Source organism: Rhizobium sp. SAFR-030 (assembly GCF_059415005.1).
This window is the reverse complement of sequence record NZ_JBPFDO010000001.1, coordinates 1-55,036: the sequence shown is the minus strand read 5'-3', so window position 1 is coordinate 55,036 and position 55,036 is coordinate 1. Positions and strand designations below refer to the sequence as shown.

The 55,036-nt window shown below is 63.9% G+C and carries 58 protein-coding genes and 1 riboswitch (1 of these 59 cut by a window edge); of the genes, 39 read left to right on the top strand and 19 right to left on the bottom strand.

What is annotated here, in order from left to right:
- Window positions 1–1,423 carry the 3' portion of a ComEC/Rec2 family competence protein gene (locus ACR65N_RS00290; RefSeq protein ID WP_440455322.1) on the top strand. 725 nt of this gene lie to the left of the window's left edge, so only the last 1,423 of its 2,148 coding nucleotides appear in the window; the start codon falls outside the window, past its left edge; the stop codon is at window positions 1,421–1,423.
- 72 nt (window positions 1,424–1,495) lie between these two features.
- Window positions 1,496–1,900 (top strand): hypothetical protein, encoded by a 405-nt coding sequence (locus ACR65N_RS00285; protein WP_440455321.1) that lies wholly within the window; start codon window positions 1,496–1,498, stop codon window positions 1,898–1,900.
- On the opposite strand, the gene lexA is transcribed toward ACR65N_RS00285, so the two are convergent.
- The gene (lexA, locus tag ACR65N_RS00280; protein ID WP_440455320.1) at window positions 1,881–2,600 is read right to left on the bottom strand and encodes a transcriptional repressor LexA; all 720 of its coding nucleotides are present in this window, start codon (window positions 2,598–2,600) and stop codon (window positions 1,881–1,883) included. The genes ACR65N_RS00285 and lexA overlap by 20 nt on opposite strands.
- A gap of 168 nt (window positions 2,601–2,768) precedes the next feature.
- Between lexA and ACR65N_RS00275 the strand changes: the two genes are divergently transcribed.
- The 16 genes from ACR65N_RS00275 to ACR65N_RS00200 all read left to right on the top strand — a co-directional run bounded on the left by ACR65N_RS00275 (window position 2,769) and on the right by ACR65N_RS00200 (window position 16,735).
- On the top strand, window positions 2,769–3,623 hold the full coding sequence (locus ACR65N_RS00275) for a VOC family protein (protein ID WP_440455319.1): 855 nt from the start codon (window positions 2,769–2,771) through the stop codon (window positions 3,621–3,623).
- A 3-nt stretch (window positions 3,624–3,626) separates the two neighbouring features.
- The gene (gene kdsA, locus ACR65N_RS00270; RefSeq protein WP_440455318.1) at window positions 3,627–4,472 is read left to right on the top strand and encodes a 3-deoxy-8-phosphooctulonate synthase; all 846 of its coding nucleotides are present in this window, start codon (window positions 3,627–3,629) and stop codon (window positions 4,470–4,472) included.
- A gap of 318 nt (window positions 4,473–4,790) precedes the next feature.
- Entirely contained in the window at window positions 4,791–6,065 is a 1,275-nt protein-coding gene (eno, locus tag ACR65N_RS00265) for a phosphopyruvate hydratase (RefSeq protein ID WP_430303496.1), read from the top strand.
- A gap of 159 nt (window positions 6,066–6,224) precedes the next feature.
- Window positions 6,225–6,542, top strand: coding sequence for an FtsB family cell division protein (locus tag ACR65N_RS00260; protein WP_440455317.1), 318 nt, complete (start codon window positions 6,225–6,227; stop codon window positions 6,540–6,542).
- Between the two features lie 149 nt (window positions 6,543–6,691).
- A complete protein-coding gene (pdhA, locus tag ACR65N_RS00255; RefSeq protein ID WP_430303498.1) occupies window positions 6,692–7,735 on the top strand; it encodes a pyruvate dehydrogenase (acetyl-transferring) E1 component subunit alpha in 1,044 nt (347 codons plus the stop codon).
- Between the two features lie 19 nt (window positions 7,736–7,754).
- Window positions 7,755–9,182 carry a pyruvate dehydrogenase complex E1 component subunit beta gene (locus ACR65N_RS00250; RefSeq protein ID WP_440455316.1) on the top strand — a complete coding sequence of 476 codons (1,428 nt, stop codon included), beginning with the start codon at window positions 7,755–7,757 and terminating at the stop codon, window positions 9,180–9,182.
- A 26-nt stretch (window positions 9,183–9,208) separates the two neighbouring features.
- The gene (locus tag ACR65N_RS00245) at window positions 9,209–9,487 is read left to right on the top strand and encodes a hypothetical protein (protein WP_440455315.1); all 279 of its coding nucleotides are present in this window, start codon (window positions 9,209–9,211) and stop codon (window positions 9,485–9,487) included.
- Between the two features lies 1 nt (window position 9,488).
- Complete coding sequence (locus ACR65N_RS00240) at window positions 9,489–10,883, top strand: pyruvate dehydrogenase complex dihydrolipoamide acetyltransferase (RefSeq protein WP_440455314.1); 1,395 nt, start codon at window positions 9,489–9,491, stop codon at window positions 10,881–10,883.
- A gap of 20 nt (window positions 10,884–10,903) precedes the next feature.
- Complete coding sequence (locus ACR65N_RS00235; protein WP_440455313.1) at window positions 10,904–11,395, top strand: Panacea domain-containing protein; 492 nt, start codon at window positions 10,904–10,906, stop codon at window positions 11,393–11,395.
- A gap of 64 nt (window positions 11,396–11,459) precedes the next feature.
- Window positions 11,460–12,140 carry a hypothetical protein gene (locus ACR65N_RS00230; RefSeq protein WP_440455312.1) on the top strand — a complete coding sequence of 227 codons (681 nt, stop codon included), beginning with the start codon at window positions 11,460–11,462 and terminating at the stop codon, window positions 12,138–12,140.
- A 7-nt stretch (window positions 12,141–12,147) separates the two neighbouring features.
- Entirely contained in the window at window positions 12,148–12,786 is a 639-nt protein-coding gene (locus ACR65N_RS00225; RefSeq protein ID WP_440455311.1) for an SGNH/GDSL hydrolase family protein, read from the top strand.
- Between the two features lie 90 nt (window positions 12,787–12,876).
- Window positions 12,877–13,143 carry an HP1242/YdcH family protein gene (locus ACR65N_RS00220; RefSeq protein WP_440455310.1) on the top strand — a complete coding sequence of 89 codons (267 nt, stop codon included), beginning with the start codon at window positions 12,877–12,879 and terminating at the stop codon, window positions 13,141–13,143.
- A gap of 84 nt (window positions 13,144–13,227) precedes the next feature.
- The gene (gene lpdA, locus ACR65N_RS00215) at window positions 13,228–14,691 is read left to right on the top strand and encodes a dihydrolipoyl dehydrogenase (RefSeq protein WP_440455309.1); all 1,464 of its coding nucleotides are present in this window, start codon (window positions 13,228–13,230) and stop codon (window positions 14,689–14,691) included.
- A gap of 159 nt (window positions 14,692–14,850) precedes the next feature.
- Entirely contained in the window at window positions 14,851–15,096 is a 246-nt protein-coding gene (locus ACR65N_RS00210; protein ID WP_430303506.1) for a GlsB/YeaQ/YmgE family stress response membrane protein, read from the top strand.
- A 35-nt stretch (window positions 15,097–15,131) separates the two neighbouring features.
- Window positions 15,132–16,106 carry a lipoyl synthase gene (gene lipA / locus ACR65N_RS00205; protein ID WP_440455308.1) on the top strand — a complete coding sequence of 325 codons (975 nt, stop codon included), beginning with the start codon at window positions 15,132–15,134 and terminating at the stop codon, window positions 16,104–16,106.
- A gap of 185 nt (window positions 16,107–16,291) precedes the next feature.
- The gene (locus tag ACR65N_RS00200) at window positions 16,292–16,735 is read left to right on the top strand and encodes a type II toxin-antitoxin system RatA family toxin (protein WP_430303508.1); all 444 of its coding nucleotides are present in this window, start codon (window positions 16,292–16,294) and stop codon (window positions 16,733–16,735) included.
- On the opposite strand, the gene ACR65N_RS00195 is transcribed toward ACR65N_RS00200, so the two are convergent.
- A complete protein-coding gene (locus ACR65N_RS00195; RefSeq protein ID WP_440455307.1) occupies window positions 16,726–17,226 on the bottom strand; it encodes a CinA family protein in 501 nt (166 codons plus the stop codon). The genes ACR65N_RS00200 and ACR65N_RS00195 overlap by 10 nt on opposite strands.
- Complete coding sequence (locus ACR65N_RS00190) at window positions 17,223–18,419, bottom strand: bifunctional 2-C-methyl-D-erythritol 4-phosphate cytidylyltransferase/2-C-methyl-D-erythritol 2,4-cyclodiphosphate synthase (RefSeq protein WP_440456092.1); 1,197 nt, start codon at window positions 18,417–18,419, stop codon at window positions 17,223–17,225. Before ACR65N_RS00190 ends, ACR65N_RS00195 begins: the two co-directional genes overlap by 4 nt.
- Before the next feature lie 190 nt (window positions 18,420–18,609).
- On the opposite strand from ACR65N_RS00190, the gene dusB reads away from it, so the two are divergent.
- From dusB to hflX, 8 genes are all read left to right on the top strand, one after another.
- Complete coding sequence (gene dusB, locus ACR65N_RS00185; protein WP_440455306.1) at window positions 18,610–19,608, top strand: tRNA dihydrouridine synthase DusB; 999 nt, start codon at window positions 18,610–18,612, stop codon at window positions 19,606–19,608.
- Window positions 19,605–20,756, top strand: coding sequence for a two-component system sensor histidine kinase NtrB (locus ACR65N_RS00180; protein WP_430303511.1), 1,152 nt, complete (start codon window positions 19,605–19,607; stop codon window positions 20,754–20,756). The genes dusB and ACR65N_RS00180 overlap by 4 nt, the downstream gene beginning before the upstream one ends.
- Entirely contained in the window at window positions 20,753–22,204 is a 1,452-nt protein-coding gene (gene ntrC, locus ACR65N_RS00175) for a nitrogen regulation protein NR(I) (protein WP_430303512.1), read from the top strand. The genes ACR65N_RS00180 and ntrC overlap by 4 nt, the downstream gene beginning before the upstream one ends.
- A 193-nt stretch (window positions 22,205–22,397) precedes the next feature.
- Window positions 22,398–24,665: a sensor histidine kinase NtrY-like gene (locus tag ACR65N_RS00170; protein ID WP_440455305.1), complete on the top strand. Its 2,268-nt coding sequence runs from the start codon at window positions 22,398–22,400 to the stop codon at window positions 24,663–24,665.
- Complete coding sequence (gene ntrX / locus ACR65N_RS00165) at window positions 24,655–26,019, top strand: nitrogen assimilation response regulator NtrX (RefSeq protein WP_430303514.1); 1,365 nt, start codon at window positions 24,655–24,657, stop codon at window positions 26,017–26,019. Before ACR65N_RS00170 ends, ntrX begins: the two co-directional genes overlap by 11 nt.
- 60 nt (window positions 26,020–26,079) lie before the next feature.
- Window positions 26,080–27,456, top strand: a complete 1,377-nt coding sequence (gene trkA / locus ACR65N_RS00160; protein ID WP_430303515.1) for a Trk system potassium transporter TrkA — start codon at window positions 26,080–26,082, stop codon at window positions 27,454–27,456.
- Window positions 27,457–27,753: 297 nt separating this feature from the next.
- Window positions 27,754–27,996 carry an RNA chaperone Hfq gene (gene hfq, locus ACR65N_RS00155; RefSeq protein ID WP_056335505.1) on the top strand — a complete coding sequence of 81 codons (243 nt, stop codon included), beginning with the start codon at window positions 27,754–27,756 and terminating at the stop codon, window positions 27,994–27,996.
- Between the two features lie 271 nt (window positions 27,997–28,267).
- Window positions 28,268–29,608 (top strand): GTPase HflX, encoded by a 1,341-nt coding sequence (gene hflX, locus ACR65N_RS00150; RefSeq protein ID WP_440456091.1) that lies wholly within the window; start codon window positions 28,268–28,270, stop codon window positions 29,606–29,608.
- Here hflX and ACR65N_RS00145 read toward each other — a convergent pair.
- The 3 genes from ACR65N_RS00145 to ACR65N_RS00135 form a co-directional block, all read right to left on the bottom strand.
- Entirely contained in the window at window positions 29,605–30,333 is a 729-nt protein-coding gene (locus ACR65N_RS00145) for a class I SAM-dependent methyltransferase (RefSeq protein WP_440455304.1), read from the bottom strand. The genes hflX and ACR65N_RS00145 overlap by 4 nt on opposite strands.
- Before the next feature lie 198 nt (window positions 30,334–30,531).
- A complete protein-coding gene (mazG, locus tag ACR65N_RS00140) occupies window positions 30,532–31,359 on the bottom strand; it encodes a nucleoside triphosphate pyrophosphohydrolase (protein WP_440455303.1) in 828 nt (275 codons plus the stop codon).
- Window positions 31,360–31,388: 29 nt separating this feature from the next.
- The gene (locus ACR65N_RS00135) at window positions 31,389–31,991 is read right to left on the bottom strand and encodes a deaminase (protein WP_440455302.1); all 603 of its coding nucleotides are present in this window, start codon (window positions 31,989–31,991) and stop codon (window positions 31,389–31,391) included.
- A gap of 280 nt (window positions 31,992–32,271) precedes the next feature.
- Between ACR65N_RS00135 and ACR65N_RS00130 the strand changes: the two genes are divergently transcribed.
- From ACR65N_RS00130 to ACR65N_RS00115, 4 genes are all read left to right on the top strand, one after another.
- Window positions 32,272–32,586 (top strand): DUF2849 domain-containing protein, encoded by a 315-nt coding sequence (locus tag ACR65N_RS00130; RefSeq protein WP_440455301.1) that lies wholly within the window; start codon window positions 32,272–32,274, stop codon window positions 32,584–32,586.
- 8 nt (window positions 32,587–32,594) lie between these two features.
- Window positions 32,595–34,265 (top strand): nitrite/sulfite reductase, encoded by a 1,671-nt coding sequence (locus ACR65N_RS00125; RefSeq protein ID WP_440455300.1) that lies wholly within the window; start codon window positions 32,595–32,597, stop codon window positions 34,263–34,265.
- 14 nt (window positions 34,266–34,279) lie between these two features.
- Window positions 34,280–34,783 carry a DUF934 domain-containing protein gene (locus ACR65N_RS00120; protein ID WP_440455299.1) on the top strand — a complete coding sequence of 168 codons (504 nt, stop codon included), beginning with the start codon at window positions 34,280–34,282 and terminating at the stop codon, window positions 34,781–34,783.
- A gap of 177 nt (window positions 34,784–34,960) precedes the next feature.
- Window positions 34,961–35,785: a ferredoxin--NADP reductase gene (locus tag ACR65N_RS00115; RefSeq protein ID WP_440455298.1), complete on the top strand. Its 825-nt coding sequence runs from the start codon at window positions 34,961–34,963 to the stop codon at window positions 35,783–35,785.
- Window positions 35,786–35,828: 43 nt separating this feature from the next.
- Here the strand turns inward: ACR65N_RS00115 and ACR65N_RS00110 are convergent, their stop codons facing one another.
- Window positions 35,829–36,983, bottom strand: a complete 1,155-nt coding sequence (locus ACR65N_RS00110; RefSeq protein ID WP_440455297.1) for a GGDEF domain-containing protein — start codon at window positions 36,981–36,983, stop codon at window positions 35,829–35,831.
- A 226-nt stretch (window positions 36,984–37,209) separates the two neighbouring features.
- Window positions 37,210–37,599 (bottom strand): ArsR/SmtB family transcription factor, encoded by a 390-nt coding sequence (locus ACR65N_RS00105; RefSeq protein WP_440455296.1) that lies wholly within the window; start codon window positions 37,597–37,599, stop codon window positions 37,210–37,212.
- Window positions 37,600–37,827: 228 nt separating this feature from the next.
- Between ACR65N_RS00105 and ACR65N_RS00100 the strand changes: the two genes are divergently transcribed.
- The gene (locus ACR65N_RS00100) at window positions 37,828–38,721 is read left to right on the top strand and encodes a dihydrodipicolinate synthase family protein (RefSeq protein ID WP_440456090.1); all 894 of its coding nucleotides are present in this window, start codon (window positions 37,828–37,830) and stop codon (window positions 38,719–38,721) included.
- Window positions 38,722–38,810: 89 nt separating this feature from the next.
- Here ACR65N_RS00100 and gcvP read toward each other — a convergent pair whose 3' ends face one another.
- From gcvP to gcvT, 3 genes are all read right to left on the bottom strand, one after another.
- Complete coding sequence (gene gcvP / locus ACR65N_RS00095; protein ID WP_440455295.1) at window positions 38,811–41,675, bottom strand: aminomethyl-transferring glycine dehydrogenase; 2,865 nt, start codon at window positions 41,673–41,675, stop codon at window positions 38,811–38,813.
- Entirely contained in the window at window positions 41,675–42,037 is a 363-nt protein-coding gene (gene gcvH / locus ACR65N_RS00090; protein ID WP_440455294.1) for a glycine cleavage system protein GcvH, read from the bottom strand. Before gcvH ends, gcvP begins: the two co-directional genes overlap by 1 nt.
- A gap of 75 nt (window positions 42,038–42,112) precedes the next feature.
- The gene (gene gcvT, locus ACR65N_RS00085) at window positions 42,113–43,249 is read right to left on the bottom strand and encodes a glycine cleavage system aminomethyltransferase GcvT (RefSeq protein WP_440455293.1); all 1,137 of its coding nucleotides are present in this window, start codon (window positions 43,247–43,249) and stop codon (window positions 42,113–42,115) included.
- A 155-nt stretch (window positions 43,250–43,404) separates the two neighbouring features.
- A riboswitch (glycine riboswitch) is annotated at window positions 43,405–43,492 on the bottom strand.
- 158 nt (window positions 43,493–43,650) lie between these two features.
- Here gcvT and ACR65N_RS00080 point away from each other — a divergent pair.
- Complete coding sequence (locus tag ACR65N_RS00080) at window positions 43,651–44,019, top strand: hypothetical protein (protein WP_440455292.1); 369 nt, start codon at window positions 43,651–43,653, stop codon at window positions 44,017–44,019.
- 71 nt (window positions 44,020–44,090) lie between these two features.
- A complete protein-coding gene (locus ACR65N_RS00075; protein WP_440455291.1) occupies window positions 44,091–45,155 on the top strand; it encodes a copper chaperone PCu(A)C domain-containing protein in 1,065 nt (354 codons plus the stop codon).
- A gap of 55 nt (window positions 45,156–45,210) precedes the next feature.
- Here the strand turns inward: ACR65N_RS00075 and ACR65N_RS00070 are convergent, their stop codons facing one another.
- On the bottom strand, window positions 45,211–45,486 hold the full coding sequence (locus ACR65N_RS00070) for a hypothetical protein (protein ID WP_430303529.1): 276 nt from the start codon (window positions 45,484–45,486) through the stop codon (window positions 45,211–45,213).
- 114 nt (window positions 45,487–45,600) lie between these two features.
- Between ACR65N_RS00070 and crcB the strand changes: the two genes are divergently transcribed.
- The 6 genes from crcB to ACR65N_RS00040 all read left to right on the top strand — a co-directional run bounded on the left by crcB (window position 45,601) and on the right by ACR65N_RS00040 (window position 49,631).
- On the top strand, window positions 45,601–45,978 hold the full coding sequence (crcB, locus tag ACR65N_RS00065; RefSeq protein ID WP_440455290.1) for a fluoride efflux transporter CrcB: 378 nt from the start codon (window positions 45,601–45,603) through the stop codon (window positions 45,976–45,978).
- Window positions 45,979–46,072: 94 nt separating this feature from the next.
- On the top strand, window positions 46,073–47,059 hold the full coding sequence (locus tag ACR65N_RS00060) for an RluA family pseudouridine synthase (RefSeq protein WP_430303532.1): 987 nt from the start codon (window positions 46,073–46,075) through the stop codon (window positions 47,057–47,059).
- Window position 47,060: 1 nt separating this feature from the next.
- Window positions 47,061–47,714, top strand: a complete 654-nt coding sequence (locus ACR65N_RS00055) for an HAD-IA family hydrolase (protein ID WP_440455289.1) — start codon at window positions 47,061–47,063, stop codon at window positions 47,712–47,714.
- A gap of 11 nt (window positions 47,715–47,725) precedes the next feature.
- Entirely contained in the window at window positions 47,726–48,514 is a 789-nt protein-coding gene (locus tag ACR65N_RS00050; RefSeq protein WP_440455288.1) for an ATP12 family chaperone protein, read from the top strand.
- Window positions 48,515–48,615: 101 nt separating this feature from the next.
- Window positions 48,616–49,056: a hypothetical protein gene (locus tag ACR65N_RS00045; RefSeq protein WP_440455287.1), complete on the top strand. Its 441-nt coding sequence runs from the start codon at window positions 48,616–48,618 to the stop codon at window positions 49,054–49,056.
- 182 nt (window positions 49,057–49,238) lie between these two features.
- Window positions 49,239–49,631, top strand: coding sequence for a DoxX family protein (locus tag ACR65N_RS00040; RefSeq protein ID WP_440455286.1), 393 nt, complete (start codon window positions 49,239–49,241; stop codon window positions 49,629–49,631).
- A gap of 55 nt (window positions 49,632–49,686) precedes the next feature.
- On the opposite strand, the gene ACR65N_RS00035 is transcribed toward ACR65N_RS00040, so the two are convergent.
- The 7 genes from ACR65N_RS00035 to ACR65N_RS00005 all read right to left on the bottom strand — a co-directional run.
- Window positions 49,687–50,706, bottom strand: coding sequence for a hypothetical protein (locus tag ACR65N_RS00035; protein WP_440455285.1), 1,020 nt, complete (start codon window positions 50,704–50,706; stop codon window positions 49,687–49,689).
- Between the two features lie 78 nt (window positions 50,707–50,784).
- Window positions 50,785–51,099: a quaternary ammonium compound efflux SMR transporter SugE gene (gene sugE / locus ACR65N_RS00030; protein ID WP_440455284.1), complete on the bottom strand. Its 315-nt coding sequence runs from the start codon at window positions 51,097–51,099 to the stop codon at window positions 50,785–50,787.
- A 157-nt stretch (window positions 51,100–51,256) separates the two neighbouring features.
- Window positions 51,257–52,090 carry an S-formylglutathione hydrolase gene (gene fghA, locus ACR65N_RS00025; RefSeq protein WP_440455283.1) on the bottom strand — a complete coding sequence of 278 codons (834 nt, stop codon included), beginning with the start codon at window positions 52,088–52,090 and terminating at the stop codon, window positions 51,257–51,259.
- Between the two features lie 36 nt (window positions 52,091–52,126).
- The gene (locus ACR65N_RS00020; RefSeq protein WP_440455282.1) at window positions 52,127–52,789 is read right to left on the bottom strand and encodes a DUF1345 domain-containing protein; all 663 of its coding nucleotides are present in this window, start codon (window positions 52,787–52,789) and stop codon (window positions 52,127–52,129) included.
- Complete coding sequence (locus ACR65N_RS00015; protein ID WP_440455281.1) at window positions 52,786–53,256, bottom strand: YaiI/YqxD family protein; 471 nt, start codon at window positions 53,254–53,256, stop codon at window positions 52,786–52,788. The genes ACR65N_RS00020 and ACR65N_RS00015 overlap by 4 nt, the downstream gene beginning before the upstream one ends.
- 48 nt (window positions 53,257–53,304) lie before the next feature.
- Window positions 53,305–54,531 (bottom strand): class I SAM-dependent methyltransferase, encoded by a 1,227-nt coding sequence (locus ACR65N_RS00010; protein ID WP_440455280.1) that lies wholly within the window; start codon window positions 54,529–54,531, stop codon window positions 53,305–53,307.
- A gap of 115 nt (window positions 54,532–54,646) precedes the next feature.
- Window positions 54,647–55,036, bottom strand: a 390-nt coding sequence (locus ACR65N_RS00005) for a zinc-binding dehydrogenase (RefSeq protein WP_440455279.1), incomplete at its 5' end; no start/stop codon positions are given.

Here is a 55,036-nt window from a genome sequence, read left to right as displayed (position 1 = left end):
CGGGATCGGCGCGGTGGGCTATTTTTACGGCAAGCCGCAGGCCGGCGGGCCGGCGGCGGACCTGAGTCTTGCCGAGCGGGCGCAGATGTCGCTCTACTCGCTGCGCGGCATGGTCGGCGACCGGATCCGCAGCTTCGTACCCGGAGATGCGGGCGCCTTCGCCGCAGCCATCGTCACCGATGAACGCCGGGCGATCTCCAGCGAAGCGGTGACCGCGCTCAGGATGGCCGGCCTTGCCCATATCGTTGCCATCTCCGGCCTCAACATGGCGCTTGCCGCCGGCATCTGCTTTGTCGGCCTGCGTATCCTCCTCAGCCTCTCGCCGCCGCTGGCGCAGGCTCTGCCGACGAAGAAGATTGCCGCCGGTGGCGCGCTGCTGCTGGTCACGCTCTACTACGTCATCTCCGGCTTCGGCGTTTCCGCCGAGCGCGCCTACCTGATGATGGCGATCATGCTGACTGCCGTGTTCTTCGACCGCCCGTCGATCAGCCTCCACAACATCGCCCTGGCGGCGCTGGTGATCATGATCCTGTCGCCCTCCGCCGTCCTCGGCCCGAGCTTCCAGATGTCGTTTGCCGCAACCGCGGCGCTCGTCGCCGGTTACGCAGGCTGGACGGCGCGGCGGGCACGGCAGGACCATGACACGCGACCGCTGGCCACGGGTTTGACTGCACGCGGCCTCACAAGCCTCTGGACGATGGTGAGCGGGACCTTCATCACCTCACTGATCGGCGGCCTGTCGACGGCGATCTTTTCGGTCAGCCACTTTCACCAGCTGACGGGATACGGGCTCGTCGCCAATCTGGCGGCGATGCCGGTGGTCTCGCTGGTCGTCATGCCCGCCGGCCTGCTCGGCATGCTGGCGATGCCTCTCGGTCTCGACAAGCCGTTCTTCGCCCTCATGGGCCTGGGCTCGGGCATGGTCATCGCCATTGCCACCGAGGTCGCCTCCTGGGGCGGAAACATGGTGGTTGGCCGCACGCCGCCGTGGTTCCTGCCGCTGACGACTGTCGGCCTGCTGCTGCTGGTGCTCCTGCGGACGCGCCTGGCGCTGCTCGGCCTCGTTCCTCTCGGCGCAGGTCTGCTGCTGGTCGGCATGGTCGAGCCATCGAAGAAGAACCCCGACCTGCTGATTTCAGAGGATGGCGCACTGGTGGCGGCGATAGACGGAACTAGCGCCAGCCTCAACCGGCCGCGCCCGCCAGCCTTCCTCTACCGGCAGTGGGAAAGCGCCCTGCAACTGGGCGAGATGAACAGCCCCGAGCGCCGAGACGCGCCTCCCGAGCCGGCGGCAAACCCCGTGCCGGCAGCGAAACAGCAGCCAGCGGGGCACCCTGTGCCCGCGGCAAACACCGAGCCGACGCCTGAGACGACGAAGAGCAACCCGACAGCCAGCCCCGACGCAACTGCGACGACCAACTAGATAGCCAAACCTGCCGCCGCCGCGAGGCCGCAACCGCTGACCCGCGAAGGACTGGCGTCCGCCCGGGCACTGATGCAGGACACATTCGCCGGCGCGCCTCCCGACCGGTTCGTCTGCCTCGGCCAGAAAATCTGTCTGCTGCGAAGCGCATCAGGCAATCGCATCGCCTGGGTCGATGACGCGCGCTATGCCGGGCCTGCCTGCGATACGGCGGACCTCGTCATCGCACCGCGCGCCCGTTTCGACACGTGCCGCTCGAACGCGCTGATGCTGAACGGCGCCAGCCTCAGACGAACAGGCGCCGTCGAGATCGATTTCGCCGCCAGCCGCGATCCGGAAAGCTGGCACCTGCACGCGGCGATGACCGGCATCCGGCGCCCGTGGACGCAGCATCGCGCCTACGACTGGCGCACGCGCAGCATGGACGAGCAGCTACCCGAGCGGTTGGCGCGGATGATCAGTGATAGCGGCGGATGAGGCCGACGAGCTTGCCCTGAACCTTGACGCGGTCTGCGGAAAAGATACGCGTCTCGTAAGCCGGGTTTGCAGCCTCCAGCGCGATGGAGGCACCCTTGCGGCGAAAACGCTTCAGCGTCGCTTCTTCGTCGTCGACCAGCGCCACGACGATATCGCCCGGGCTTGCCGTGCTGCCGTTGCGGATGACGACGGTATCGCCGTCGAGGATGCCGGCCTCGATCATCGAATCGCCCTTGACCTCGAGCGCGTAATGCTCGCCCGGCCCAAGCATCTCCATCGGCACGCTGATTTCGTGCGTGTTGTTCTGGATCGCCGAAATCGGCACGCCGGCAGCGATCCGTCCCATCACAGGGACGGAGGCGGAGGTCGCATCATTGGCGGGGATGGCGACGGGGCGGGCGGCCGAGGGTGCTTGCGTCTTGCCGAGACTTCCCTCGATGACGCTCGGCGAAAAGCCGCGGCGCGGCTGCGGTGCTGCGGAATAGGCTTCCGGCAGCTTGATCACTTCCAGCGCGCGAGCCCGGTTCGGCAGCCGGCGGATGAAACCGCGCTCTTCCAGCGCCGTGATCAGCCGGTGGATGCCCGACTTGGATGCCAGCTCGAGCGCGTCCTTCATCTCGTCGAAAGACGGCGGCACGCCTGATTCTTTCATCCGTTCGTGAATGAACAGAAGCAGTTCCTGCTGTTTGCGCGTGAGCATGGCGGCGACCCCCTGAAGGAAACAAATCCAGAACGAACACTATCTGTTCCACATGTGTTCCGCAAGTGCCTAAGATCCGGTGAACGCAGGCTCATCACGGATTTTCTGCTTCGACTTCGCCCTGATGCGCGGTAAAACGGACGGCAATCGAGGCTGGAGGCATGGAAGATGGACAGTGACAGGCCGCGCGCGATCGATCATCTGGTCTTGCCCATCGAATCGCTGCAGACCTCGCGGGAGCGGCTCGAGGCGCTCGGCTTCACCGTCGCCCGGCAGGCGGATCATCCCTTCGGCACATCGAATGCCTGCGTATTCCTGGCGGACGGCACCTATCTCGAGCCGCTCGTCATCCGCGACGCTTCTCTGGTCGGCGAGAGCGTGCGAGGCGGCAATGTCTTCACCGGACGCGACGCGCGGTTTCGCGGCGGCCGGCTGGAGGGCCTCTCGGCGATCGTCGTGTCGAGCACTGATGCTGCCGCCGATCACGAGCGCTTCCTGCGGGCGGGCATTTCAGCCGGCGACATGCTCGGTTTCTCGCGGCAGGCGTTGACCGCGGAAGGGGCACCCGTCACGGCAAGCTTCCAGCTGACCTTTGCCGATCTGGGAAGCGACCTGTTCTTCCTGTTCAGCTGCCAAAGGATCAACCCGTTGCCGGCCGATCGCTCGGTGCTGGAGCGGCACGAGAACGGTGTGGTGGCGTTGCGCGAGGTGTTGCTGCACGGTGCCGCACCCGATGATCTGGTCAAGCGCATCGAGACGGTGACGCACGCGGCTGGCTTCAGCGAAGCGGACGAGACGGCCTTCACGCTTGCCAATGCGCGCATTCGCCTCGTCGCCGGAGCGGAAACCGCGAGTGGAGCCGATAGGGCGGTGAAGGCGGCGGCGGTCGTCTTCCATGTCGCCGATCTGACGGTGACAGAGCTGTTGCTGGCTGATAATCACCTCCCATATGTGAGGACGCCGCACCGTATCACCGTGGCGCCGGCGCCCGGTCAGGGCGTTTCGTTCGTTTTCGAGGAGTAGATCATGGGCGTGAGCGCCAATGCAGAGGTTGCTGTCGGCGAGGGCTCGTCCCGCGTCATGTTTTCCAACAGTGGCCGGCTGTCGCTGATCTGCGGACCGTGCCAGATGGAAAGCCGCGACCATGCCTTCATGATGGCTGGCCGGATCAAGGAAATCTGCGATCGGCTCGATATTGGCCTTGTCTACAAGTCGTCCTTCGACAAGGCGAACCGCACGTCGCTGAACGGTCCGCGTGGCATCGGCATCGATGCGGCGATGGAGATCTTTGCCGACCTGAAGGCCGAATTCGGCTTTCCGGTGCTCACCGACATCCACACGGAAGAGCAGTGCGCCATCGTCTCGCAGACGGTCGATATCCTGCAGATCCCGGCGTTCCTCTGCCGCCAGACGGACCTTTTGGTGGCGGCGGCGAAGACAGGCCGGGTCATCAACGTCAAGAAGGGCCAGTTCCTGGCTCCTTGGGACATGAAGAACGTGCTCGCCAAGTTCACCGAAAGCGGCAATCCGAACGTGCTGCTCTGCGAACGCGGCGCGTCCTTCGGCTACAACACGCTGGTCTCCGACATGCGCTCGCTGCCGATCATGGCGTCGCTTGGCGCGCCGGTCATTTTCGATGCCACCCATTCGGTGCAGCAGCCGGGCGGGCAGGGCGGCTCCAGTGGCGGCCAGCGCGAGTTCGTCGAGACGCTTGCCCGTGCGGCGGTGGCCGTCGGCATCGCCGGCGTCTTCATCGAAACCCATGAAGATCCGGACAATGCGCCGTCCGACGGGCCCAACATGGTGCGCATCGAGAACCTCGAGCGCCTTCTCGAAACGCTGCTCGCCTTCGACGCCGTCGCCAAGCGCTGAGGCGGCGCTGTTCCGAGTTTGCCTGTCTCACATCGGGTGAGATGGGCGGTCTACGCAAGGTGGACGACGTCTTCTGTTGAACGGACGGACCTCCTCCCGCCCGCTTCTTTCAGTGGGCAAGAGATTGGGTGTGGGTGACGATAAAGATGTCTCTCAGGATCGATTTCCGGGTTCGGGGGAGATTGCCAGACGGGCGCGACACGGTCCGTCGGCCCGGCAGCGATGGTCGCAACTGCCGCCGCGACTGCCATTGTAATTTTAGAATCATCCAGTAAGACAGGCCATCTCCAATACCCACCTTGAAGCATGGAGGCTTTCATGACTGCCATCACAGACATCATCGCGCGCGAGATCCTGGACAGCCGCGGTAACCCGACCGTCGAGGTCGACGTCCATCTCGAAGACGGCAGCATGGGTCGGGCAGCGGTACCTTCCGGGGCATCCACCGGCGCCCACGAGGCGGTCGAACTGCGCGACGGCGGCCCGCGCTATCACGGAAAGGGTGTCGAGAAGGCAGTCGAGGCGGTCAACGGCGAGATCTTCGACGCACTCGGCGGCCATGATGCCGAAAACCAGATCCTCATCGACAACCTGATGTGCGATCTCGACGGCACGCCAAACAAGTCGCGGCTTGGCGCCAATGCAATCCTCGGCGTCTCGCTCGCCGTTGCCAAGGCCGCCGCCGAAGCCACCGGCCTGCCGCTCTTCCGCTATGTCGGCGGCCCGAACGCCCGCCTCCTGCCGGTGCCGATGATGAACATCATCAATGGCGGCGCGCATGCCGACAACCCGATCGACTTCCAGGAATTCATGATCATGCCGGTCGGCGCCGAAGACCTTCGCGACGCCGTGCGCATGGGTTCGGAAGTCTTCCATGTGCTGAAGAAGGAACTGGCGGCCGGTGGCCACAACACCAATGTCGGCGACGAAGGCGGCTTTGCGCCGGGCCTGAAGAGCGCACCGGAAGCCCTCGATTTCATCATGAAGTCCATCGAGAAGGCCGGCTACCGCCCGGGCGACGACATCCACCTGGCGCTCGACTGCGCCTCGACGGAATTCTTCAAGGATGGCAAATACGCCATGGAAGGCGAAGGCCGCACGCTGGAGCCGGAAGCCATGGCCGACTACCTGGCCGAACTGGCTGCCAGGTACCCGATCATCTCGATCGAGGACGGCATGGCCGAGGACGACTGGGACGGCTGGAAATACCTCACCGACAAGATCGGCAAGAAGGTGCAGCTGGTCGGCGACGATCTCTTCGTCACCAACTCCGCGCGCCTGCGCGACGGCATCAAGATGGGCGTCGCCAACTCCATCCTCGTCAAGGTCAACCAGATCGGCTCGCTGACGGAAACCCTGGACGCGGTCGAGACGGCGCACAAGGCGGCCTACACCGCCGTCATGTCGCACCGTTCGGGCGAGACCGAGGATTCGATCATCGCCGATCTCGCGGTCGCCACCAATTGCGGGCAGATCAAGACCGGCTCGCTGTCGCGCTCCGACCGCATGGCCAAGTACAACCAGCTGATCCGCATCGAAGAGATGCTCGGCCCGCAGGCAGCCTTTGCCGGTCGCTCCATCCTGCGCGCCTGAGTCGTCCTCGGCCGCGTTGATGATACCGCGAGGCGGGACCCTGCTGGGTTCCGCCTTTCGTCGTTGAAGGGCCCAGCGCGTTCGTCGGCCGGGGCAACGATTGATTAAGCAAGTTCTGCGAGTTTGACGTTACGTAATGCGTTGCAGGACTGCCATCGAATGTGGACCAAACACCATAAACAGAGAAAGCTCGGCCGCCTGGTCCTGCCGGCGATCACCATCGCCTTCCTCGGCTACTTCGGCTACCACTCGGTGCATGGCGAACTCGGGCTCATCGCCACCGAAAAATTTGAACGCGTGCGTCTTGAACGGTCAGCCGATCTTGCCAAATTGGTCGAAAGGCGCGAAGCGCTGGAGCGACAGGTTCAGTTGCTGAGTGACGGTTCGCTGGAGAAGGACATGCTGGACGAAACGGCGCGCTACCAGTTGAACGTGTCACGGGCCGACGAGATCGTCATCTTCAACAGCTACTTCTGAATTAACCGGAAGTCAGTTAAACGGCCATTTTCCCAGCTATTTCATAGCCTTGTATATCATGTGAGCCATGCATTTATGGCATTGCTGGGGCGCGCTTTCTTGCTTATTGTGCGCGCAACCAATCAAACAAGTACGCAGGGAGGTTATGAATGGCGCCGAAACTGTTCGCGTCCGCAGTCGGTCGCAAGGCCGCAGCGAAGCCTGCAAAGTCTTCCAACGGTGGTCCCATCGCCGAATTCGAAAAGGCCGACGAGCTCAAGGCCTACCGCGAGATGCTTCTCATCCGCCGCTTCGAGGAAAAGGCCGGCCAGCTTTACGGCATGGGCTTCATCGGCGGCTTCTGTCACCTCTACATCGGTCAGGAAGCTGTCGTCGTCGGCATGCAGATGGCCCAGAAGGAAGGCGATCAGGTCATCACGGCCTATCGTGACCACGGCCACATGCTCGCTTGCGGCATGACGGCGCGTGGCGTCATGGCCGAGCTTACCGGACGTCGCGGCGGCTATTCGCGCGGCAAGGGCGGCTCGATGCACATGTTCTCCAAGGAAAAGAACTTCTACGGCGGCCACGGCATCGTCGGCGCCCAGGTGTCGCTCGGCACTGGTCTGGCCTTCGCCAACAAGTATCGCGGCAACGACAGCGTCTCGGTCGCCTATTTCGGTGACGGCGCGGCCAACCAGGGCCAGGTCTACGAGAGCTTCAACATGGCGGCGCTGTGGAAGCTGCCGATCATCTATATCGTCGAGAACAACCGCTATGCGATGGGCACGTCGACTGCCCGCGCCACGGCGCAGTCGAACTACTCGCTGCGCGGCTCCGGCTTCGGTATTCCCGGCATCCAGGTCGACGGCATGGACGTGCGCGCCGTCAAGGCGGCCGGTGACGAGGCGCTCGAGCATTGCCGTTCCGGCAAGGGCCCGATCATCCTCGAAATGCTGACCTACCGGTATCGCGGCCACTCGATGTCGGACCCGGCCAAGTACCGGACGAAGGAAGAAGTGCAGAAGATGCGCTCCGAGCAGGATCCGATCGAACAGGTCCGCCTGCGTCTTCTCGAACGCGACTGGGCCAGCGAAGACGAGCTGAAGGCGATCGACAAGGAAATCCGCGACATCGTGTCCGACAGCGCCGATTTCGCCCAGGCCGATCCGGAGCCGGATGTATCCGAGCTCTACACCGACATTCTGCTGTGATCGCGGGGAGGGAACTATAATGCCAATCGATATCCTGATGCCCGCGCTTTCTCCGACGATGGAGGAAGGCACGCTGTCCAAGTGGCTTAAGAACGAGGGTGACAAGGTCACCTCCGGCGACGTCATCGCCGAGATCGAGACCGACAAGGCGACTATGGAAGTGGAAGCCGTCGATGAAGGCGTGATCGGCAAGCTGCTGGTCGCGGCCGGCACCGAGAACGTCAAGGTAAACACCAAGATCGCCGTGCTGCTCGCCGAAGGCGAAACCGTCGACGACATCGGCAGCGAGAAGCCGGCGGCAACGCCCAAGGCCGATGCCGATACGCCGGCCGCGACGGAAGATGCCGCTGGCGGCAAGGCCCGTGAAGCCGCTGAAGAACCTTCGGCGACGAAGGATGCTGCCAAGGTTCCGGCGCAGCCGAAGATCGATATCGCTGCCGATCCGGATATCCCGGCTGGCACCGAGATGGTCTCGACCACCGTGCGCGAAGCATTGCGCGATGCGATGGCCGAAGAGATGCGCCGCGACGAGAACGTCTTCGTCATGGGCGAGGAAGTTGCCGAGTACCAGGGCGCCTACAAGATCACGCAAGGTTTGCTGCAGGAATTCGGTGCCAAGCGCGTCGTCGACACGCCGATCACCGAGCACGGCTTTGCCGGCGTCGGCGTCGGTGCGGCGATGGCCGGGCTGAAGCCGATCGTCGAGTTCATGACCTTCAACTTCGCCATGCAGGCGATCGACCAGATCATCAACTCCGCCGCCAAGACGCTCTACATGTCGGGTGGCCAGATGGGCGCTCCGATCGTCTTCCGTGGCCCGAACGGTGCAGCCGCCCGCGTCGGCGCCCAGCACAGCCAGGATTTCTCCGCCTGGTACAGCCAGATCCCGGGGCTCAAGGTCGTCATGCCGTATACGGCAGCAGACGCCAAGGGCCTGCTGAAGGCAGCCATACGCGATCCGAACCCGGTCGTCTTCCTCGAAAACGAGATCCTTTACGGTCAGCATTTCGACGTACCGAAGATGGACGATTTCGTCCTGCCGATCGGCAAGGCGCGCATCCACAAGACCGGCAAGGACGTCACCATCGTCTCCTGGGGCATCGGCATGACCTATGCGGTCAAGGCGATCGCCGAACTGGAGAAGGACGGCATCGACGTCGAACTGATCGATCTGCGCACGCTGCGTCCGATGGATCTTCCGACCGTCATCGAATCGGTCAAGAAGACCGGCCGTCTCGTGACCGTCGAGGAAGGTTACCCGCAGAACTCGGTCGGTACCGAAATCGCCACCCGCGTCATGCAGCAGGCGTTCGACTATCTCGATGCGCCGGTCCTGACGATCGCCGGCAAGGACGTTCCGATGCCGTACGCGGCAAACCTTGAGAAGCTCGCTCTGCCGAATGTCGGCGAAGTGGTCCAGGCGGTGAAGACCGTCTGCTACAAGTAAGGGAAGGGCCGATGCCGAAATCGTCCGTGAAGCAGATCCTGCCGGTTTCAGGTTCGTGGTTCAGAGTTCTCGGAACCAAGGATAGCCCGGTTCTGGAAAGGGTCGTGTTCTGGGCCCTGCTCAAGACCGAGGACACCGAAGTCATCGTCGGTGTTCCGCGCGAGGAGATCGGCGTGATCGGTGCCGTGGACGGCTGGCTGGAAGACGTTGCCGGGTACATCGAAGTGCCAATCGAGCAAGTCGCCCGGCTGATGGAAAATCCGGAAGAACTTGCGCAGTTCGAACTTGTGTGGGCGGAGGATTAATATGCCAATCAACATCACCATGCCCGCCCTGTCGCCGACCATGGAAGAGGGCAACCTCGCCAAGTGGCTCGTCAAGGAAGGCGATAAGGTCAAGTCCGGCGACGTGATCGCCGAAATCGAAACCGACAAGGCGACGATGGAAGTCGAGGCCGTTGACGAGGGCACGGTCGCCAAGATCGTGGTCCCGGCCGGCACCGAGGCGGTCAAGGTCAACGCCCTGATCGCCATCCTCGCCGAAGAAGGCGAAGACGTTGCTGCTGCTGCGGCAGGCGGTGATTCTGCACCGGTGCCGAAGGCTGAGGCTGCGAAGACGGATGCCGTCTCCGAGGCACCGAAGGCTGATGCGCCGAAGGCCGAGGCTGAACCGGCGCAAGCCGGCGCACCGATCGCCGATGCTGCACCGGCACCGTCGACACCTGCGCCGAAGGCCGAAGACGGCAGCCGTCTCTTCTCGTCGCCGCTCGCCCGTCGGTTGGCCAAGGAAGCCGGGCTCGACCTGTCGCAGGTCTCAGGCTCCGGTCCGAAGGGCCGCATCGTCAAGTCGGACATCGAAAAAGCAGTTGCCGGCGGATCCGCCAAGCCGGCCCAGGCGCCTGCCGCCGGCGGATCTGCGGCACCGGCACCGGCACCCGCCATGGCCAAGGGCGCTTCCGATGAGAGCGTGCTCAAGCTGTTCGCCGAAGGCTCGTATGAGCTTCTGCCACATGACGGGATGCGCAAGACCATCGCGTCGCGCCTCACCGAGTCGAGCCAGACAGTCCCGTCCTATTTCGTCTCGATGGATTGCGAGATCGACGCGCTGCTCAAGCTGCGTGCCGAGATCAACAAGTCGTCGCCGATGAAGAAGACCGACAAGGGCGAGGTTCCGGCCTTCAAGCTGTCGGTCAACGACTTCATCATCAAGGCGATGGCATTGGCGCTGCGTGACGTTCCGATGGCGAACGCCTCCTGGACCTCGACCGCGCGCGTCATGCACAAGCATTCCGACGTCGGTGTCGCGGTATCCATTCCGGACGGGCTGATCACGCCGATCATCCGCAAGGCCGAGACCAAGACGCTGTCGGTCATCTCCAACGAGGTGAAGGACCTGGCCCGCCGCGCGCGCGACAAGAAGCTGAAGCCGGAAGAATACCAGGGCGGCACGACGTCGGTGTCGAACCTCGGCATGTTCGGGGTCTCCAACTTCACGTCGATCGTCAACCTGCCGCAGGCCTCGATCGTGTCGATCGGTGCCGGTGTCGAGAAGCCGGTCGTCAAGAACGGCGAGATCAAGATCGCGACGATCATGACGGTTACCTTCGCCTTCGATCACCGCGTCATCGACGGGGCGCTCGGTGCGGAACTGGCGTCTGCCTTCCAGCGGCACATCCAGAACCCGATGGGCATGCTGGTGTGAAAAAGGAGGACGCTCTTGAGGTGTCAGAAGTAGTGAATTGGCTGTTGTTGAATTACAGCAGCAGCCAATTTTCATTGACGAACCTCAAGCTCAATAAGCTGGTCTACTTTCTGCACGGAGTTTCACTGGCTCGCGAAGAAGCGCCACTGATAAGGAATAGACTTGAATGTTGGAAAAACGGCCCCGTAGTGTCCTCGTTGTATCATCGATTGAAGAATTTCGGGGATAGAGACGTCACGCAACTGATGTCCTTTCAAAATTACGAGACTGGCGAATTCGAACCTGTTTCTTCAGCTAGAGCTGAATTGCGGATATCGCCCGTTCTAATGAAGGCGAGCCAGTTTTTTGTAGCGAAATCATCATCTTGGTTGGTTTCAGAAACTCACAGAAAGGATGGCCCTTGGTTCCGGAAGTATCGGGGTGAGGAAAAGGAAGCTTCGGATTTGGTGCTCTCTGACATCGAGATAGCGGAACATTTTGCCAACATTTATGGGGGGAAGCGGCTCAACTGACTTGTTTCGCCGATATTGGTCGCTTTATTGATTAGTAGCGGCTGATTCGAACGAGGTGCTTTCTATGAGCGTCAAGACCTTTGAAGCATTGGATATAATGCGATTTGCTACTCCCAACGTCTTTGACATAGACGTGATGCAAACTGCCTCAAATCCTGAGTTCTTGGCGTATCTGGGAGGTCGAGGTTGGGGCTCATACAGGCCCGTTTGGACGCGGATGCCAAGAATTTGGCGAGCGCCGTTATCAGATGAGGAAATTACAAGCTGGTGGAAAACCGCGTGGTTAATCGACGGTATGAAGTCACTTCGTGATCAATATAAGGCGGAGGGGCGTTGGTATCCGGTTTCGCAAGATCCGAGAACAGTTGGTGGCCTGCGGGTAAAGACGAGTATTCGGGGCATCTTGTTTACTAAGGATTTCGGCGCTGAATTGCATGTCATTAATCCGCGCAAGTCTCAACGCGTTGATGTTAGGCACCTTGGTTTTCTAGCTCGCGCCGCTTACGAGGAGCTAGGGGTTGATGATCCAAATTCTCCGACAGTTGCGGTTCTCGATATGGGTAGCAAGAAGCGAAATAAGCTAAGAGATATGACGATGTATCGCGGAGATGTAATTGAAATGATGGACGCAAATCATTTTTTACATGCAGTGAATTCGTTCATGGATGCGCTGAAGATCGCTAGTTCAGTTACGTACGGGGATTTGAGGCGCGTAAGTGCTTCGGATTTCCGGGTCATTGGGTGAGTTGAGTATGCGTTCCGTTCTGGCTTACGGCGACAGCCTGACCTGGGGATACGATCCGTCGTCTCTCTCCAGGCACGCCTACGAGGATCGCTGGCCGAACGTGCTGCAGGTGGCACTCGGGCCGTCGGTCAACGTCATCGCCGAGGGTCTGAACGGCCGTACGACCGCCTACGACGATCATCTCGCCGACTGCGAGCGCAATGGCGCCAAGCTGCTGCCGAGTATCCTGGAGACGCATGCGCCTCTGGATCTTGTCATCCTGATGCTCGGCACCAACGACCTGAAGCGCGGACCGGCAGGATCGGCCTTCGCGGCGGTGCGCGGCATGAAGCGGCTGGTCAACATCGTCCGCTATCATGTCTGGTCGAGCGATTTTGATGCGCCGGACATTCTTCTCGTGGCGCCGCCGAAGGTCTGCGAGACGGCGAATGCACCGTTCGCTGCAATGTTTCGTGATGCGCTCGAGGAATCGGCGATGCTCGCCAGCCTCTACCGCGATCTGGCCGACGAGACCGGATGTGGCTTCTTCGACGCCGGCTCGGTGGCTGAGACGACGCCGCTCGACGGCATCCATCTGGATGCCGAGAATACCCGCTCCGTGGGGCGCGGGTTGGAGCCGATCGTGCGCATGATGCTGGGGCTGTGACGCAGCTTCGGCAGGTTTGATCAGGGTCAAGGAGCAAGGGCAGAGATTGATTGTAGCATGGCCGTCTCATCCACATATGGAGGACGGACCATGTCGAACACGCCGCACCACCTCGCCGAAGAATTTCCGGAACACCTGGTGCAGATGCGCCATCTCCGGACGATCGACGGGCACTTCCACCGCATTGCGGCGGAATACGAGGATGTCAATCATCGCATCCATCTGGCCGAGGCGGGTATCGAGCCCTCCGACGATGTGGTGATGTCGACAATGCGCAAGCGCCGTCTGGCGTTGAAGGACGAAATATACGGGATGTTGATGCGGGCAGAGCCGCAGACCGAGCAGAGCGAGGTCTGACGCCAGCCAAAGCTTCCACTCCCTCGACTGAAGAAGAAGACGGCTCCGGCCGTTTCGCAAGGTTCTCAAGGAGTGCAAGCGCCAATGGCTCAATCCTACGACGTCATCATCATCGGTTCTGGCCCCGGCGGCTATGTCACGGCCATCCGCGCGGCGCAGCTCGGCCTGAAGACGGCCATCGTCGAGCGCGAACACCTGGGCGGCATCTGCCTCAACTGGGGCTGCATCCCGACCAAGGCTCTTTTGCGGTCCGCCGAAGTGCTGGACAATGCCAATCACGCTAAAGCCTACGGCCTGACGCTGAACGGCACCATGACGGCCGACGTCAAGGATGTCGTGGCTCGTTCGCGCGGCGTCTCGGCACGCCTCAATGGCGGCGTCGGCTTCCTGATGAAGAAGAACAAGATCGACGTTATCTGGGGCGAGGCGAAGCTCACCAAGCCCTCTTCCGGTTCGCAGATGGCCGAGATTGTCGTCGGCAAGATGACCAAACCGGTCGTCCAGCCGCAGAACCCGGTGCCGAAGGGCGTGCTGGGCGAGGGCACCTACACCGCCAAGCACATCATCGTTGCGACCGGCGCCCGTCCGCGGGCACTGCCGGGAATCGAGCCGGATGGCAAGCTGATCTGGACCTATTTCGAGGCCATGAAGCCGGACGTCATGCCGAAGTCCATGGTGGTCATGGGTTCGGGCGCGATCGGCATCGAGTTTGCCTCCTTCTACCGCTCGATGGGCGTCGACGTGACGGTCGTCGAGCTGATGGCCAACATCATGCCGGTCGAGGATGTGGAAATTTCCACCTTCGCCCGCAAGCAGCTTGAAAAGCGCGGCCTGAAGATCATCACCGAAGCGAAGGTGACGAAGGTCGAGAAGGGCGCGGACTCGATCACCGCGCATATCGAGACCAAGGACGGCAAGATCCAGCAGATCACCGCCGACCGGCTGATTTCGGCTGTCGGCGTCCAGGGCAACATCGAGAACCTCGGGCTCGAGACGCTGGGCGTCAAGACCGACCGCGGCTGCATCGTCATCGACGGCTACGGCAAAACCAATGTCGACGGCCTCTATGCGATCGGCGACGTTGCCGGGCCGCCGATGCTCGCCCACAAGGCCGAGCATGAAGGCGTCATCTGCATCGAGAAGATCGCCGGTGTGCCGGGCGTCCATCCGATGGAGAAGAGCCGCATTCCTGGCTGCACCTACTGCAATCCGCAGGTCGCATCGGTCGGTCTGACGGAAGCCAAGGCCAAGGAAGCCGGCCGCGAAATCCGCGTCGGCCGCTACTCGTTCGCCGCCAACGGCAAGGCGATCGCGCTTGGCGAGGACCAGGGCATGGTGAAGACGATCTTCGACAAGAAGACCGGCGAACTGCTGGGCGCCCACATGGTCGGCGCCGAGGTGACGGAGCTGATCCAGGGTTTCGTCGTGGCAATGAACCTCGAGACGACGGAAGAGGAGCTGATGCACACGATCTTCCCGCATCCGACGCTCTCCGAGATGATGAAGGAAAGCGTGCTGGACGCCTATGGACGCGTGCTGAACGCCTGAGACAGCAGGCGAATTCTTGGCCGCGATGCGCGCGCGCTCAATGCTGAAGGTCAGGGGCCTGGCGAGAGACACTCGCCTGGCCCCTGCGGAATGGACGGCATATTGCGATTGGCTGGCGGCCCGCCCATATTTCGGCCACAGCGCGAACGGGAGTGACGGATGGGTGTGGGTTGGTTTGCGGCGATTATCATCGGCGGTCTGGCGGGTTGGCTCGCCGGGAAGCTGATGGATATGCGCTTCGGCCTGTTGATGAACATCGTGATCGGCATCGTCGGCGCGGTGCTTGCCAACGCCATCTTTGCCCGCGCCGGCATCTATGTCGCCAGCGGTTGGCTGGGTTACCTGGTGACGGGTTTCATCGGCTCGTGCATTTTGTTATTCGTCGCCAAACTCGTCAGGCGCTGACAGCGTTTCGCGCGAGCGGTTGAAAGCAGGTTCTAATGGTCACTATTCTCGATCGGATCACGCCGGACGATGCCAAGCGCGTCCGCCACCCGGAAAAGGCCCATCGCCCCGATACCGAGGTGATGCGCAAGCCGGAATGGATCCGCGTCCGCGCGCCGACCTCGAAGGGCTACCACGAAACCCGCGAACTCGTGCGCAGCCATAAGCTGGTGACGGTATGCGAAGAGGCCGGCTGCCCGAACATCGGCGAGTGCTGGGACAAGAAGCACGCGACCTTCATGATCATGGGTGAGATCTGCACCCGTGCCTGCGCCTTCTGCAATGTCGCGACCGGCAAGCCCAACGCGCTCGACATGGACGAGCCGGAGAATGTCGCCAAGGCCGTCCGGCAGATGGGCCTCAGCCACGTCGTCATCACCTCCGTCGACCGCGACGATCTGGAAGACGGCGGCGCCGAGCATTTCGAGAAGGTGATCTGGGCGATCCGCGCCGCGTCGCCGCTCACCACCATCGAGATCCTGACACCGGACTTCCTGAAGAAGCCGGGTGCGCTGGAGCGCGTCGTTGCCGCCAAGCCCGACGTCTTCAACCACAACATGGAAACCGTGCCCGGCAACTATCTGACCGTCCGCCCGGGTGCACGCTACTTCCATTCGGTGCGGCTCTTGCAGCGGGTGAAGGAACTGGATCCGACGATGTTCACCAAGTCTGGCATCATGGTCGGGCTCGGCGAGGAGCGCAACGAAGTGCTGCAGCTGATGGACGACCTGCGCACCGCCGAAGTGGATTTCCTTACCATCGGCCAGTACCTGCAGCCGACCAAGAAGCACCACGCCGTGATGAGCTTCGTGACGCCCGAGGAATTCAAGTCCTACGAGACGGTCGCCTACACCAAGGGCTTCCTGATGGTGTCGTCGAGCCCGCTCACCCGCTCGTCGCACCATGCCGGCGACGATTTCGCCCGGCTGAAGGCGGCGCGCGAGCGCAAGCTTCTGATTGCTGCCGAGTAATCCGTGGCAGGCGCCCGGCCTTCCGGGCGCCTCGACATCCCGGCTGACGACGAACGCCGATCTCCGGCTGCACCGGCCGGAGCACCAAACGCAGCGGACCTGATCCGCAGATCCTTGCTCAACCCGTGGATCCGAGCGACCAAGTGTCACTTGCCAACTGACCCGCGCGCCATTAGCTCAAGACCATGCCAAAGTTCGAAAATCATCGCCCCGTCCGGCATTCGCCAGAAAACATGTTCGCGCTGGTCGCCGACATCGAGAAGTATCCGCAGTTCCTGCCGCTCTGCGATGCGCTGAGCATCCGCTCGCGCAAGGAACGGGACGGCAAGACGCTGCTGCTCGCCGACATGACGGTCGGCTACAAGGCGATCCGCGAGACGTTCACGACGCAGGTGCTGCTCAACCCTGCGGAACTGACGATCGACGTCAAATACATCGAGGGGCCGTTCAAGTATCTCGACAACCGCTGGCATTTCACGCCTTCGCCTGAAGGCTGTGTCGTCGACTTCTTCATCGACTACGAGTTCAAGAGCCGTATTCTCGGGGCGGTGATGGGATCGATGTTCGATCGCGCCTTCCGCATGTTCGCCGAGGCGTTCGAGCAGCGGGCCGACAAGATCTACGCCTGAGCGATTTCCATCAGCATGGAGAGTGCCGTCTCGACGGTCGAAAGGCGGATGCCCTGGCGTCCGAGGTCGCCGTAGCGCATCTCCTTGTGGATCAGCCTTCCATCCTTGCAGGCGGCTGCCAGGTGCACGAGGCCGACGGGCTTCTCCACCGATCCGCCACCGGGTCCGGCGATACCGGTGACGGCAATCGACACATGAGCGCGCGAGCGCATCAGCGCGCCCTTGGCCATCTGCAGAGCCGTCTCGCGGGAGACGGCGCCGAACGTGTCGAGCGTTTCGGCCTGAACCCCCAGCAGATCCATCTTCGCAGCGTTGCTATAGGTGACAAAGCCGCGGTCGACCACCGCCGAGGAGCCGGACACTTCGGTCAAGGCTCCGGCAATCAGGCCGCCGGTGCACGATTCCGCCGTCGACGCCATCCAGCCGCGCGCGCCGTAGAGGCCGACCACCGCCTGCGCCTGTGCGTCGATCGCCGGCGGGAACAGGCTCACGTTTCGAGCCTCCCGTAGATGACCGTTGCCGTGGCGATGGCGGCGATGCCTTCCTTGCGGCCGATGAACCCGATCTTCTCGTTGGTCGTCGCCTTGACCGAGCATCTGTCGAGCGAGATGCCGAGCACTTCGGCGAGATTGGCGCGCATTGCGGCGCGGTGCGGGGAAACCTTGGGCGCCTCGGCAATCAGCGAGATATCGGCATTGGTGATGATGCCGCCGCGACGGCGGACAATCTCCGCCGCATGGGCGAGGAAGATGCGCGATGCCGCACCCCGCCATTGCGGATCCGTCGGCGGAAAATGGTCGCCGATATCGCCTTCGCCGCAGGTGGCGAGCAGCGCGTCGGTCAGCGCGTGCAGGGCCACGTCCGCATCGGAATGGCCGCTGAGCGTCTGGTCGTGAGGAATGAACACGCCGCAGAGCGTCACGCCGTTGCCCGGAACCAGTTGGTGCACGTCGTATCCGTTGCCGGTGCGCACGTCCGGAAGGGCGGGGTGACGGGATAGCTTCTCATCGGCCATGGCGATATCTCTCTGCAGCGTAAGCTTGGTGTTGTCGACGGAGCCTTCCACCAGCATGACCGTCATGCCACACCATTCGGCGATGGCGGCGTCGTCGGTGAAGTCGTCGCGTCGTAGCGCGGCCGCCTTCCCGTGGGCGGCGCGAATGGCTGACAGCGAAAAGCTCTGCGGCGTCTGTGCCGCGTAGAGCCCGGCGCGCGGCACGGTCTCGTGCACCACGCCGTCGGCGCCAATGCGCTTCAGCGTGTCGGTGACGGGGAGCGCCGGCAGCACCGCCTCGTGACCGTCTTCGAATGCGGCGGCGATCCGGTCCATCAGCGCGTGGTCGAGGAACGGCCGCGCCGCGTCGTGGATCATCACATGCGTCGCATCGGTCGCCGACAGTACCTTCAACCCGGCGAACACCGATTGCTGGCGGGTCGCGCCGCCGGGTGTCGTGCTGATTCTCGCCGCTCCGTCCAAGCCGCGCACCGCGCTCGCAAACAGCGCCTCATCGTCGGGATGCAGGACGACCACCACCGGTCCGCTCCGCTGCCAGGAAAGGCAGGTCCTGACCGCGTGGCGGATGACCGCTTCGCCGCCGATGCTGCGATATTGCTTCGGACCTTCCTCCGGCGAGCCGGCGCGTTCCCCGCGTCCTGCCGCGACGACGACGATGCCGATTGTCATGTCTGTCACTGTTCGACCTGCTTCCCGAGATTCATTGGCGGAGGGAATTGACAGCGGAGAACTATAGACTCAAATGCCGCTTTTCCAGCACGACGCCTAGAAATAACGCACATCGGGATTAGGCCTTGGCAAATGCCCAAAGTGTGAATAAAAATCGTGCATATGTCTTTTCTGCCCGAAAGATCATCATTTGAAAGCCATAGATCTCGCCTCGCCACTGTCCATCGGGCGCATCACCATCGCCAACCGGATTGTGCTGGCGCCGATGTCCGGCGTCACCGACCTGCCGTTCCGGCAGATTGCCTGGCGTCACGGTGCCGGCCTGGTGGTGACGGAAATGGTGGCGAGCCGCGAGCTTGCCCACAACAAGGGCGAGAGTTGGGAACGGCTGAAGGGCGCCGGCATCGACCCGCACATGGTGCAGCTTGCTGGCCGCGAAGCCCACTGGATGGCCGAGGCCGCGCGCATCTCGGAAGCCAACGGTGCCGACATCATCGACATCAACATGGGCTGTCCGGCAAAGAAGGTGACGGGCGGCTATTCCGGCTCAGCCTTGATGCGCGATCCGGATCATGCGCTGTCGCTGATCGAGGCCGTCGTCGGCGCGGTCTCGGTGCCGGTGACCGTGAAGATGCGTCTCGGCTGGGACGAGAATTCCCTGAATGCGCCGCAGATCGCCAAGCGCGCCGAAGATGCCGGCGTTCAGCTGGTGACCGTCCATGGGCGCACCCGCATGCAGTTCTATGAGGGACGCGCCGACTGGGATGCCATTCGCCGGGTGCGCGACGTCCTCTCCATCCCGCTGATCGCCAATGGCGATGTCGAGACGGTCGAGGACGCGCACGAAATCCTCTCACGCTCCGGCGCCGACGCGGTGATGCTTGGCCGTGGCGCCCAGGGCCGTCCATGGCATCCGGGCGTTCTGGCCGGCCACGCCGCGCCAAGCCCCGCCGAAAGCGCCGAGATCGCCTGCGCCCACTATGAACACATGCTGGACTTCTACGGCCTTGAGGCCGGGCTGCGGCATGCGCGCAAGCATGTCGGCTGGTATCTCGACCGGCACGCGCCGCAGGCTGCCGCTGCGTCCAAGGCGAAGCTGATGACCGAGAGCAATCCGCATGTGGTGCTGCGCGTCCTCGCCGAGCAGCTTTCAGACAATTCCGGCGAAGCCTGCAAGGAGGCCGCATGAACGCGAAATCGCCAGACACGGGCAGCGGCAACGCGCTTGCCATGGCCGTGCTGAACTCGGTCCAGAACCCGGTCATCCTCGTCGATGTCGACGGGCGGATCGCCTTCGCCAATTGGGAAGCGGAAGCCTTCTTCGGCGCCAGCGCGCCGCATCTGGCAAAGAACAAGATCTCCACCTTCATTCCATTCGGCAGCCCGCTTCTGGCGCTGATCGACCAGGTGCGCGAGCGCAAGGCGCCGGTGAACGAGTACCGGGTCGACCTGTCCTCGCCGCGGCTCGGCCAGGAAAAGCTCGTCGACCTCTATGTGGCGCCCGTCGTCAGTGAACCGGGCTCGGTCGTCGTCGTCTTCCAGGAGCGCTCGATGGCCGACAAGATCGACCGGCAGCTGACGCACCGCGCCGCGGCCCGCTCGGTCACCGGTCTCGCCTCCATGCTGGCGCACGAGATCAAGAACCCGCTGTCGGGCATCCGCGGCGCAGCCCAGCTGCTCGAGACCTCGGTTCCGGACGAGGACCGTCCCCTGACGCGGCTGATCTGCGACGAGACCGACCGCATCGTTTCGCTCGTCGACCGAATGGAAGTGTTTTCCGACGAGCGCCCGGTGGACCGGATCGCGCTCAACATCCATTCGGTGCTCGATCACGTGAAGGCGGTGGCCAAGGCCGGGTTTGCCCGCGACATCAAGATCCACGAAAACTACGATCCGTCGCTGCCGCCGGTCTATGCCAATCGCGACCAGCTGGTGCAGGTGTTCCTCAACCTCATCAAGAACGCCGCCGAGGCGGTGGCCGGGCAGCCGGACGGCGAGATCATGCTGACCACCGCCTATCGCCCCGGGATCAGGCTTTCGGTGGCCGGCACGCGCGAAAAAATCTCGCTGCCGCTGGAATTCTGCGTCATCGACAACGGACCCGGCGTGCCGACCGATCTTCTGCCGCATCTGTTCGATCCGTTCATCACCACCAAGACGAACGGCTCCGGCCTCGGACTTGCCCTCGTCGCCAAGATCATCGGCGGCCACGGCGGCATTGTCGAGTGCGACAGCCAGGCGCGCCGCACCATCTTTCGCGTATTGATGCCCATGCACAAGGACGACGGTTTCCACGATGAGATCCGTTCCTTGACCACGACAGGAAGCTCGAAATGACCGCTACCATTCTTGTAGCCGATGACGATGCGGCCATCCGCACGGTGCTGAACCAGGCACTGACTCGCGCCGGCTATGATGTCCGCATCACCTCGAATGCCGCCACCCTGTGGCGCTGGATCTCGGCAGGCGAGGGAGATCTCGTCGTGACTGACGTCGTGATGCCCGACGAGAATGCCTTCGACCTCCTGCCGCGCATCAAGAAGGCCCGGCCGGAGCTTCCGGTGCTGGTGATGAGCGCCCAGAATACCTTCATGACGGCGATCAAGGCCTCGGAGAAGGGCGCCTACGACTACCTGCCGAAGCCGTTCGACCTCACTGAACTGATCGCCATCATCGGCAGGGCGCTCGCCGAGCCGAAGCGCAAGCCGGCGAAACTCGACGACGATATGCAGGACGGCATGCCGCTCGTTGGCCGTTCGGCGGCGATGCAGGAAATCTACCGGGTACTGGCCCGCCTGATGCAGACGGACCTGACGCTGATGATCACCGGCGAATCGGGCACCGGCAAGGAACTGGTGGCGCGCGCGCTGCATGATTACGGCAAGCGTCGGAACGGTCCGTTCGTCGCCATCAACATGGCCGCAATCCCGCGCGACCTGATCGAATCGGAGCTTTTCGGCCACGAGAAGGGAGCTTTCACCGGCGCCCAGAACCGCTCGACCGGCCGCTTCGAGCAGGCCGAGGGCGGCACGCTGTTCCTGGACGAGATCGGCGACATGCCGATGGATGCCCAGACGCGCCTGCTGCGCGTTCTGCAGCAGGGCGAGTACACGACGGTCGGCGGTCGCACGCCCATCCGCACCGATGTGCGCATCGTTGCGGCGACCAACAAGGATCTCAAGCAGCTGATCAACCAGGGCCTCTTCCGCGAGGACCTCTATTACCGGTTGAACGTCGTGCCGTTGCGCCTGCCGCCGCTGCGCGATCGCGCCGAGGACATCGCCGATCTGGTGCGTCACTTCATGCAGCTCGGCGAAAAGGAAGGCCTCGACGCCAAGCGGTTTGACAACGAAGCGCTGGACATCATGAAGGGCTACGCCTGGCCGGGAAACGTCCGGGAGCTCGAAAACCTCGTGCGGCGGCTGATGGCGCTCTATCCGCAGGATGTCATCACCCGCGAGATCATGGAATCTGAACTGCGCTCCGACGTTCCCGACAGCCCGATCGACAAGATGGGTGCCCGTCAGGGCAATCTCACCATCGCCCAGGCGGTGGAAGAGAACATGCGCAGCTATTTCGCCGGCTTCGGCGATGGGCTGCCGCCGCCCGGCCTCTACGACCGGGTCCTGACCGAGATGGAGTATCCGCTGATTCTGGCCGCCCTCACGGCCACCCGCGGCAATCAGATCAAGGCAGCGGACCTCCTCGGCCTCAACCGCAACACGCTGCGCAAGAAGATCCGCGAGCTCGGTGTCTCGGTCTATCGCAGCTCGCGCAGCTCCTGATCCGGCACCGCTTGACTCCATCTCGTCATTCGTTGCATTTTCGCCACAAAGCGTTGCTCAATAGCAACGCAGACGCCGAAGGGCGGGGTTGTGCGTCGTTCGGTGCGGAATGTTCCGCGTGTGCAGCGACCCGGCCGGCCGGTTCTCTTTGATTTCAGGATCGCCGCGACAGCGGGGACGGGAGTGGTTACGCATGACCGATGGCTTGCCAACGACCGTCAGCGATGAGCTGGCGATGTCGGTGCAGGATCGACGAGCGTCCTTCGCGCTGCCCGGCCTGCTGCTGGCTGGCGGTGCGCTCCTGTGCGCCATCCTGACGCTCTTCGTGCTGCTCGGCCTGACACCGATTGCGCCGACCAGCAATGTCGTCATCGCATCGGCCGTACTCAACGCGCTCTTCATTCTCGGCCTGATCTACCTGATCGCCCGTGAAGTCGGCCGGCTGATCCGTGCCCGCCGCCGCGGCCGTGCGGCAGCCCGCCTGCATGTGCGGATCGTCGTCCTGTTCTCCATCGTCGCCATCACGCCGGCGGTTCTGGTGGCGATCTTTGCCAGCATCACCCTCAATGTCGGCCTCGACCGGTGGTTTTCGCTGCGCACCCAGTCGATCGTCCAATCGTCGCTGGATGTCGCGCGCGCCTACATGCTGGAAAATGCCAGCTACCTGCAGGGCCAGACCGTGTCGATGGCAAACGACCTCGAGCGCAACCGGCCGATGTTCTATCTCGACCGCACCGGCTTCGTCGACCTGATGACGCGCCAGGCACGCGGCCGCGGCATGCTCGGCGCCTTTCTGGTGCGCGAGGACGGCGCTGCCATCGCCCAGGCCGATATCAAGACCGAAAAGCCGTTGCCCGCCGTGCCCGCCGATGCGCTCGCGACCTCGGCCGCCGGCCAGCCGACGCTCATCCCGCCTGGCGTCACCAATCTCGTCGGCGCCATCATCAAGCTCGAGGCGTTGCCGGGCTCGTTCCTCTATACGATCCGCGCCGTCGATCCGAAGGTGATGTCGGCGATGCGGCTGATGGAAGACAACCGCGCCGAATACCAGGCGATGGAGGCGGGGCGCATGAGCCTGCAGCTCGCCTTCGCGGTGCTCTATCTCGGCTTTGCGCTGATCGTCCTCCTGGCAGCGATCTGGACGGCGATCGCTGTCGCTGACCGGATCGTGCGGCCGATCCGGCTGCTGATCTCGGCGGCAGACAACGTCGCGACCGGCAATCTCAACGTCGTGGTGCCCGTGCGCTCGGCCGACGGCGACGTCGGCAACCTGTCGCGGACCTTCAACAAGATGATCTCGCAGATCCGCAGCCAGCGCGACGAGATCCTGGTCGCCAAGGACGAGGTCGACGACCGTCGGCGGTTCATCGAGGCGGTGCTCTCGGGCGTTACGGCCGCCGTCATCGGCGTCGAGGACGACCATCGCATCTCGATCGTCAATCCGTCCGCCGAAGAGTTTTTGGGGCTGACCGAGGACGAACTGATCGGCCAGCAGCTTGTCGATGTGGCACCGGAGATTGACCAGGTGCTGAAGGAGGCGACGGGCAGGGCGCGCAACGACTTTCGCAAGGAAGTGAACCTCATGCGCCGCGGCAAGGAGCGGACGCTGAGCGTCCAGGTGACGCGCGAGGAGAGCCGCAGCACGGCGGAATCCTACGTCATCACCCTAGACGACATCACCGACCTGGTGATCGCCCAGCGGTCGACTGCCTGGGCCGACGTTGCCCGCCGCATTGCCCACGAAATCAAGAACCCCCTGACGCCGATCCAGCTGTCGGCCGAGCGGCTGAAGCGCCGTTACGGCAAGCAGATTGACGAGAGCGACCGCGCCGTCTTCGACCAGTGCACCGATACCATCGTCCGCCAGGTCGGCGATATCGGCCGCATGGTCGACGAGTTCTCGTCGTTCGCGCGCATGCCGAAGCCGACGAAGGAGCGCTCCGATCTGCGCGACATCCTGCGCGATGCGCTGTTCCTGCGCGAGATGGGCGAGAGCCACGTGGAATTCCTGCGCGAGCTTGGCGACAAGCCGCTGGAAGGCCTGTTCGACGCGCGCATGCTCGGCCAGGCGTTCGGCAACCTCATAAAGAACGCCGTCGAGGCGATCGAAGCAGTGCCGAGCGACGTCGAGCGCGACGGTCGCAAGGTGCTGGTACGCGCCACCTTCGACGAAGTCCGGGACATTTTCCAGATCGACGTCATCGACAACGGCAACGGACTGCCGGTGGAAAACCGTCACCGGATCCTGGAACCGTACATGACGATGCGCGACAAGGGCACCGGCCTTGGTCTGGCGATCGTCAAGAAGATCATCGAGGAACACGGTGGGCAGCTCGAACTGCACGATGCGCCCGCCGATTTCGATCATGGCAGAGGCGCCATGATCCGGGTGCTGCTGCCGCATGCGCATGTGGCGTCGGCGTCCGAAACTGCAAACAAGGAAGTGGCATATGGCGTCTGATATTCTGGTCGTGGATGACGAGGCCGATATCCGGGATATCGTGTCTGGCATCTTGTCGGACGAGGGCCACGAAACCCGTGTGGCCCACGATAGCGACAGCGCGCTTGCAGCCATTTCGGATCGCGTCCCGCGGCTGGTGTTTCTCGACATCTGGATGCAGGGCAGCAAGCTTGACGGTCTGGCTTTGCTTGACGAGGTGAAGGTCCGCCATCCGGACCTGCCGGTGGTGATGATCTCGGGCCACGGCAATGTCGAGACGGCGGTGTCCGCCATCAAGCGTGGTGCCTTCGATTTCATCGAGAAGCCGTTCAAGGCGGATCGCCTGATCCTGATTGCCGAGCGGGCTCTCGAAAATTCCAAGCTGAAGCGCGAAGTGACGGAACTGAAGCGCCGCACGGGCGATGCCGCCGAACTGGTCGGCACGTCTGTGGCGATCTCGCAGCTTCGCCAGACGATCGACAAGGTGGCGCCCACCAACAGCCGCATCATGATCCTCGGGCCGTCGGGCTCCGGCAAGGAACTCGTGGCGCGGATGATCCACAAGAAGTCGTCGCGCGCCGGCGGCCCGTTCGTGGCGCTGAACGCCGCGACCATCACGCCGGACCGCATGGAAGTGGCGCTGTTCGGCACCGAGGGCGTGCCGGGACAGGCGCGCAAGATCGGTGCGCTCGAAGAGGCCCATCGCGGTATCCTCTATCTCGACGAAGTCGGCGAAATGCCGCGCGAAACGCAGAACAAGATCCTGCGCGTGCTGGTCGACCAGCAGTTCGAGCGGGTCGGCGGCTCCAAGCGCGTCAAGGTCGATGTCCGCATCATCTCGTCGACGGCCTATCATCTGGAAAGCCTCATCGCCGAGGGCAGTTTTCGCGAAGACCTCTATCACCGGCTGGCCGTCGTGCCGGTCAAGGTGCCGGCGCTTGCCGAGCGGCGCGAGGACGTACCGTTTCTCGTCGATATGTTCATGCGCCAGATCTCCGAGCAGGCGGGTATCCGCCCGCGCCGCATCGGCGAGGATGCGATGGCGGTTCTCCAGGCCCATGACTGGCCGGGCAATATCCGTCAACTGCGCAACAACATCGAGCGGCTGATGATTCTCGCCCGCACCGATGGCCCCGACACGCCGATTTCAGCCGACATGCTGCCGACCGATCTCGGCGACATGCTGCCCAAGGTGTCGTCCAAGGGCGATCACCACATCATGACGCTGCCGCTGCGCGAGGCGCGCGAAATGTTCGAGCGCGACTATCTGGTGGCGCAGATCAACCGTTTTGGCGGCAACATCTCGCGCACGGCGGAATTCGTGGGCATGGAGCGCTCGGCGCTGCACCGGAAGCTGAAGTCGCTGGGCGTCTGATCGCCGGTCAAAGGCGACTGATGCAGAACTGGCACCCGGTCCGGCACTGAAAGGCAGACGATGAAGGTGATAATTTGCGGGGCGGGGCAGGTCGGTTACGGCATTGCCGAGCGCCTGTCGCAGGAAAAGAATGAGGTCTCGGTCATCGACACCTCGGCGGCGCTGATCAACGGCATCACCGAGACGCTCGACGTGCGCGGCTACGTCGGTCACGGCGCGCATCCGGACGTGCTGGACAAGGCCGGTGCCGAACACGCCGACATGATCATCGCCGTGACGCTCTACGACGAGGTGAACATTGTCGCCTGCGAAGTGGCGCATGCACTGTTCAGCGTGCCCACGAAGATCGCCCGCATCCGCGCCCAGAGCTACCTGATGCCCGAATATGCCGACCTGTTCAGCAGCAAGAACATGTCGATCGACGTGACCATCTCGCCGGAGATCGAGGTCGGCAAGATGATCCTCCGGCGGATCTCCTTTCCCGGCGCCACAGATGTCGTGCGGTTTGCCGAAGACAACATCGCCATGGTCGCCATTGAATGCATGGAAGACTGCCCGGTGATCAGCACGCCGCTCGAGCAGTTGAGCCAGCTGTTTCCGGATCTGGTGGCGACGGTGGTCGGCATCTACCGCGACGGTCGGCTGATGGTGCCGCGTTCCGGCGATCAGCTGCAGCCGGGCGACCTTGCCTATGTCATCTGCCGGCGCGATCACACCCGCCGCACGCTCGGCCTGTTCGGCCACGAGGAGCAGGAGGCGGCCCGCATCGTTATCGCCGGAGCCGGCAATATCGGCTACTACGTCGCCCGCCGCATCGAGGAGATGCAGCCGAAGGTGCATGTGAAGCTGATCGAGACAGACCGCGAGCGCGCCGTGGCGGTCGCCGAAAAACTGCGGCATGCGGTGGTGCTGCACGGCTCGGCACTCGATCAGGCGATCCTGCAGCAGGCGGATATCCAGGATGCCGACCTGATGGTGGCGCTGACCAACAGCGACCAGGTCAACATCCTCGGCGGAGTCATGGCCAAGGCGCATGGCTGCAAGTCGAGCCTGGTGCTGGTGAACTCGTCGTCGCTCGGCGATGTGTCGAGTTCGCTGAACATCGATTCGCTGATCAACCCGCGCGCGGTGACCATTTCGCGGGTTCTCCAGCATGTCCGCAAGGGGCGTATCCGTTCGGTCTATGCGGTGCAGAATGGCGCCGCGGAGATCATCGAGGCCGAGGCGCTCGAAACCTCGCCGCTCGTCGGGCGGTCGTTCCGTGAGCTCGACCTGCCGGCCGGCATCCGCATCGGCGCGATCTACCGCAACGGCGAAGTGCTGCGTCCCGACGGCTCGACGAAGATCAAGGCCCGCGACCGGGTGGTGCTGCTGGCGACCTCCCGCTCAGTGCGCGACGTCGAGCAGCTGTTCCGGGTCTCCATCCAGTATTTCTGAGCGTCCTGCCGATCTGCCAGTCCAGTGGGTAGTCGACGCGCGACATGCTGCCTTCGGGACGCACGCGTACCGCTCGGTTCGTCTGCCCCCGCATCTCGCCTGCGACGGGCTCTGTCAGCCTTGGCACCGGCCGCCTGCGTGACGCGTCGCACCCGTTTATTCGGCGTTGCGGAACACACGGTGATTTGATAACCAACTGTGTGGACGGCGGGGGCAGGAGAGGGTTTTGCCGCGGTCTTTTCCGAACGACATCAATATCCCGGCGCATCTGCCGGCAAGAAAGAAAGAAGCGGCGCTATGGCGGAACGTTCTCAGAATCTTCAGGACCTGTTTCTCAACACGGTCCGGAAGCAGAAAATCTCATTGACTATCTTCCTCATCAACGGCGTCAAGCTGACCGGCGTTGTCACCTCGTTCGACAACTTCTGCGTCCTGCTGCGCCGGGACGGCCACTCGCAGCTTGTCTACAAGCACGCGATCTCGACCATCATGCCCGGCCAGCCGATGCAGATGTTCGAAAGCGAGGAAAGCGCGGCCTGACAGGCCGATCGTCCTGCCGGTGGGTGCCCGTTGAATTTTTCGACCTTCGGTCCCATTTGAGGATTGGACACGGGTGCGGGGCCGACGACGATGTCGATCGGGCCCTGCAACCGCCAGCACTGCCGGCGGTTATGCCCACGCCAATTCCGCACCCCACCGAAGCGGCCGGCACTGCCGGACACGCACTGCATGACGAAGGACGACGGCAATAGCCACACGCGATACATCCAACGAATCCCTCGTGCCGGAACTCGAGAAGCACCGCGACGACATGCGCGCGCTGGTGCTCGTTCCGGTGCTGAAACAATCACGAGCCCAGCATCACGCACAGTCGGAAGCGGCCCTGGCATCGCCGCGCCGGTCCGATGAAGCGCGTCTGGAAGAGGCGATCGGTCTGGCGCGCGCCATCGACCTCACCATCGTCAAGGGGTTGATCGTCACGGTCGCCCAGCCGCGCCCGGCGACCCTGATCGGCACCGGCAAGATCGAAGAGATCAAGCAGCAGCTCGACGAGGAAAATGCCGGCCTGGTCATCGTCGACCACCCGCTGACGCCGGTTCAGCAGCGCAACCTGGAGAAGGAGTGGAACGCCAAGGTCGTCGACCGCACCGGCCTGATCCTGGAAATCTTCGGCCGCCGCGCCTCCACCAAGGAAGGCACGCTGCAGGTCGATCTGGCGCACCTCAACTACCAGAAGGGCCGTCTGGTCCGCAGCTGGACCCACCTTGAACGCCAGCGCGGTGGCGCCGGCTTCATGGGCGGCCCCGGCGAAACGCAGATCGAGGCCGACCGCCGTCAGCTGCAGGATCGCATCATCAAGCTCGAGAAGGAACTGGAGCAGGTGGTGCGCACGCGCCAGCTGCACCGGGCCAAGCGCCGCAAGGTGCCGCATCCAATCGTGGCGCTGGTCGGCTATACCAATGCCGGCAAGTCGACGCTGTTCAATCGCATCACCGGTGCCGGGGTCCTGGCCGAAGACATGCTGTTTGCCACGCTCGACCCGACGCTCAGGCGGATGAAGCTGCCGCAGGGCCGCACGGTTATCATGTCCGACACTGTCGGCTTCATCTCCGACCTGCCGACGCATCTGGTCGCAGCCTTCCGGGCGACGCTCGAAGAGGTTCTGGAAGCCGACCTCGTGCTGCACGTGCGCGACATGTCGGATCCGGACAATGCCGCCCAGTCGGCGGACGTGCTGCGCATTCTCGACGATCTCGGCATCGACGAGAAGGAACGCGACGAGCGCATCATCGAGGTCTGGAACAAGATGGACAGGCTTGAGCCGGAAGCTCACGATGCCGTTGTCGAACGGGCAGCCGGTCGGCAGAACGTCATGGCGGTCTCGGCGATCACCGGCGAGGGTGTCGACGCGCTGATGGACGAGATCTCCCGGCGCCTGTCGGGTGTGCTGACGGAGGCGACGATTGTTATTCCGCCGCAGAAGCTGTCGCTGGTCTCGTGGATCTACGAGAACGCCGTCATTGACGGTCGCGAAGACCGCGAGGATGGTTCCGTCGCCTTCGACCTTCGGCTCTCCGAGCAGCAGGCAAACGCGCTGGAGCAGAAGCTCGGGATCCTGCCGCTTCCCGAGAAAGAGGAGTGGGAGCGCTAGACGCTCCCGTCCCCTCGGGTCCGACCGCGATCCCGGTTGATCGCGTAGATCAACAGCCGCGTCGAACGGCGATCGCCGATCTCCCACACTTCGTCCGGCTCGACGCCCGGCACGGCAAAACTGTTCGACACGAGCAGGCTGCCGGGTTTCATCTCCTGGCGCGCCTTCTCCCACAACGCCGCCATCGGCTCCGGTGACAGGAAGGCATAAACGACATCCTCTTGCGAAAGCTCTGTCTTCCACAGGTCCTGCCGCAGGATCCGGCCCCGGCCCGAGAGCTTCGACATCAAAGCCGAGACAGCCCACACGAGCGGCGCCGTCTCGACGCCGCTGGCGCTGCGCCCGTTGCCGTCGACCGCCCGCACCACGCCGCCCAGTCCCGAGCCGATGTCGAGAAACCGCCGGCCGCCTTTCTCCTCCATCAGCGCAATCAGCGCCTCCGCCGTCTTGCGGTTGCTGAGGTAGAGCGGCACGCGTTCCTTGGCGGTATTCGAAAACAGCAGGGCGAGAACGAGGAATGCGAGACCGAAGGGCCAGGCTGGCAGGCCGGGCACGGAGAGCGTCAGACAGACCGCGACGGGGAACAGGACGGCAATCCACCGCCACCACACTGGCAGTCGTGCGTATCGGCTGATGAGCAGTGCCACGGCGATCTGGACCGCCAGCGCCAGGCCCAGAAGGACCGGTGGTGGCAGGATGCCCGCACCGGCTCGGGCAACGGTCAACGCTGCGACAGCAGCAACAATCTGGGCTAGCGCCGCCGCGGAAAGCGGAGACCTGCCTATGCGTCTGACGGGCGGCATGCTGCGTGCGAAGGCCTGTATCGGGTCGTCCGGCGAACAGGACGAAGTCTCTGTGAAGGGTGACTGCTTCACCATCCCGAATCGTCAGGCGGTTCCGACCCGACCTTCTAATATATCGACTTACTGACGTTCAAGTGCCTTCGCGGCTTGCCACAGCGCTTCCATGCGCTCCAGACCTGCCTCCGCCAGTTTCCCGCCTTCTTGTTCAAGAGATTTTTCTATGTGCCGAAAGCGCCTGCGGAATTTCGCATTGGTGCCGCGCAGCGCCTGCTCCGGATCTGCATCGACATGGCGACCGATGTTGACGAGCGCGAAGATCAGGTCGCCAAGCTCGTCACTGATCTTGTCGGACTTGCCGCTGCGCAGGGCCTCGCGCAGTTCGCCGATTTCCTCCTCGATCTTGTCGAGGATGGGTTCCGCTTCCGACCAGTCGAATCCGACTTTGGCGGCCCGTTGCTGCAACTTCAACGCCTCCGTCAACGCCGGCTGACTGCGGGCGACAGAGCCGAGATGGCCGTGCCCGCCGGTCTCGACGATCCCGCGGCGCTCCCGGCGCTCGGCCCGCTCACGCTTCTCCGTAGCCTTGATCTCGTCCCACTGCAGCTTGACGGCCTGCGGCGTCGCGACATCGGAGCGCGCAAACACGTGCGGATGGCGGCGGATCATCTTGGTCATCACGGCCTCGACGACATCGCCGAAAGAGAACTCGCCGAGTTCGGACGCCATCTGCGCGTGGAAGACCACCTGGAAGAGGAGGTCGCCAAGCTCGTCCTTGAGGTCGTCCATGTCGTTGCGCTCGATCGCATCGGCAACTTCGTAGGCCTCCTCGACCGTATAGGGCTTGATCGTCTCGAAGGTCTGCTCGACGTCCCAGGGACACCCTGTCTGGCGGTCTCTCAGCGCCGCCATGAGGTCGAGAAGGCGCATGACGTCCTTGGATGGCTGCATGGAATATGTCCTTGAGGTGTCTCTGACAATCAGTTGAGCGGGATGGCGTTGTCGCCCTTGCCGGCCTGGTAGGTGTCGGAAAGCTGGTCGTAGCGCTGGCGGATGCCGGCGATGCGATCGGCGAGCGGCTGCCGCACCCGGTTGTCTTCGAGATGCACGAGATCGGCGATCGCATGAGACTGCCAGAAGGCATTGCTGCGCCGGTAGCCGCCCGGTTCAAGCCCAAAAACTTCCTTGAGGATCTTCAGGTCGTGCGGAATGGAGAACGCGTCGCGCGAATCTTCATGGCTGAAGAAGTAGTAGAAATTATCAAAGCCGGCCCAGGTGATCGCCGACATGCACATGGTGCAGGGTTCGTGCGTCGACAGAAAGATCAGATCGCGCGTGTCGGGCTTTTCGCCCAACTCGTAGAATCGCTTCAGCGTGTGGACTTCCCCGTGCCAGAGCGGGTTCTCCAGCTCGTTGTTGGTCTCGGCAATTACCAGCGACAGATCCGATTTGCGCAGGATCGCCGCGCCAAACAGCTTGTTGCCGGCCGCAACCCCACGCTCGGTGAGCGGCAGGATGTCGTGCTCGATCACGTCCAGCAGACGGGTGGCAAGCGATGGCTGCGGGGAAATCGGCCGGGGCATGGGTTACCTCTGGGATTGGCTGGGGCAAGCATAATCGCAGGACCGTGCGGTTGAAACGGTTTTTCCCGCCCGGGGCGTGGATGCGTGTGGAGAACCGTGGCTGATGGTGCGAGCGGCGCATTTTTTTCCGCATACGGGCTCTGCCGGAACAGAAATACGCACGCCCCCTCCTGAGGAGATTTGCGTTCCTTCAATCCGGTGGATGTCTCTGGCATACTCGCGATCCTGAGATGGGTGGACCTTGAGCGGGCCGCACCCGAACCGAACGGGATCCGACGACATGACCGACAAGGTGCTGACCGCAAACCGCCTGACCGACGGCATCGCCGTCTGGCTGGACGCTAGCGGACGATGGACCGAACGCCTGCAGGACGCGCTGGTGGCACGCCATCCGGAAGCTGAAGCTTCGCTGGAGACGATCGGAAAGCGCGACTTCTCCGATAATCTTGTCGTCGACGTCAATGTCATCGAAGTCGAGGAGGTGGCCGGCGTGATCCGTCCGCTCCGCCTGCGGGAGCGTATTCGCGCCGCCGGTCCGACGATGGATTATGCAGACGGCTACGCCGCTGCCGATCCCGCCTTTATTGCAGCCTGAGGAATTCCATGTACCGCTACGATGAATTCGACCACGCCTTTGTCACAAGTCGCGTGGAGCAGTTTCGTGATCAGGTGGAACGTCGCCTGTCGGGCGAACTGGCGGAGGATGCCTTCAAGCCGCTGCGCCTGATGAACGGCGTCTATCTGCAGCTGCATGCCTACATGCTGCGCGTCGCCATTCCCTACGGGACGCTGAACGGCCGGCAGATGCGCATGCTGGCGCATATCGCCCGCAAGTACGACCGTGGCTACGGGCACTTCACCACGCGCCAGAACATCCAGTACAACTGGCCGAAACTGTCGGACACGCCCGATATTCTGGCAGAGCTGGCGACCGTCGAGATGCACGCGTTGCAGACCTCCGGCAACTGTATCCGCAACGTCACCGCCGACCATTTCGCCGGTGCCGCAGCCGATGAAGTCGCCGATCCGCGGCCCTACGCAGAAATCCTGCGCCAGTGGTCGTCGGTCCATCCGGAATTCTCGTATCTGCCGCGCAAGTTCAAGATCGCCGTCACCGGCGCCGAGCGCGATCGCGCCGCCATCCAGGTTCACGATATCGGCCTCCACCTGAAGAAGAACGAAGCCGGCGAGATCGGCTTTGCCGTCTATGTCGGCGGTGGCCAGGGCCGCACGCCGATGGTGGCGAAGAAGATCCGCGACTTCCTGCCGGAGCAGGACCTGCTCTCGTACACGACGGCCATCATGCGCGTGTACAACCTGCACGGCCGGCGCGACAACAAGTACAAGGCGCGCATCAAGATCCTCGTTCACGAGACGGGTGCCGAGGAACTGGCGCGCCAGGTGGAAGAGGAATTCGCCCATCTGCAGGGCACCGAGCTGAAGCTGCCGGACGCCGACATCCAGGCGATCACCTCCTACTTCGCTCCCCCCGCCATGCAGGATCGCCCGGAAGGCTGGGCGCAGCTTGCCGGCTGGAAGAAGGCCGATGCCGAGTTTGCCCGCTGGGTGGATCAGAACGTCCAGCCGCACCAGCATCCGGACTACGGCATGGTGACGATCTCGCTGAAGCCGATCGGCGGCATTCCGGGCGACGCCTCGGACGTGCAGATGGATGCGATCGCCGACATCGCCGAGGAATACGCCTTCGACGAGATCCGCATCAGCCACGAGCAGAACGTCATCCTGCCGCATGTGGCGCTGGCCGATCTGGAGCCTGTCTACCGGGCGCTGGTGGCGCAGGGACTGGCGACAGCCAATGCCGGCCTGATCACCGATATCATTGCCTGTCCCGGCTTGGACTACTGCGCGCTGGCGAACGCCCGCTCCATCCCCGTGGCCCAGGAACTCTCGACCCGTTTCGGCTCGCCGGAACGGCAGGCGGATATCGGCGAACTGAAGATCAAGATCTCCGGCTGCATCAACGCCTGCGGCCACCATCATGTGGGCCATATCGGTCTCCTCGGCGTTGAGAAGAAGGGCGCCGAGCTCTACCAGATCACGCTGGGTGGTTCGGGCGACGAGCACACCTCGATCGGCGAGATCGTCGGGCGCGGCTTTGAGCCTGAGAAGGTGACCGACGCCGTCGAGAAGATCGTCGACACCTATCTCGGCCTGCGCCAGTCGAAGGAGGAGACCTTCCTTGCGGCCTACCGCCGGGTCGGACCTCAGCCGTTCAAGGACGCGCTCTACGGCCAAGCGGCGGAAGCGGCATAAGGATGACCACGAACATGACGCGCATCTGGAACGAGAACGGCTTCGTCGAGAACGACCCGTGGATCGTCGAGACCGACGATGTGAAGGCGATCGGCGATGAGCGCCCGCTGCTCTCCGTCGATCAGCTGATCGAGCAGGCCGACGCCAGCAACGAGGTCGGCTTCGGCGTCGTGGTGCGGCCTGCCGACGATGTGCGGCGGCTGGAGCCCTATCTCTACCGCCTGGAACTCGTCGCGGTCGAGTTCCCCGCCTTCAGCGACGGCCGTGGTTTCAGCCATGCCTCGCTGCTGCGCGAGCGGCTGGGTTACAAGAACGAACTTCGCGCCATCGGCGATGTGCTGATCGACCATGTGCCGCTGATGCTGCGCTGCGGCTTCGACAGCTTTGCCGTCAGCAACCCGACTGCCCTGAAGCGTCTGTCGGAGAACCGCCTGCCGGGGATCAACGAGCATTACCAGCCGACGGCGCGGACTGCACAAGCCGGCGAGGCCTATAGCTGGCGGCGGCGATCCGCCTGAGGCGGGCCGGTCCGTAGAACTCCTGCCGACACTCTCCACCGCCCGTTTATCTTGAGCGGATCAACCTTATTTTCTGCGAAGCGTGCGGCATATCAACGCCGATGCCTTCAAAACCTGGCTTTGATGGTATATCTCGCCTGCGCAGACCGAAGTGAAGAAGAAAACGAGACGACCGGTATGAACGTTTCCGCAAAGACCGAAGAATTCGCCCCCAAGGCTCCGGCCGCCATCCCGGATGGCGTCTATGCCGAGACCGTTCTGGCGGTCGAGCACTACACGGATCATCTGTTCCGGTTCCGCATGACCCGGCCGGCCGGCTTCCGCTTCCGCTCCGGCGAGTTCGCCATGATCGGCCTGATGGTTGGCGAAAAGCCGGTCTACCGCGCCTATTCGATCGCCAGCCCCGCCTGGGACGAGGAACTGGAGTTCTTCTCGATCAAGGTGGCCGACGGTCCGCTCACCTCGCACCTGCAGAAGATCCAGCCCGGCGATACGGTGCTGATGCGCAAAAAGCCGACGGGGACGCTGGTTCTCGACGCTCTGACGCCGGCAAAGCGCCTCTACATGTTCTCGACCGGCACCGGCATTGCGCCGTTTGCCAGCCTGATCCGCGACCCGGAAACCTACGAGAAGTTCGAGGAGGTCATCCTCACGCACACGTGCCGCGAGGTCGCCGAGCTGAAATACGGCTTCGACCTGATGGAAGAGATCCGCAACCACGAATTTTTGGCCGAACTCGTCGGTGACAAGCTGAAGCACTACCCGACCGTCACCCGCGAGGCCTATCCGTTCCAGGGGCGCATCACCGACCTGATGGAGAGCGGCAAGCTCTACACCGATCTCGGTCTGCCGCCGCTCGATCCCGCTGTCGACCGCGGCATGATCTGCGGCTCGACCGCGATGCTGAAGGATACCAAGGAACTGCTGGAGCGCGCCGGTCTGACCGAGGGCGCCAACAACAAGCCGGCTGAATTCGTCATCGAGCGCGCCTTCGTCGGCTGACCACCGACCTGTCACTTCGACTGGAGATCGATGAGGCCGCCTTCTATTCGGCGGCTTGCGATGCACGATCGAGGTAGGTCACCCAGTTGCGGCCCGCGGCCTTCGACCTGTAGAGCGCCGCATCGGCACGCGACAGGGCCTGCTGGAACGCTTCTCCCTCCGCATGTTCGGTCAAGCCGAAGCTTGCCGTCACGGGATGGTCGGTGGCGATGTCGGGAAAGCTTGCCGGGATCTCCGCATGCAGGGCCTCGATTCGACGCCGGGCCTCCGACAGCGGAACGTCCGGCAGCAGCAGCACGAACTCTTCTCCCCCTATCCGCGCCACCGGGCCAAGCGTCCCGAAGCGCTCCTCCAGCAGCCTTGCGAAGCGCTGCAGCACCGCGTCTCCCACCGCATGTCCGAGCCGGTCGTTGATCGCCTTGAACCGGTCGAGATCGGCGAGCGCCACGATCGTCGGATGGCGGCTGCCGGACCTGCGGTGCAGTTCGCCGATCCGCTCCTCCAGCCCGCGCCGGTTGAGGAGGCCGGTCAGCGGGTCGCGGATCGCCTGCTCGCGCAGGTCGCGGGCAAGGTCGGCCGATACCATCAGCAGGGTCATGACGCCGGTGCCGATCATGCCGGTCGGCGTGCCGATCGACAGCACCATGACGAAAAAGGATTCGCCGGCGGTACCGCCGCTTTTGGCAAGCCAGGCGGCCAATCCGACGCTTGCGGCATAGAGGCCGTAGATGGCGAGCAGCGCCTGAACCAGAAGCACCCGAAGACCGCGATTGCCAAGCGTTGCGATGATCACCGCGATCATGGCGGCATCGGCCAGGCCGGTGATGATCCGCAGCGATGTCCGCCAGCCGTCGACGTCGAGGATCCAGAAGCCCAGTAGCAGCAACGTCGAGACAAGCCAGAGCAGGGTAACCAGCCAGTGGCTGCGCTGCGCCCGGCTGCGGAAGCCTGCCGCAAGCAGCGTGAAGCTGGCGACCGACGTGTGGCAGGCAAGCATCGCGAAGAACGGCACGGCGGCCGGCCACACCAGCGGCGTCCCGATCCGCATGCCGTGGCCGACGGCGGCTGCGATGAACGACAATGCCCACAGCATGGCGTAACGCTTGAGCCCGAACGCCTGCCACGCGGCGAGCAGGGCAATCCCGAAGAGCAGGCAGATGAAGACGATGCTGAAGGAGGAAACGGTGGCTGCGGTCATGGACTGTGATGATATCGGCGACGTGTGGAACAGAAATTCGAAAAAGCCTTGTAGGGCCGCAATCGTATCCGCGCGAGAGGAAATGTTCGGTCGCGGACATTGCATTCGCCGACATCACCCAAACGTGTCTTGCGCGGACGCACTTCGCTCGGGGGCCGGTCCTGCCTGGCGGCCGGAGGTCATCTTGAGGCGCATGTGCTGCTCTGCTCAGAGACAGGCCTATCCGTCAGTCCGTGCCGGCCGCCTTCGACCGGTTTCCCCGCTGTTTGGCTGACGATGGCGAAGCGGCGGCTTCAGCGCGTAGCAACCGCTGCATCTCTACCAGCCGCCCGTTCCAGAAGCCTTCGTAGAAGCTCAGCCAGGCATGCGCATCGGCGAGCGGCTCTGGCTCCAGCCGACAGACATGCGTGCGACCGCGAACCTCGCGGCGGACGAGCCCGGCACCCTCCAGCACCTTGATATGCTTGGAAGCGGCGGCCAGCGACATGTCGAAAGGCTCGGCCAGTTCGCTGACCGTGCGCGGTCCGCACGACAGCGACAGCAGCATGCGCCGCCGCGTCGAATCGCCAAGCGCGTGAAAGACCGCGCTGATCTCATGGGTTTCGAGCTCAACCATGTGGTTGAACGTGCGCCCGCGGGCAATGAGTGTCAACCAATTGGTTGAGCGTGCGCGTAACAGACCGTTCAGAGACCTCGGCTGCGCTTATGCCTGGTTTCGAGAGGCGCGCTTGCGGGAGCCAACGGGGCGCCTATGCTTCGAGGGCGGGGCGGTAGCCGTCCGATTCGCAGGATTGGAAGCAAGCCCGCAGCTTACACGAGCCTTCACCAGCCAAGGAGAACTCCGCTGTCCCCCTTTCACGGTCTTTCCGCCTTTCCCCTGACCCCGGCCAGCAGCGATGGCGACATTGATGTGGGACGGTTCGGAGCGATGATTTCGCGGATCGCCGCCGCCGGCGTCGGTTCAATCGGCGTGCTGGGCAGCACCGGCGGTTATGCCTACCTGACGCGCAAGGCCCGGATGCGTGCGGTGGAGGTCGCCGTCCATCATGCCGGTCATGCGGTCCCGGTCATTGCCGGTGTCGGGGCACTGCGCACCGAGTGGGCGGTGGATCTGGCGCGCGATGCGGCGAAAGCCGGTGCCGACGGCCTGCTGCTGGCGCCGATGTCCTACCTGCCGCTGACCGAAGAAGAGGTGTTTGCCGAGTTTCTCGCGGTGGCCGAGGCGACCGACCTGCCGCTCTGCATCTACAACAACCCGACGACGACCCGCTTCGCCTTCAGCGATCACCTGATCGCCCGGCTGGCGGAGGTGGAAACGATCGTCTCCGTGAAGATGCCGCTGCCGGCCAATCTCGACCTCTCCGGCGAACTGCAGCGCCTGCGCGGCCTCGTGCCGGCCGATTTCTCGATCGGCTATAGCGGTGACTGGGGCGCTGCCGACAGCCTTCTGGCCGGTGGCGATGCCTGGTTCAGCGTCGTTGCGGGACTGCTGCCGGAGTCGGCACTGCGGCTGACGCGGGCGGCGATGTCCGGGAGCGTCGAAGAGGCACGCAGGCTCGACGCTGCCTTTCAGCCACTCTGGACGCTGTTCAGGACGTTCGGCAGTTTTCGCGTGATGTACATGATCGGCGACATTCTGGGCCTTGAGCCTGGCAACCCGCCGCTGCCGATCCTGCCGCTGCCGGCCGCGCAACGGCCGCAGGTCGAAGCGGCAGTTGCGACTGTGCTCGACCTCTGACGGAACGAGAACCGGCGAGGGGCCGGCAAAAAAATTCCCGGCCACCGGCCGGGAATGATTGTTGCGATGGTCCTGGGCTAGGCCTGCGCTTACTCGGCAGCTTCCGCGTAGGCTTCCATCGGCGGGCAGGTGCAGATGAGGTTGCGGTCGCCGAACACATTGTCGATGCGGTTGACCGGCGACCAGTACTTGTCGACGCGAAGCGAACCGGGCGGGAAGCAGGCCTGTTCGCGGGAGTAGGGACGGTTCCACTCGCCGACGAGGTCTTCCACCGTGTGCGGGGCGTGCTTGAGCGGGTTGTTGTCCCGGTCCATCTTGCCCTCCTCGATCAGCCTTGCCTCGGCGCGGATGGCCAGCATCGCATCGCAGAACCGGTCGATCTCGGCCTTGGTTTCCGATTCTGTCGGCTCGATCATCAGCGTGCCGGCAACCGGCCAGCTCATCGTCGGGGCATGGAAGCCGCAGTCGATCAGCCGCTTGGCGACATCGTCGACCGTGACGCCGGCAGAGGCTGCGAGCGGCCGCGTGTCGATGATGCACTCATGCGCCACGCGACCTGCCGCCGACTTGTAGAGCACGTCATAGGCGCCGGTGAGCCGGGCGGCAATGTAGTTGGCATTGAGGATCGCCACCTTGGTCGCCTGCGTCAGACCTTCGCCGCCCATCATCAGGCAGTAGGACCAGGAGATCGGCAGGATCGATGGCGAGCCGAAGGGAGCTGCCGACACCGCGCCCTCGCGTCCGTCCTCTTCCGGATGCCCCGGCAGATAGGGCGCCAGATGCGACTTCACGCCGATCGGGCCCATGCCGGGACCACCGCCGCCATGCGGAATGCAGAAGGTCTTGTGCAGGTTGAGGTGGCTGACGTCGGAGCCGATGTCGCCGGGCCGCGACAGGCCGACCATGGCATTCATGTTGGCGCCGTCCAGATAGACCTGGCCACCGTGCTCATGGGTGATCTCGCAGATCTCGCTCACCGTCTCCTCGAACACGCCATGCGTCGACGGGTAGGTGATCATGCAGGCCGCGAGGTTTGCGGAATGCTGTTCGGCCTTGGCGCGGAAATCGTCGAGATCGACGTCGCCGTTTTCGCGCGCCTTCACCGGAACCACCTTCATGCCGACCATCTGCGCCGAGGCGGGATTGGTGCCGTGCGCGGAGGTCGGGATCAGGCAGACGTCGCGATGCGCGTTGCCCTGGGCGATGTGGTAGTTGCGGATGGTCAGGAGGCCCGCATATTCGCCCTGCGCGCCGGAGTTCGGCTGCATCGACACGGCGTCGTAGCCGGTGATCTGGCAGAGCTTCGCCGACAGGTCGTCGATCATCTCCTTGTAGCCGAGCGCCTGTTCGGGCGGGCAGAAGGGATGCATGTCGGAAAATTCCGGCCAGGTGATCGGCAGCATTTCCGCAGTCGCGTTGAGCTTCATGGTGCACGAGCCGAGCGGGATCATCGCCCGGTCGAGCGCCAGATCCCGGTCCGAAAGCCGGCGGATGTAGCGGGTCATCTCGCTTTCGGCACGGTTCATGTGGAAGATCGGATGCGTCATGTAGGGCGAGGTGCGCAGCAGATCCGCCGGCAGCCGGTAGTCGGCATCGAAGTCAGAAACGGCAAAGCTGCCGCCGAAGGCGCGCCAGACGGCCTCCAGCGTCACCGGCCGGGTACGCTCGTCGAGCGACATGCCGATCTTCGTCGTGCCGACCTTGCGCAGGTTGACGCCTTCGGCCACGGCGGCGCGCAGGATCAGGCCCTGCATGTGACCCACCTCAACCGTGATGGTGTCGAAGAAGCTGCCCTGGTCGATGGTGTAGCCGAGCTTCTCGAGGCCCTTGGCCATCAGCACGGCCTTCTTGTGCACCTGCTGGGCTATCGCCTTCAGGCCTTCCGGACCGTGAAACACGCCGTACATGGAGGCCATGACGGCGAGAAGCACCTGGGCGGTGCAGATGTTCGACGTCGCCTTTTCGCGGCGGATATGCTGCTCGCGGGTCTGCAGGCTGAGGCGGTAGGCGCGGTTGCCGCGCGCATCGACCGAGACGCCGACCAGGCGGCCTGGCATGGAGCGCTTGTGGGCGTCCTTGACCGACATGAACGCCGCGTGCGGACCGCCGTATCCCATCGGCACGCCGAACCGCTGCGAGGAGCCGATGGCGATGTCGGCGCCCATTTCTCCGGGCGACTTCAGGAGCGTCAGCGCCAGGAGGTCGGCGGCGACGGCGGCCACGGCACCGGTCTGGTGCAGGCGGGCAATCAGGCCGGTGAAGTCATGCGCGTGGCCGTGGGTGCCCGGATACTGGAAGATCGCGCCGAACACGTCGACCGGATCAAGATCCGTCATCGGGTCGCCGATGATGACCTGCCAGCCGAGCGGCGCGGCGCGGGTCTCGATCAGCGCGATCGTCTGCGGATGGCAGGCGGCATCGACGAAGAAGGCATTGGCCTTGGATTTCGCCTGTCGCTGGCAGAGCGCCATGGCTTCGGCCGCAGCGGTCGCCTCGTCGAGCAGCGAGGCGTTGGCGACGTCGAGGCCTGTCAGGTCGCAGATCATTGTCTGGAAGTTCAAAAGCGCTTCCAGGCGGCCCTGGCTGATTTCCGGCTGGTAGGGCGTATAGGCCGTGTACCAGGCGGGGTTTTCGAGAATGTTGCGCTGGATGACCGGCGGCGTGATGGTGCCGTAATAGCCCTGGCCGATCAGCGAGGTGAGCGGCTGGTTCTTGTTGGCGGTCTCGCGCAGGCGGTCGAGCGCCTCGCGTTCGGTGAGCGCCGCACCCCATGCCAGCGGCTCGCGCTGGCGGATGGTCGACGGCACGGTCGCATCGATCAGCGCATCGAGCGAGCGATAGCCGACCACCTTCAGCATCTCCGTCATTTCCGACGGCGAGGGGCCGATATGCCGGCGATTGGCAAAATCGTACGGCTGGTAATCGGTGAAATGGAAGTCGCGGGTATCTGACATCAGGCGATCAGCTCCTTGTAGGCAGCCTCGTCCAGAAGCGCGTCGGCATCGGCAACATTCGACAGCTTCAGCTTGAAGAACCAGCCCTTGCCCTGCGGGTCGGAGCTGACCAGCGACGGGTCGGCGGTGATCGCATCGTTGATCTCGACGATCTCGCCGGCCAGCGGACAATAGACGTCGGATGCCGCCTTGACGCTTTCAACGGTCGCGGCTTCGCCGTTCTTGTCGAAGCTGGCGCCAATCTCGGGAAGCTCGACGAACACCAGGTCGCCGAGCTGGTCGGCAGCGTGCTGGGTGATGCCGACGGTGGCGACGTCGCCGTCGAGCTTCAGCCATTCGTGTTCAGCGGTGAATTTCAGCATGGAAAGATCCTCTCTGGAAGGGACTTGTCGTTATCGGACGTGGGACGCGGAAGCGCACTGCGCCCGTTGATTGCGTTAGCGCTTGTAGGTCGGCGTGATGAAGGGCAGGGCGGAGACCACCACCGGCAGATACTTGCCGCGCACTTCGGCGAAGACCGTGGTACCCGCGGCTGCAAGCGCGCTCGGCACGTAGCCCATGGCGACCGGTCCCTCGACAGAGGGGCCGAAGGTGCCGGACGTGACTTCGCCGATCGGCTCCTGACCTTGCGCATCGGCGAACAGCTTCGCATGAGAGCGCACCGGAGCCTTGCCCTCCGGCTTCAGCCCCACCCGGCGACGCGCGGTCCCGTTTGCGAGTTCCTCAAGGACGCGGGTGGCGCCCGGAAAGCCGCCGGCGCGGTCGCCGCCGGTGCGGCGCACCTTCTGGATCGCCCATTCAAGCGAGGCCTCGATCGGCGATGTCGTCGTGTCGATGTCGTTGCCGTAGAGGCAGAGGCCGGCTTCCAGCCGCAGCGAATCGCGGGCGCCAAGCCCGATCGCCTCGCAGTCCTCATGCGCCAGCAGGGCGCGCGCCAGTTCCTCGGCCTTGTCGGCGGGAACGGAGATCTCGAAGCCGTCCTCGCCCGAATAGCCGGAGCGCGAGACGATGCAGGCAGCGCCGGCGAGTGAAACGTCGCGCACGTCCATGAACTTCATTGCCGTGACGTCGGGGTTCAAGGCGGCAAGCACCGCTTCGGCCGCCGGCCCCTGGAGGGCGATCAGCGCCCGGTCGTCGAGCAGGTCGACGGAGCAATCCGAGAGATGCGCCTTCATGTGGGCGAGGTCTGCGTCCTTGCAGGAAGCGTTGACGACGACCAGCAGGTGATCGCCGCGATTGGTGATCATCAGGTCGTCGAGGATGCCACCATTGGCATCGGTGAAGAAGCCGTAGCGCTGCCGGCCCGGCTTCAGGCCGAGGATATCGACCGGCACCAGGGTTTCGAGCGCCCGGGCGGCATCCTCATAGCTGCCGGAGGAGGCGCGGATGATCACCTGCCCCATATGGGAGACGTCGAACAGCCCGGCCTTAGCGCGGGTCTGCAGGTGTTCCTTCATCACGCCGCCCGGATATTGCACCGGCATGTCATAGCCGGCAAATGGCACCATGCGGGCACCGAGCGACAGATGAAGGGCGTGAAGCGGAGTGTGAAGCAGAGGGCCGGTATCGGTCAAATAAGCCTCCAGGGCATGTGCGGGCGATGCCGCATGGGCTCAGTATCTGGCGCTCTGGCGCGCCGTTCGTGAGCCCCCTCTGTCCTTCGCGCCTGAGATTGTTATCCCTTCGGCGAGCCCCCGCAGCAAGATAAGGGCTTCTCTCCAGAGTTCCTAGAATCCCGCTGGTCCTTTTGCCTGAGAGTTTCCGGGGCGGTTGCTCCTTCGGCGCCGCATCGAAGCGGTTTCTCCCAGCGGGGTTGCGCTCATTATGGGCGAGACCCCCTGCTTGGCAAGAGGCAAGTTCCGGTAATTCTGTGGGAGGAGACGCACGCCTTGAGAAACGGCCGGTCCTGCCGCGACAACAGGGCTTTTGCGGTCGCATCCGAATTGCGCTATGCGGGAGCTGAAGGAGAGCGTGAATGGTCGCAAGACACCAGGCATGGGTGAACGTGCTGCGCATCGTCTGCGCCACGGTTTTCCTGTCGCTTGGCCTGGCTCATCACGTACCGGCGCGCCCCACCATGGTGCTGGGCGACGAGTATCGCCTGCCGGACGGCTCGTTCGCCGAACGCTGTGGCGAACACGCGGACCAGCCGGCGCACGCCTTGCCGACCTTTTGCGAATTCTGCCTGCTGTCGGCCTCACTGCTCCTGCCGCCACCCGACGATGATCGCTGGCGTCCGAGGGATCGCAGCGTACTGGCCAACCCGCTTTTTCACGTCGACATCAGGCTGAGCTGGCTGTCGATCCCGATGCCGCGTTCTCGGGCCCCGCCATCCGCCGCTTGAACGGGCTCGAAGACCTTTCGACAAATTGACGCGGCTGGAGACCAGGGTCTCGCCGCATGGGGATTTCAGACATGAACACAATGACTACGCGCTCCCGGCTTGGCGCCTGCCTTGCCACCCTTTCGCTCGCAACGATCGGCGTCGCCACGGAGGCGCAGGCGCATGTGAGCTTCGTCACCGCAACGGCAAAGCCCGACGCGACGGTTGTGCTGCAATTGCAGGTGCCGCATGGCTGTGACGGCAAGCCAACCAACGAACTGCGGATCAAGCTGCCGGACGGCTTCTACGCAGCTAAGCCGCAGCCCAAAGCCGGCTGGACGCTGGAGATCATCCAGGGCGATTACGTCGAGCCCTTCGACGATCACGGCACGCCGATGACCTCCGGCGCGCGCGAGATCCGCTGGAAGGGCGGCGACCTGCCGGACGACAACTACGACACCTTTGTCATCCAGGGGCGGATTGCCGGCGTCGCGAGCGGCAGCAGCCTCGCCTTTCCGACCACGCAGCTCTGCGGCTCGCAGACCGAGGCCTGGGATCAGGTGGAGGCATCCGGCACCGATCCGCATACGATGAAGAACCCGGCGCCGATGGTCAACGTCGTGGCGGAAGGTGCCCAGCCCTCCGCAGAGCACCACGATCACGCCGGAATGCATGCGGGCATGGACATGGGCGCAATGGAAACAGCCGGGGCGGAGACGGCCGCGGCCAGTGAGCCCAAGGTGGGTGCCGCTGCGACTGCGACACAAGCCTCGCTGACGGTGTCCGACGCCTATCTCAAGGCCATGCTCCCCGGACAGCCGGTCGGCGGCGGCTACCTGACGATCGCCAATGCCGGATCCTCGGACGACCGCCTTCTGTCGGTCACCTCGGGGCGTGCCGGGGTGGTGGAGATGCACGAGATGGCGATGAACGGCGACGTGATGACGATGCGCAAGCTCGACAAGGGGATCGTCGTTCCGGCCGGCCAGACGGTCGAACTGAAGCCCGGCGGCCTGCATCTGATGTTCATGCAGGTGGGGCAGCCGTTCAAGATGGGCGAGACGGTACCGGTGACCTTGAGCTTCGAGAGGGCGGGACGGATCGAGCTGGCATTGCCGGTCGAATCGGCCGCGCCCGGCGCGCGCAGGAAGAAGTGACGACAGAGGTCGGCCAGGGAGAAGCGCTGCGGGATCGGAGCAGGATCCCGAGCGCTCAAATTTCCTTGTAGGCGTTCTCGGCGTGCCGCAGGCTGGTGTGCCGCTGCTGCTGGCCGCCCAGTCCGCCGGCCGTCAGGTCGAGCGCCAGCGTCACGGCGGGGATCAGGCCCGCTGCCGCATCGCTTTCCGTGCCGGCCCTGCGCGTCTCGTTTCGCTCGGCTTCGACCCGAGCGTCCTTGACACGGTCGACGGTTGCCACGCGGCGGGCGGGTTTGGCGGCATCCATGGCGTAGGCGGCGGTGGTCGCCGAAACAGAAACTACTTGTGTCATGCCGCGCTCCATCGCCTTAAACGGTCGAGGCTAGGCGAGGGGCATTCGGCTTCTGTTAAGGAATTTGGTGGCTTTTAAGCGATCGCGTCCTTTTTCCTCCGACGGAGCGATGTCATGGTGAATGTTCTGCTCGTGGCTGCCGGCGGCGCTTTCGGCTCCGTCTGCCGCTATCTCACCGGGCTGCTGATGACGCGTCTGCTGGGACCGGCTTTTCCGTGGGGAACGCTGACCGTCAATCTCGTCGGTTCGCTGGCCATCGGTTTCCTGACCGAACTCGTCGCCACCCGGCTGAACGCGTCGGTCGAGATGCGCCTGCTGATTGTTGTCGGTGTGCTCGGCGGCTTCACCACCTTCTCGTCCTTCTCGCTGGACACGGTTGCCCTCGTCGAACGGGGCCAGATGCCGGCGGCGGTGGGCTACGTGATTGCAAGTGTTGGCCTGTCGCTCGTCGCCACCTTTGCCGGGCTCGCCATCGGCCGCGCCGTTCTCTGAGGCGACACCGCCGATTTCGGCTTTCCCTTCGCCGTCGAAATCATCTAAAGGCTGGGGAAAAGGGCTGAGGCCCGTTCACAACGAAAGAATTGAGATGGCAGGCATCGAACATATCAGCGTCGAGGCGGACGAAGCTGGCATGCGCCTCGACCGCTGGTTCAAGGTGCATTATCCAGGCCTCGGCTTTGGTCCGCTGCAGAAGCTGCTGCGCTCCGGCCAGGTGCGCGTCGATGGCGGGCGGGTGAAATCCGATGCACGGGTGCAGCCGGGGCAGGTGGTGCGCGTGCCGCCGCTGGATGTCGACGCCAAGAAGACCGGTCCGATCGTCGGCAAGGAACTGAAGCATTCGAGCGACTTCCAGTTGCTGTCGCGCATGGTGCTGCACGAGGACGACAAGGTGATCGTGCTGAACAAGCCGGCCGGCCTTGCCGTCCAGGGCGGTTCGGGCGTCGCCCGTCACATCGACCAGATGCTCGACGCGTTCATCAGCCCGAAAGGCGAACGGCCGCGGCTCGTTCACCGGCTCGACCGGGACACGTCCGGCGTCCTGGTGATCGCCAGAACCCGCGGCGCGGCGCAGAAGCTGACCGCAGCATTTCGTGAGCGCGACACCAAGAAGACCTATTGGGCGCTCGTCCGCGGCGTTCCGCGCAAGCACGAGGACAAGCTGTCCAGCTGGCTGGTCAAGGAACAGACGCCCGATGGCGACCGGATGCGGATCGCCAGGCACGGCGAGGACGGCGCCGATCACGCGATCTCCTATTACCGGGTGATCGATACGGCGGCCCAGAGCCTCTCCTGGCTGGAGATGGAGCCCTATACCGGCCGCACGCATCAGCTGCGCGTCCACGCCCTGTCGATCGGTCATCCGATTATCGGCGATCCGAAATATTTCATCGACGCGCCCAACTGGGATTTTCCCGGCGGCATCCAGAAGCGGCTGCATCTGCACGCCCGCCACATCGACATCCCGCATCCGACCGGCGGCCGGTTGCGGGTGACGGCGCCGCTTCCGCCGCACATGGTGCAGAGCTGGAACCTGCTCGGCTTCGACCAGACGGACGGCAAGCAGGAGGACTGACATGAAACTGGTCCTCTTCGATTTCGACGGCACGCTGATCGACAGCGCCGAACTCATCCACGAGACCATGCGGCGAACCTTCCGCCACTACGGCAAGACGGAGCCGACGCTCGACGACACCAAGTCGATCATCGGGTTGACGCTCGACATCGCCATATCGCGGCTGGACGGCAAGCCGCATGTGGATGACGAGGCCGGCGAGATGATGGCCTATTACAAGTCGCTGTTTTCGACGGTGCGCACCGACCTCGACTTTCGCGAGCCGCTGTTTCCCGGCATCCGCGAGGTCCTCGATGATCTTTTCGGCCGCCCTGACATGCTCGTCGGCGGCGTTACTGGAAAGTCCCGCCGAGGGCTGAACTTCGCGCTCGACACGCATGGTTTCGGACCGCATTTCATCGTTTCGCGGACGGCCGACGACTGTCCCTCGAAACCGCATCCGGCGATGGTCAACGAGTGCTGCGACGCCACCGGCATCGCGCCGGCCGATACCCTTGTCATCGGCGATGCCATTTACGATATGCAGATGGCCAAGGCAGCCGGGGCAACCGCCATCGGCGTCTCCTGGGGCTATGCCTCCGTCGCGGGCTTGCTGGCTGCCGGCGCCGACCACATCATCGACCATCCGCGTGAGCTTTTGAGCCACCTCGGCTGAGGAAATTCCCAATGAGAGAGTTGTTCGACCCGCCCCAGGAGCTGAGCCATCCGGATCCGACCCGCCGGGCGCAGATCCAGATGCACAAGCCGCTGCCGAAGCGTTTCTACACGGATGTCGGCGTGGCTGCGGGCACCGACGGCTATGCCATCCAGCTAGACGGTCGACCGGTAAAGACCCCCGCCAAGCAGGCGCTGCAAGTGCCGACCGATGCTCTGGCACAGCTCATTCGCGACGAGTGGGCGGCCCAGGGCGAATTCATCGATCCGGCGACCATGCCGATCACCCGTCTCGTCAACACCGCAATCGACGGCATCGCCAATGATCGCCAGGCGGTGTTCGACGACATCCTAAAATTCTCCGGCAGCGATATGCTCTGCTACCGTGCCGACAGCCCGACCGAACTGGTTGAGCGGCAGGCCCAAGCCTGGGATCCGATCCTCAACTGGGCTGCCGAGGAGCTCGGTGCCCGGTTCATCCTCGTCGAGGGTGTCATGCCGCAGGATCAGCCGCGCGAGGCGATCGATGCTCTGGCGGAGGCACTTCGCCGCTACGACACGCCGATCGAACTTGCAGCACTGCACACGGTGACGACGTTGAGCGGCTCGGCGCTGCTCGCCATCGCCTTCGCCGAAGGCTTCATCGATGCCGACGAAACCTGGCGGCTCGCCCATCTCGATGAGGACTGGACGAACGAGCACTGGGGCATCGATGCGGATGCGGCCGCACGTCGCGACAAGCGGCTGGTCGAACTGCAAGCGGCGGTCGCTGCCTTTCAATCCGTTCGGATCACTGCTTAACCGGATTCTAACCCTGTTTTCGGATCATCCGGGAGAATTGTTCCCGGTGGTCCATGCACGCGTCTTCGGCCCGATTAGTCCTTGTCTGCCTCGCCTGGCTGATGCTGAGCAGCTTCCGGCTGCACACGGCGGAGGGTGGCGGCGATCCGCTGCTCTATGATGTGCGCGGAGCCTTCGTGACCGGACCTCCGGCGATCTCCCGCATCCTGGTGGGCGAAACCGACCGGCTGGTTGACCGGTCGATCCGCGCAACGGTCCGTAAGACGGCACTGCCGCGCGCCATCCTCACCATCCGCATCGTCGAGACCGGCCATCTGCCGCTGGTGGTCGGCGGACGCTTTCGCGCGAAAGTGACGGTCGAAGCAACCGCCGTCGGCAATGGTGAGAAGATCGCCGCCGGCGGTTTCACCATCTCCACCTTCGCGCTCGACGGACGGCACGCGCAGGCACGGCTTGCCGAACGGATCGCCCAGCGGGTTGCCAGCGAATTCCGGCTTCAGGAGGCTGGCCCGGCGACGCTGGCGACGGCGCTCTTCCCGTAAGAGATAAAGCCCTCGGCGGGCGTGCCGTACCTGCATGGGCATCGTGTGCCTAAGAAAACCTGCGTAAAAGTGACGCGGCGCGGCGCGATCAACCCGTTGTGATGAGCCGCGAGTTTACGTGACTCCCTATTGTTGCGGTGCAGCGATAACCGTCGGGCGTGGAACATCACACAGGAGAGGTCATGTCGTTGTCTGCACGTCTCAATGCCTATCAGCCGCAGGCGCTTGCCGTCCTGCGGATCATTACCGCGCTGCTGTTCATCGAACACGGCACAATGAAGCTGTTCGCCTTCCCGGCGGCGCAGATGGAAGGTCCGCTGCCGCCGCTGCTGCTGATCGCAGCACTCATGGAAGTCATCGGCGGCCTGCTGATCGCCGTCGGGCTCTTCACTCGCCCGGTGGCCTTCCTGCTCAGCGGCCAGATGGCGGTCGCCTACTTCATGGCGCATGCGTCGAAGGGCTTCTACCCGAGCCTCAACGGCGGCGAGCTGTCGATCCTCTACTGCTTCATCTTCCTCTACCTGGTCTTTTCCGGTCCGGGCGCCTGGTCGGTGGACAATCGCAGCAAGGCCTGATCAGCCGAGCATGCGTGCTTGAAAGCTCCCGTGCCTGCCGGCATGGGAGCTTTTTTCATGGCGCGGCGATCCAGTCAGCCAGCCGGCCGGCGACCTTCTGGTTCATCAGGTACCCATAGAGGTCGTGCGGATTGGACGTCTGTCGGCCATTCTTGACGTCCTGGTAGACCCAGCAGTTGTAGATCTTGGTGTCGGTGATGCTCGATGGAGCGCCGGGCTTCGGCATCGTCCGGTAGATCGGCGCGATCCGCTCGATATGCGCGACGTAATCGTCCTGCGCGTAGAAATTGGCCCAGGTGCCGATCTGGCCTGTGGGATATTTGTCATCCTCTGAATAGCGGCCGTCGAGCAGATTGCGCCGCACGCCCGTCTCCCCCAGCGGATTGCCGATCGTCAGCCACAGCGCGACGCGGTTGCCGCGGTTGCGCAGGGCCGCATACTCGCTCATGTGCGCGTATTTCCAAAGGATGTCGTAGGCCACCATGCAGCCCATGCTGTGGGTGAGCAGGCAGATGTCGTCACCGTCCGATAAGGCCGCCTCGAGCGTTTCGCTGAGCCGCGCCCTGATCTCGGAGCCGATACTGTGCGAGGTGAGGTAGGCGCCGAGATCCGCGGTCGCCTGGTTGATAAGCCAGGTGTTGAGCAGTCCGCCGGTCAGCAGAGCGCCGAACAGGCTCACGGCGTCCGCTGCCTCGTCGAGCAGCTTCCAGTCGTCCGATTGCTGCAGCACCTTCTTGTAGGTTGCGGCATCGAAGCGTGGATAGGCGTGCTCGGTCAGGGCGAAGGCATCCTCCAGCGGAGCGGACGGGAAGCAGGCGGCGTTGCCGAAGGCCGGATCCTTCGCGGTCAGCTTCTTCCGCGTGCCCGCGTCGGCTTTCGACAGGATGCGGTTGTTGATGTCGCCGTAATAGGCAAACGACACCTTGATGCGGCCATCGGAGAGCGCCGGCGCCTGATCTTGCCGTCCCGCCCGCCTCAGGCCGCTGGCGAGCGCCTGATGGCTGAGGGCGATCAGCGCCTCGCGCGATGGCTTGATAGACCGCCCATGGACCAGGATCAGATGTTTGCGTGCCATCGCGCGTCCCCCAACCGCCACTCGCCACCTTCGGGTAAGATGATACGCGCATGGCGGGCAGTGTCCAGAGATCTCGCCTCAGCTCGTCAGCTTCAGCCCGGCGATGCCGGCGAGGATGAGGCCGATGCAGGCGATGCGGGCAAGGCTTGCCGGATCGCCGAACAGGGCGATGCCCAGCGCCACGGTGCCGACCGTGCCGATCCCCGTCCAGATCGCGTAGGCGGTGCCGACCGGCAGGTCGCGGATCGCAAGCCCCAGCAGTCCGATGCTGGCGATCATGCAGGTGATCGTGAGCACCGACGGCACGAGCCGTGTGAAACCGACGGTATATTTGAGGCCGACTGCCCAGCCGCACTCGAGGATGCCGGCGAGGAAAAGATAGAACCAGGGCATGAAGTCGCTCCTTGATCATAAGAAGCGAGGCCGTCCCCGCGGGTTCATGGCACCGGGTTCGGCCGGTGCACGCGGTCGTCCGAGTGGGCTTGATGTGGGACATCGGCTGCCGGCTTCAAGGCCGGCAACCGCCGAAATTCGATTGTTGTCGATCGGGCTAGAGCAGTCTCTCCGCATGCCAGCGCAGATGATCGTCCATGAAGGTCGAGATGAAATAGTAGGAGTGATCGTAGCGCTCGTGCATCCGCAGGGTCAGTCCGATGCCGGTCCCGTCGATCGCCTCCTCGAACAGCCAGGGCCGCAGCCCGCTGTCGAGAAAGCTGTCGGCCTTGCCCTGGTCGATGAGGAACTCCGGGAAGCGTGCCCCGTCCCGCACCAGGGCGCAGGCGTCGTATGGGCGCCAGGATGCCTGGTCGGAGCCGAGATATTTTTCGAGCGCCGGCGCAGACCAGTCGGCGGTCGAGGGCTCGACGATCGGCGCAAACGCCGAGCAGCTCTTGAAGCGGTCGGGGTTCTTCAGCGCGATCGTCATCGCCCCGTGGCCGCCCATCGAGTGGCCGAAGATCCCCTGACGCTCCAGGTCGACCCGGAACTGTTCGGCGACCAGCGCCGGCAGTTCCTCGGTGATGTAGCTGTACATCTGATAGTGTTCCGCCCACGGCGCCTGCGTCGCGTCGAGATAGAAGCCGGCGCCCTTGCCCATCTGCCAGTTGGTCACCTCGTCTGCCACGTCGTTGCCGCGCGGGCTGGTATCCGGGCAGACGATGATCAGGCCGAGCTCGGCTGCCAGCCGACGGTACTCGCCCTTTTCCATGACATTGGCGTGGGTGCAGGTGAGGCCGGAGAGGAACCACAGGACCGGTCGCGGCTCGGCGATCGCCTGCGGCGGCACGAAGACGGCAAAGGTCATCTCGCAGCGGCAGGCTTCAGACATGTGCTGAAAGACGCCTTGCATGCCGCCGAAGGCGGTGTTCTGTGACAGGACTTTCATGGATAGACCTCCTTTGCAGGCGTTGCGGGTTGGGCGTCAGCCGGCCAGCGCCACGGCGGCGTTGACGGCCGCGGCGACGAGAACCGTGTTGAAGAAGAAGGCAAGCACCGCATGGGCGAGGTTGATGCGCCGCATCTCGGTGGTTGTGATCGTCACGTCCGAAGTCTGGGCCGTCATGCCGATGACCAGCGAAAAATACAGGAAATCATAGGCGGCCGGTTCCGGCGTCTCGGGAAACTGCAGGCCGCCCTGCAGCTGAAGCGTGCCGTCGGCCCCCTCGCGGCGGCGCCAGTAGTGATGGGCGTAGTGCATGGCGAACATCGTGTGGATGGTCAGCCAGCCGCCGATCACCGACAGGAAGGCAAGCGTCACCTCGAAGAGGCTCGGATCATGCGCCCGGTTGAGGGCGTTGAACAGGGCCGCGACCGCAGCGGCAACGGCCAGCACGGTGACGATGAGGATGGCGTAGGCGGGCGCATCGTCGCGCTCGCGGCTGGTCTTCAGCCGGGTGACGCTGAGACGCGGAATGCGGGTGGCAATCATCGCCAGGTAGACGACGAAGAACAGGATCGCGGAGACTTCGACCGAAACCCGCGGCGCCAGGTAAAGCAGCACGCCGAGGCTGACGATCCCTGTCAGCCCGGCCGCATAGAACGGGCTCTGCCGGCGGTGGTGCCACGCAAGCGAGGTGTCGCTCATCCGCGTTCCGCCGACTGTTGCGCGCCGATCGCCTTGGCACGCCGGCACAGCCGGTCGAAGGTCGACAGGAAGGCCGAACGGTCGCGCGGCGCAAAGGGCGCGTTGTAGCCCTTGCTCTCGCCGGTCTCGCGCAGGTGCTGGCCAAGATCGCGCATGGCGCTGGCCATGCCGATATTCGTTTCGTCGAACTGCCGGCCGGTCGGTCCGGTGACCATCGCGCCGGCCGCCACACAGCGCACGGCAAGCGGCACGTCGGCCGTCACCACCACGTCGCCGGAACCGGCCCGCTCGGCGATCCAGTCGTCCGCCGCATCGAAGGCGCCGGACACGATGACGTTCTTCACCATCGGATCGCGCGACGGCCTGAGGCCGGAATTGGCGACGAACGTCACTTCGAGGCTGTGGCGTTCGGCGACCTTCAGCACCTCGGGCTTCACCGGGCAGGCGTCGGCATCGACATAGATCAACTCAGGCTCTCCTCGCAGTCGGGAAAGGCAGATTGCACGCACCCGCCATCAGTTGGTCCAGCCGATCGCATGGACGTCGCCGTCGAACGCAAGTCCCGCCGACGTTTCGACGAATTCGAGCGAGGCCGGCAGGTAGGGCCGAAGACGGTCCACCGGCGGCAGCGCCTGCTCGAAGGTCGGCAGGGCGATGCTTCGCTTCACCAGCAGAAGGTAGATCCGCCCGTCGTCGGTCGTCAGTTGCACGTCGCGGCAGTCGAAGCCGGCCGCAGCGAGGTGATAGAGGATGAGCCCGCTGCTCCAGATCGACAGGTCGCCGGTCACCAGCGGGTACCGGAGCGCCGGCACCGCAAGCGCCAGCGTTCCACCTTCTGCCAGCAAGACATTCAGCTGACGCAGGAAGGCCTGCGGATCCGGATGGCGTTGTAGGAGATCGATGGCGATCAGGCAGTCGAAATCGCCGTCTGCAGCACCGGGCTGCGGCACGTCCCGCCGCAGCGTGACGTTCGGTGACAGGTGCGCGGTGGCCTCCGAGCCGACCACCGCGGTGACCTGCTCGACCCTTGGCGACAGGAGCGCCAGCCGCGCCAGATCCTCGCTGCCGAGATCCAGCACCGACCGGACGCGCTGGCTATTGAGCAGTCGCGTCAGCAGCGGGCCTGCGTCCAGTTGTGGATAGGCATTGGCGGGCGGCTCGATGCGGCGGCCACCGTTTGCCTGGCGGGCAGCGATGTCGAGCCGCGACTTCAGCATCCGGTTTTCCCGCTGCAGCGGCTTCAGCACCTGGTGCATCATGGTCTTCAGCCGCTCGACCTGAACGGCATAGGAACTGGAGTCTGTGGCGTCGAGAACGGCGTGCGGATCCTCATCCTTGCGCCGTCGCGTCGGGAAGGCAACCACCGGAGGATTGCCGGCTGGGCTGCCGATCGCCGGCTCCGGCAGCACCTGCGTCGGATCGACGGAGGATCCGTGCCGGGCGGGCGCTGCACCATGTTCGCGGCCGGAAAACACGAACGAGAAGTCGCAGTCGACATGCTGTGCGTCGGGCCCGTCGATGCTGATCGCGGCATGCACGCCATCGACCGAGGCCACCCGTGCCTGGCAGCCGGATGTCTGCGTGTCACCGGTCAGCTGCGTCATGCCGCCGGCAACCTCGATCAACGGCGGCTGGAAGACGATCAGGTAGCGTCCGGCGGATTTGCGGGCAACGTGGAAGCCCTGGCCGCGCAAAACGCTGCCGTCCGCCTTCACCGAGCCAGATACGATACGCTCCGACATGCCTGCTCCTGCTGTTCGCCCACCTGCGGACGGTAACCGTCCGCTGGCAGAAAGACGCCCGGATCTGTTGTTCTGGGCGTCCTTTCGAGATCGTCGAAGGGCAATACGATGCCGGTCAGTATAGCACAACCGAGCGAATGCTCTCGCCCGAATGCATGAGCTCGAAGCCCTTGTTGATGTCTTCGAGCGGCATGGTGTGGGTGATCATCGGGTCGATCTCGATCTTGCCGTCCATGTACCAGTCGACGATCTTCGGCACGTCGGTGCGGCCGCGCGCGCCGCCGAAGGCGGTGCCCATCCAGGTGCGGCCGGTGACCAGCTGGAACGGTCGCGTCGAGATCTCCTGGCCGGCACCGGCAACGCCGATCACCACCGACTTGCCCCAGCCGCGATGCGAGGCCTCGAGCGCCTGGCGCATGACCCTGGTATTGCCGGTGCAGTCGAAGGTGTAGTCGGCGCCGCCGATCTGGTCGGCACCGCGCTTGGTCATGTTGACGAGGTAGGG

What these genes read in the sequence shown, in the direction of transcription:
- crcB (WP_440455290.1), top strand. Translation starts at nt 45,601, where the DNA reads ATGGTGAATGTTCTGCTCGTGGCTGCCGGCGGCGCTTTCGGCTCCGTC.
- lpdA (WP_440455309.1), top strand. Translation starts at nt 13,228, where the DNA reads ATGGCTCAATCCTACGACGTCATCATCATCGGTTCTGGCCCCGGCGGC.
- ACR65N_RS00180 (WP_430303511.1), top strand. Translation starts at nt 19,605, where the DNA reads ATGAACGCGAAATCGCCAGACACGGGCAGCGGCAACGCGCTTGCCATG.
- sugE (WP_440455284.1), bottom strand. Translation starts at nt 51,099, where the DNA reads ATGCCCTGGTTCTATCTTTTCCTCGCCGGCATCCTCGAGTGCGGCTGG.
- ACR65N_RS00285 (WP_440455321.1), top strand. Translation starts at nt 1,496, where the DNA reads ATGCAGGACACATTCGCCGGCGCGCCTCCCGACCGGTTCGTCTGCCTC.
- ntrX (WP_430303514.1), top strand. Translation starts at nt 24,655, where the DNA reads ATGGCGTCTGATATTCTGGTCGTGGATGACGAGGCCGATATCCGGGAT.
- gcvP (WP_440455295.1), bottom strand. Translation starts at nt 41,675, where the DNA reads ATGTCAGATACCCGCGACTTCCATTTCACCGATTACCAGCCGTACGAT.
- ACR65N_RS00115 (WP_440455298.1), top strand. Translation starts at nt 34,961, where the DNA reads ATGAACGTTTCCGCAAAGACCGAAGAATTCGCCCCCAAGGCTCCGGCC.
- ACR65N_RS00120 (WP_440455299.1), top strand. Translation starts at nt 34,280, where the DNA reads ATGACGCGCATCTGGAACGAGAACGGCTTCGTCGAGAACGACCCGTGG.
- ntrC (WP_430303512.1), top strand. Translation starts at nt 20,753, where the DNA reads ATGACCGCTACCATTCTTGTAGCCGATGACGATGCGGCCATCCGCACG.
- kdsA (WP_440455318.1), top strand. Translation starts at nt 3,627, where the DNA reads ATGGGCGTGAGCGCCAATGCAGAGGTTGCTGTCGGCGAGGGCTCGTCC.
- ACR65N_RS00060 (WP_430303532.1), top strand. Translation starts at nt 46,073, where the DNA reads ATGGCAGGCATCGAACATATCAGCGTCGAGGCGGACGAAGCTGGCATG.
- ACR65N_RS00070 (WP_430303529.1), bottom strand. Translation starts at nt 45,486, where the DNA reads ATGACACAAGTAGTTTCTGTTTCGGCGACCACCGCCGCCTACGCCATG.
- ACR65N_RS00045 (WP_440455287.1), top strand. Translation starts at nt 48,616, where the DNA reads ATGCTGAGCAGCTTCCGGCTGCACACGGCGGAGGGTGGCGGCGATCCG.
- ACR65N_RS00010 (WP_440455280.1), bottom strand. Translation starts at nt 54,531, where the DNA reads ATGTCGGAGCGTATCGTATCTGGCTCGGTGAAGGCGGACGGCAGCGTT.
- mazG (WP_440455303.1), bottom strand. Translation starts at nt 31,359, where the DNA reads ATGCAGCCATCCAAGGACGTCATGCGCCTTCTCGACCTCATGGCGGCG.
- ACR65N_RS00260 (WP_440455317.1), top strand. Translation starts at nt 6,225, where the DNA reads ATGTGGACCAAACACCATAAACAGAGAAAGCTCGGCCGCCTGGTCCTG.
- ACR65N_RS00075 (WP_440455291.1), top strand. Translation starts at nt 44,091, where the DNA reads ATGAACACAATGACTACGCGCTCCCGGCTTGGCGCCTGCCTTGCCACC.
- eno (WP_430303496.1), top strand. Translation starts at nt 4,791, where the DNA reads ATGACTGCCATCACAGACATCATCGCGCGCGAGATCCTGGACAGCCGC.
- ACR65N_RS00190 (WP_440456092.1), bottom strand. Translation starts at nt 18,419, where the DNA reads ATGACAATCGGCATCGTCGTCGTCGCGGCAGGACGCGGGGAACGCGCC.
- ACR65N_RS00170 (WP_440455305.1), top strand. Translation starts at nt 22,398, where the DNA reads ATGACCGATGGCTTGCCAACGACCGTCAGCGATGAGCTGGCGATGTCG.
- ACR65N_RS00055 (WP_440455289.1), top strand. Translation starts at nt 47,061, where the DNA reads ATGAAACTGGTCCTCTTCGATTTCGACGGCACGCTGATCGACAGCGCC.
- ACR65N_RS00240 (WP_440455314.1), top strand. Translation starts at nt 9,489, where the DNA reads ATGCCAATCAACATCACCATGCCCGCCCTGTCGCCGACCATGGAAGAG.
- ACR65N_RS00135 (WP_440455302.1), bottom strand. Translation starts at nt 31,991, where the DNA reads ATGCCCCGGCCGATTTCCCCGCAGCCATCGCTTGCCACCCGTCTGCTG.
- ACR65N_RS00130 (WP_440455301.1), top strand. Translation starts at nt 32,272, where the DNA reads ATGACCGACAAGGTGCTGACCGCAAACCGCCTGACCGACGGCATCGCC.
- ACR65N_RS00020 (WP_440455282.1), bottom strand. Translation starts at nt 52,789, where the DNA reads ATGAGCGACACCTCGCTTGCGTGGCACCACCGCCGGCAGAGCCCGTTC.
- pdhA (WP_430303498.1), top strand. Translation starts at nt 6,692, where the DNA reads ATGGCGCCGAAACTGTTCGCGTCCGCAGTCGGTCGCAAGGCCGCAGCG.
- ACR65N_RS00200 (WP_430303508.1), top strand. Translation starts at nt 16,292, where the DNA reads ATGCCAAAGTTCGAAAATCATCGCCCCGTCCGGCATTCGCCAGAAAAC.
- gcvH (WP_440455294.1), bottom strand. Translation starts at nt 42,037, where the DNA reads ATGCTGAAATTCACCGCTGAACACGAATGGCTGAAGCTCGACGGCGAC.
- ACR65N_RS00105 (WP_440455296.1), bottom strand. Translation starts at nt 37,599, where the DNA reads ATGGTTGAGCTCGAAACCCATGAGATCAGCGCGGTCTTTCACGCGCTT.
- lipA (WP_440455308.1), top strand. Translation starts at nt 15,132, where the DNA reads ATGGTCACTATTCTCGATCGGATCACGCCGGACGATGCCAAGCGCGTC.
- ACR65N_RS00125 (WP_440455300.1), top strand. Translation starts at nt 32,595, where the DNA reads ATGTACCGCTACGATGAATTCGACCACGCCTTTGTCACAAGTCGCGTG.
- ACR65N_RS00250 (WP_440455316.1), top strand. Translation starts at nt 7,755, where the DNA reads ATGCCAATCGATATCCTGATGCCCGCGCTTTCTCCGACGATGGAGGAA.
- ACR65N_RS00080 (WP_440455292.1), top strand. Translation starts at nt 43,651, where the DNA reads ATGGTCGCAAGACACCAGGCATGGGTGAACGTGCTGCGCATCGTCTGC.
- ACR65N_RS00050 (WP_440455288.1), top strand. Translation starts at nt 47,726, where the DNA reads ATGAGAGAGTTGTTCGACCCGCCCCAGGAGCTGAGCCATCCGGATCCG.
- ACR65N_RS00040 (WP_440455286.1), top strand. Translation starts at nt 49,239, where the DNA reads ATGTCGTTGTCTGCACGTCTCAATGCCTATCAGCCGCAGGCGCTTGCC.
- hfq (WP_056335505.1), top strand. Translation starts at nt 27,754, where the DNA reads ATGGCGGAACGTTCTCAGAATCTTCAGGACCTGTTTCTCAACACGGTC.
- ACR65N_RS00225 (WP_440455311.1), top strand. Translation starts at nt 12,148, where the DNA reads ATGCGTTCCGTTCTGGCTTACGGCGACAGCCTGACCTGGGGATACGAT.
- ACR65N_RS00035 (WP_440455285.1), bottom strand. Translation starts at nt 50,706, where the DNA reads ATGGCACGCAAACATCTGATCCTGGTCCATGGGCGGTCTATCAAGCCA.
- ACR65N_RS00220 (WP_440455310.1), top strand. Translation starts at nt 12,877, where the DNA reads ATGTCGAACACGCCGCACCACCTCGCCGAAGAATTTCCGGAACACCTG.
- fghA (WP_440455283.1), bottom strand. Translation starts at nt 52,090, where the DNA reads ATGAAAGTCCTGTCACAGAACACCGCCTTCGGCGGCATGCAAGGCGTC.
- hflX (WP_440456091.1), top strand. Translation starts at nt 28,268, where the DNA reads ATGCGCGCGCTGGTGCTCGTTCCGGTGCTGAAACAATCACGAGCCCAG.
- ACR65N_RS00210 (WP_430303506.1), top strand. Translation starts at nt 14,851, where the DNA reads ATGGGTGTGGGTTGGTTTGCGGCGATTATCATCGGCGGTCTGGCGGGT.
- ACR65N_RS00230 (WP_440455312.1), top strand. Translation starts at nt 11,460, where the DNA reads ATGAGCGTCAAGACCTTTGAAGCATTGGATATAATGCGATTTGCTACT.
- ACR65N_RS00110 (WP_440455297.1), bottom strand. Translation starts at nt 36,983, where the DNA reads ATGACCGCAGCCACCGTTTCCTCCTTCAGCATCGTCTTCATCTGCCTG.
- ACR65N_RS00275 (WP_440455319.1), top strand. Translation starts at nt 2,769, where the DNA reads ATGGACAGTGACAGGCCGCGCGCGATCGATCATCTGGTCTTGCCCATC.
- lexA (WP_440455320.1), bottom strand. Translation starts at nt 2,600, where the DNA reads ATGCTCACGCGCAAACAGCAGGAACTGCTTCTGTTCATTCACGAACGG.
- trkA (WP_430303515.1), top strand. Translation starts at nt 26,080, where the DNA reads ATGAAGGTGATAATTTGCGGGGCGGGGCAGGTCGGTTACGGCATTGCC.